The organism is Actinomyces sp. Z5, assembly GCF_003287795.1.
Taxonomy (GTDB): Bacteria; Actinomycetota; Actinomycetes; order Actinomycetales; family Actinomycetaceae; genus Actinomyces; species Actinomyces glycerinitolerans.
On the sequence record NZ_QMIN01000073.1, the window covers coordinates 37,360 to 79,711 of the forward strand.

Consider the following 42,352-nt stretch of genomic DNA (forward strand, 5'->3'; position numbering starts at 1 on the left):
GAGTTCGCCGGTGTGGTAGACACCGTCGGCGCCGAGGCGTGCCTGCGGGTCGAGCAGCATGGCGGCCTCAACCTCGTGCGGGTCGCGACCCTTGCGCTCCTCGCCCAGGCGCCGGCCGTCGATCTGCTCGAACAGCGGGGCGCGACCGATCATGCCGGCGCGGCGCTGCCGCGTACCGGCCGCCAGGCGCCGGTTGGCCGAGGCCAGCCAGGCGTCCACGGCCTCCTGGCCGCCCTGCGCGCGCAGCGCCGCCTCGAAGGCACCGGGGTGCACCAGGGCGATCAGGCCGGAGACGTGTCCGAAGCCGAGGCTGGTGAGCAGGCCGGCGCGCACCGGGCCGGCGCCCGGGACGCGGCCGTCCGCTCCACCGCGGCCCGCCAGGCGGATCGGGGTACGCGGCCACACCCAGAAGGCGTCCCGCTCCAGCGGGGCGTCCACCACGTCCAGGCTGGTGTTTCCGGGGGCCACGCCGGTGGCCAGGATCTCGGCCAACCCCGCCACCTGGAACAGTGCGGCACCGCCCTTGGCGTGACCGGTGATCGTCTTCTGGGAGACGGCCACCAGCGGGTTGCCCTCGCTGCGGCCCAGGGCGCGAGCCAGGCGGGTGTGCAGCTCGGACTCATTGGGGTCGTTGGCACCGGTGGAGGTGTCGTGCTTGGAGACCACGGCGATGTCGTCGGCCTCCACGCCCAGAGCGGCCAGGGCCTTGGCCAGACGGGAGTCCTTGCCGCCGCGGCCCGCGCCGAGCGCACCCAGCCCGGGGGCGGGGATGGAGGTGTGGGCGCCGTCGGCGTAGGAGGAGACGAAGCCGATCACACCCGCCACCGGCAGACCCAGTCGGGCCGCCACGGAGCCGCGGGCCAGGATCACCGTGCCGCCGCCCTCGGCCTCGACGAAGCCGCCGCGACGGCGGTCGTTGGCGCGGGAGAAGTGGCGGGCCGAGATGCCCTTGGCGTACATGGCCTCGGCCTCTGCGGTGGCGTTCATATTGCCGAAGCCGACCACCGACTCGATCGAGATGTCGTCGATGGCGCCGGCCACCACCACGTCGGCCTTGCCGAGCGCGATCTTGTCCCAGCCCTCCTCGATGGACACCGCCGCGGTGGCGCAGGCCGAGACCGGCTGCACCATGGAGCCGTAGCCGCCGATGTAGGACTGCATCACGTGCGCAGCCACGACGTTGGGCAGGGCCTCCTGCAGGATGTCGCTGGGGCGCTCCTCACCGAGGAAGCGGCCGACGAACATCTTGCGCATGGACTCCATGCCGCCGAATCCGGTGCCCTGCGTGGAGGCCACGTCGGAGGGGTGCACCGCCGCCAGCAGCTCGGCCGGGGAGAACCCGGCGGACAGGAAGGCGTCCACCGCGGTGACCAGGTTCCAGGAGGCGATGGTGTCCATGCCCTGCACCATGGCGGCGGGGATGCCCCAGCGCTCCGGGTCGAAGTCGACCGGGAACTGGCCGCCGACGGTGCGCGAGAGCGTAGCGCGGCGCGGCACTCGGGCCAGCGACCCGGCCAGGCGGGTGACGGTCCACTCCCCCGTGGGGGCGCCGTCGACCAGCTCCGGGGTCACCAGCGTGTGCTCGGGGTCGGTGACCTCGATGGTGCGGGCGGTGGCCTCGTCGGCCACGGTGAGGGTGATGTCGTGGTCCAGGTAGACGGCGACCTCCTCCGGGCCCTCGGTGGCGATCACGCCGTCGTCGACGAACTCGCGGATGCCGCAGCGGGCCACGACCTCGTCGCGGTAGCGGGCGTAGATATCCGACTCGTCGACGAACTCCCCATCGGTGTCGTACCAGCCGGCCTTGGGGCTGTCCTGCCAGGTGAGCAGGCCCATGCCCCAGGCGAGTTCGAGCACGCCGGCGGCGGTCAGCTCGACGTCGTCGCCGCCGGTCATGCCCAGCTCCGCCTCGCGGCGGGTGCGGCCCGAGCCCCAGGTGGAGACCTCGCCGGTGGAGACCACTACAACCAGGTCGTCCAGGTCGGCGTCCACCTCGCCCCAGTCGGGGGCCGTGGGCTGGGTGGGTACGTGCGGGGTCGGCAGCGCCTTGATGCTCGCCTGAGACGCGGGCTCGGCCTGCGGGGCCGGCGCGGTCGCGGCGGCGCTCTCGCGCAGGGCCACCAGGTCGACGTCGTCGCCCAAACCGCCGGTCAGGTCGGCCTCGACGGGCGCCTGGGCGGCGTGGCCGCGCACCTCGGTGGTGCACAGCTCGACGAGTTCGGCGGCGATCTCCTGGGTGGACCAGGTGCGTACGCCGGCGGCCTCGACGGCCGCCACCAGCGGGTCGTTGCCGCCCATCAGGCCGGTGCCACGCACCCAACCGATGCGCGGGTGGGCGAGGGTGACCCGCCCGGACCAGTTCTTCTCCGCGCGCCAACGGTTCACCACGGCGTCCAGGGCGGACTTTACCTCGCCGTAGGCGCCGTCACCGCCGAAGGTGCCGCGGTTGGGCGAGCCCGGCAGCACCACGTGCAGACGGTGGTCCACATGCGTGTCGGTGCCGATGGCGGACAGGGCGGAGATGGTGCGCTCCACACTCCACAGCAGCAGCCGGGTCTGCGATTCGGCGGCCGGGCCGGCGTCCGCGAGAGTGCCGACCACGCGCGGGGCGGCGAAGGGGAACAGCAGCGTCGGAACCAGGGCCTCCTTGACCAGCTGCGTGGAGCCGCCGGAGGTGACCGTCTGGTCGTTACCGATCCAGTCGGCCAGGGCGTCCACGTCCCGGTAGGAGGCCAGGTTCGCGGGCACCATCCACAGGCGGGCGCCGGCGGAGGCGTGCTCGCGGTACAGGTTGGTGGCGAAGGTCAAGCGCTCGTGGGTCAGTCGGGAACTGGTGGCGACGACGGTCGCGCCTCCGGCCAGCAGCTCCCCGACGACGGCCGCGGCGATCGAGCCGGGGGCCACACCGGTGACCACGGCGACGTCGTCCGCCCAGCGGACCGAGTCCGCGCCGGCGACCGGCTTCTGGGCAGCCGCGGCGGCGATCGCCTCGGCGATCTCGGCGCGACGAGCCAGGTCCGGCGACTCCGCCCCGGCGTCGGCGGCGGCGCGCAGCTGCCGCCCCCACCAGGCGGCCTGGTCGGCCACGGCGGCCCCCAGGCCGGTGAAGCGCTGCGGGGCAAGCTGCTCGGTGGCCGTAGCCAGGTCGGTCTCGCCGTTGCCCAGGCGGGCCAGGTCCTCGCGGGCGGAGGCCCAGCGGTCGTCGATGAGGACGGCGCGGTCGGCCGAGAAGGCGGGGGTCACGGACTTGACCCAGCCGGAACCGAGCTCGGCGTCGATCGCCGCGAGCGCGGCGCGGGTGGCGGCCGCCTCGTCGTCGGCGTCGGCGGGCACGCCCGCCTTGTCGGCCAGGCCCAGGGCATCGAGCAGCGTGCGGGCGGTGTTGGCCAGCACCCCGTCGGCGCCGGTCACCTGAGCGGCGAAGGCGTCCAGGGCGGCGGAGTCAACCACCGCTCCCCCGGCACCGCCGGCGCTCGGCATGGCCACGCTCACCCCGTGGGCGGAGGCAACGGCCTGCACGGCGGCGTCGATCAGGGCGTCCACGGCGCCGGCGTTGGTCAGCGGCGCGGAGGAGCCCAGCGTGGCCAGGTCCTCGCCGCGCATGGAGGCGCCCTCACGGGTACCCAGGAACAGCTCCGCGGTAACGTGGGCAACCCAGCCGTCACCGAGCCCCCAGGTGCCCTTCACGCGCTCACCGACGCGGCCGGCGCGCACGCCGGAGGGGCCGAGGATCCGGCCCAGCCCGGTGCGGGCGGCGTCGGCCAGCACGGGGCCGAAGGGCTTGTAGCCGGGGGCGCCCTTGGCGACGATGCCGGCCAGCGTGTTCATGTCGGCGTCGGCGGCGCCGTCGATGCTGGCCAGCTGCAACTCGGTGCCCAGGTCCATGAGCAGCTGGTTGCGGCGCGAGGACACGCCATTGGTCAGCGACTCGGTGGTGTCGGTGGGCGCGATCTGCTCGGGGCGGATGCGGGCGGCGTACGCCAGCAGCACCGTCAGCGCGTCGGTGGCGCCGAAGGGCAGGTCCGCGACGGGCCCGGCAGCGGCCGGGGCGCTCGCAGCGGGGGCGGCGGGTGCGGCCTCGGCGGGGGTCGGGGCGGAGGCCGCCGGCGCGGCGGGGGTCTGCGCGGACGGCGCGGAGGCCGGCGCGGCGTCCGCGGCCGCGTCGGGCAGCTCGAAGCTCTCCTCCTCCAGGCCCGCGGCCGGGTCGGTGTCGGTGGCCAGTACGCGCGCCTCGTCGCGGCGGGCGTTGTGCACCACCACGTGGCGGCCGGCGTGCTGCGGCAGCGCCAGCGTGCGGGAGGCGAGGTTGGCCAGCGTCGGGGAGGCGGCCAGGCCGACCTCGACGACGTGCTCCACACCCAGGCCGCCCTGCTCCGGGGCGCTCAGCAGCACGTCCTGCGTCTCGATCCAGCGGACCGGGGAGGCGAACTGCCAGGCCAGCAGCTCCACCAGCAGCTGGCGGCCGAGCTCGACGGGCCGGGCGGCCCACTGCTCCCAGTCGTCCAGAATCTGGCGGACCGGCTCGGAGGGGACCACGTCCAGGATGGCACGGGCGAAGTCGCGGGTCAGCGCGAAGGGACGGGCCACCAGGTTGGGCACGTAGCGGCCCACCAGACGGTCCACATCCAGGTCCGTGGGGATCAGCGTCAGCAGCCGCTCCCGGAACTCGGGCACGCCCGGGCGCAGCACCTCGGAGTGGAAGGGCACGTCGATGCCGGGCACGTACATGAACGGGTTCTTACCGCCCCGGGCGGCCGCCTTGGCGCGGGCGTCGGCGGCCAGCGCCTCCAGGCCCTTGATGGTGCCGGCGACGGCGTACTGCACGCCCGCCAGGTTGTAGTTGACGATCTGCAGGAACTCCCCGGAGGCCTCGGACACCGAGCGCACGTAGTCCTCCACGGCGTCGGCGCCAATACCCGCCTGGTTGGGGCGCAGGGCCCCCATCCGGTAGTTGGAGGCACCGGACTCATCACGCGGCACCAGGGAGTGCATGGTGGAGCCGCGCTGGAAGACGATGGAGATGGTGGTCTCCACCGACATGACGCGACCGTAGGCGCTCAGCGCGGTGTACTCGCCCAGGGAGTGGCCGGCGAAGGCGGCGGACTCCACCAGGGCGCCGGCCTCCGCCATGCGGGCGGTGGTGGCCATGGCGACGGTGGCCAGCGCCACCTGCGTGAACTGGGTGAGGTTGAGCAGCCCATCGGGGTGCCGGTAGGTCACGCCCCGGGCGGTCATCTCGGTGGGGTTGTCCCGCACCAGGGAGATCACGGAGAAGCCCAGCTCCGCGCGGGTGTGGGCGTCGGCGCGCTCCCACACCTCGCGGGCCGCCTTGGAGATGCGCATCTCGTCCAGGCCCATGCCGCGGGCCTGAATGCCCTGGCCGGGGTAGACGTAGGCGGTCGGCTCCGGCTCGGTGACGGCGGTACCCCGGGAGACGACCTCGTCGCCAATGCGGCAGGTGACCTCCAGGACCAGGCCGCCGCCGATCACCAGACCGGTGCGCTCAACACTGATCTGTACCCGGTCGCCGAGCTCCACGGGGCCGAGCATGGTGTAGGTCCAGCCGGCCAGCACGTGGTGGGTGCCGTCGGTGGCGGTGGCGGCGGCCGCCTGCTGGGCGGTGGCCGACAGCCACATGCCGTGCACCAGCGGGGCGTCCATGCCGGCGACCTTCGCGGCGTGGTAGCTGGTGTGGATGGGGTTGAAGTCGCCGGTGACGCGGGCGAAGGCCGTCATGTCGGTCGGGGCCGTCACGGTGATGCGGCGCAGCAGGCGGCGGGCCGCCGGAGCGGTCTCGCGGCCGGTGCCGCCGGCCTGCTCGGGCGCGGAGGGCACGGCGGTGCCGGAGGCGCGGCCGCGGATGGCGAAGCGCTCACGCATGAGCGCAACCACGCTGCCGTCGGCGGCGTCCGTCAGTTGCAGGCGCACATCCACCACGCGGCCCGCGCTGGACTCCTCCAGCCCGGCCACCCAGCCGTCGGCCTGAATGACCCGGTCGGGGCCGGCCTCGCGGGCCAGTTCCGCCAGCGGGCGGCGCAGGTCGATGGTGTGGTCCAGGTGCACCGCGCCCAGTAGCCCCTCGATCAGCGGCATGCCGTCCTCGACGACGCTGCCCAGGGCGGCGTAGACCACCGGCCAGCAGGGGCCGAGCAGGGCGTCCGGTACCAGCGGCGCGGCCGCCAGCGAGGTGGGCAGGGCGTCGGCGGTGACGGCGGCGTGGTCCGCGCCCAGGCCCGCACCCAGGGTGAAGCGGGCGTGCACGGTGCCGAAGGGCTGGTGGGCCGGGCGACCCAGGATGTCCTTGGCGTCCGGGACGGCGGGCACCACCTCGGGCAGGTGGTCAACCTCGTCACCGGTGATGGACACGGCGCCGACGCCGGCGGTGTCGCGCAGCAGCGCGTTCATGGTGTCGCTGATACGGCCCGGGTCGACGAAGGGAGCGGCCCCGTCCCAGGCGCGGGCCAGTCGCAGCGGCACCACCAGGCGCCGCACCGCGTGGATGCCCTCCCCGCCGGGGGTGTGGTCCCAGTGGGTGTCCAGGGCGATGTCCAGGTCGTAGGCGTCCTCGGCGACGTCGGGACGGGCCACCACCTGGTAGGCGTCGTCGTCCAGCACGCGGGCCGGGTTGACGGTCAGGTGACCGTTCCAAAGCACGTGGGGGGTGGCCCGCACCAACTCGGTGGCGTCGGCCACCGGGCGGGTCCCTGCGCCGCAGCCGACACCGAGGCGACCGGCCGCCGGGGCGGGCTGCTCATCGGCGGATTGCAGCGCCTCAATCACGGCCGTCTCGAAGCGGCCCAGCAGGTGGCCGATCGGCTCGTTGATGGTGGTGATGCCGGCCACGGACACCGGGCCGGGGATGATGCGCACCTGGTCGGCGGTGTAGCGGGGGTCCTGCGACTGCCACAGGGAGTCGGTGCCCCACCAGCGCAGGATGTCGGCGTCGAGCACGGGCACGAAGGGCACCGGCTTGGGGTGCTTGCGGCACAGGTCCACGAACCAGGCCGCATCCGCGGGCTCCACCTGGGTGGTGGCGGCCTCCGGGTAGCGCTCGGCCAGCGCGGCCAGAGCGGCGTCGGCGTCCAGGACGTCGTCCTCACCGGCGAACAGGGTGGGGATCTCACCGTGGTCGGCGCGGTTCAGGCGCGCCTCCACCCGGTGCAGCAGGTCCAGGAACCGGTCGTACCAGCCCTCGTCGGCCCAGTCGTCGCGGCCCGCGGCGCGCCCGTCATGCGGCGCCACGCACAGCTCGGCGTAGCGGGCGGCCCACTCCAGGTAGTTCATCGACTCGACGTCGCCGAAGTAGGGCTTGGCGGTCTTGGCCAGGGCGGCGATCACCTCGTCGCGGCGCGCCGTCATGGCGGCCTCGTTACCGGCGATCTCCTGGATGAGCCGGGAGGCGCGGGCCGAGGAGTTGTCGATCTCGTACAGGTCGGCGCGCAGGTGGGACAGGCCCGAGGTCATGCCCCCGGCGGAGGCCCCGGAGGCGACCCAGCCGCCCTCGTGGGCGGGGTCGATTCCGGGAGTGTCCACCAGCAGCTGCTTGACGTCCTCGTTGGTCTTGGCCTCCAGGGCGGTCATGGCGGCGGTGCCGACGCTGACGCCGTCCACCGGGGCGGCCGCGGTGCCGTAGGCCAGTGCCCACCGACCGGTGATGTAGTCGGCGGCCCGCTCCGGGGCGCCGATGCCACCGCCCACGCACAGCACGATGTTGTCCACCGCGCGGATGGCGTCGTAGGTGGCCAGGAGCATGGTGTCCAGGTCCTCCCACGAGTGGTGGCCGCCGGCGTGACCGTCCTCGATCTGCATGATGAGCGGCACGTCCGGGACCGCCTTGGCGATGGCGATGACCTGGCGGATCTGGTCCACCGTTCCCGGCTTGAAGGCCACGTAGGGGAAGCCCTCCGCGCGCAGGCGGTGGATCAGGGTGATGGCCTCGTCCAGTTCGGGGATGCCGGCGGAGATGATCACGCCGTCGACGGGAGTGCCCGCGGCCCGCGCCTTGGACAGCAGTCGCTGCGTGCCCAGTTGCAGGTTCCACAGGTAGCGGTCCATGAACATGGCGTTGAAGGCGGCGGTGCGGCCCGGCTCCAGGGCCTGCTCCAGGCCGGCCAGGTTGTCGGCCAGCACCTTCGCGGTGGTCTGGCCGCCACCGGCCAGCTCCGCCCAGTAGCCGGCGTTCGCGGCGGCCGCCACGATCTCCGGGTCCACGGTGGTGGGGGTCATGCCCGCCAGCAGGATCGCGGAGCGGCCGGTCAGGCGGGTGAAGGCGGTGTCCACGGTGATGCGGCCGTCGGGCAGCCGGGTCAGGCGCGGCGCGAAGCGCGCCCGGTCCACGGTGGGGGCCGGGGCGGTGCCGGGCCGGTCCAGGTCGTCGATGTGGCGGGCGGTGCCGGCGGGCACCACCGTGGTGCCGGTGCCGGCCACCACCGGTTCGGTCAGGCGGGACAGGACCGTGCCCGGGCCGACGTCGAGGATCAGCTTGCGCTCCCCCGCGCCCAGGGCGGCCGTGACGATGGCCGGCCAGTCCACCGGGTCGATCAGTACGGCCACGGCCAGGTCGTGAGCCAGGTTGGTGTCCAAGCCGGCGCGGCCCGCCCAGGCCACCACGTCGTCGACGGCGGTGGCCAGCAGCGGCGTGTGGAAGGGCACGGAGGTGGTCAGGAACTCGGTGATCGGGTTCAGGACCGCGCCGCCGCGGCGCCGCTCCTTGCGGTCGCGCTCGCTGCGGCGGGCGGCCGCCTGCAAGGCGGTGATGACCTGCTCCAGGTCGCCGGGGCGGCCGGACAGGATGTGGGCCTGGCGGCCGTTGACCACGCCGACGGCGATGCGCTCCGCGCCGGGCACCTGCGCCAGGACCCCGTCGAGCACCGCGCGGGTGACGCCGCGCACCGACAGCATGGGGGTGGTCTCCCCGACCGTGCCCAGGTTCAGCCTGCCCGTGGTGCGGGCGGCGGCGGCCCCGATCAGGCGGGCGATCGCGTGCACCTGCACCACCGCGTCGGGGGCGACGGCGTCGTCACCGTGCTCCCGCGCGCGGCGCAGCGCCTCCAGCAGGGCCACGCCCAGAACCCCCTGGGAGTGGCCGATCACGGCGCCGGGGGCGTGCTCGCCGGCCGGGTCGATGCCGGAGCCGGGCAGGCAGGCCAGGGCGGCGTGCTGGGCGAACAGGATGCCGGGTACGGACACGTCGGCGGTGTCGGCGGCGCCGCCCTGCGGGGCCGGGGCCACCGGCGCGCCGGCGTCGGTGAAGAAGCGCCCGCCGCGCGGCGTGACCGTCAGCAGGTCGGTAGCGACCGGGGCGAGCCGGTCGGCGACGGCGGCGTCGATGGCGACCAGCTCACCGGCCAGGTCGCGGTCCAGGCCGGCCAGTTCCTCCAGCGTGGAGCGCCAGGGGGTGGCCTGCCCGCCGAAGGCGAGTACGTAGGGCTCGCCGGCGTGCAGTCGTTCGGCGATGGTGTCGGCAGTGTTGGGCTGGGTGGTCATGCGGTCCTCGGTTGTCGGGTCGATTGCGGTGGTCTGTGGGTCGGGGTTGGTTGGGTCGATGGTCATTGGGGGCTCATAGGGGGCCGTTGTCGTGCTTGCGGTAGGGGGTACGCCGCTCGTCGCGTTTCTCGGCCAGGGCGGCCAGGGAGTCCACGATCACGGTGCGGGTGTCTTCGGGGGCGATGACGGCGTCGATCTCCCCGATGGCGACGGCCTTGTCGGGGTTGATGACGGTCTGCGTGTACTCGTCGACCAGGCGCTGCTGCTCGGCGGCGGCCGCCTGCTCACCGGCCTCCTCACGCACCTGCTGCAGGTCGCGGCGGTGAATGATGCCCACCGCGCCCTGGGCGCCGAGCACGGCGATCTCCGCGCCGGGCCAGCAGAAGTTCAGGTCCGCGCCGATCGCCTTGGAACCCATGACGATGTAGGCGCCGCCGTAGGCCTTGCGCAGCACCACCGTCACCAGCGGGACGGTCGCGGACGCGTAGGCGTTGATCACCTTGGCGCCGCGGCGGATGATGCCGGCGTGCTCCTGCTCGGCGCCGGGCCGGTAACCGGGTACGTCCACGAAGGTGACCACCGGCAGGCCGAAGGCGTCGCAGAAGCGCACGAAGCGGGCCAGCTTCTCGGAGGCGTCCACGTCCAGGGTGCCGGCATCGACCAGGGGCTGGTTGGCGACCACGCCCACGGGGCGGCCCTCGAAGCAGGCGAAGCCGACCACCACGTTGGCGGCGAAGTCCTCCTGGACCTGCACCAGCTCCCCGTGGTCGACGACGGCGGACACCACGGCGGTGACGTCGTAGGGCTGGCGGGGCGAGGCGGGAACCAGGGAGCCGACCTGGGCGGCGGCGTCCCGGTCCGTGGCCCGGTCGGCGTCCTCGTAGGCGTAGCGGGGCGCCTCCTGGTCGGAGGAGGACGGCAGGTAGGCCAGCAGGGTGCGTACCTGGTCCAGGGCGTCGTCCTCGTCCTCGGCCACGTAGTGGACCACGCCGGTGACCGAGCCGTGGATGTCGGCGCCCCCGAGCTCCTCGGCGCTGATGCGCTCGCCGGTGACGGCGCGCACCACGTCGGGGCCGGTGACGAACATGTGGGAGGCCTCGCGGGTGGCGATCACGAAGTCCGTCAGGGCGGGGCTGTAGACGGCGCCGCCGGCACACGGCCCCATGATCACGCTGATCTGGGGCACCAGTCCGGACGCGGCGCAGGTGCGGTTGAAGATGCGCCCGTACTGGCGCAGGGCCGCCACGCCCTCTTGAATCTTGGCGCCGCCGGAGTCGATCAGGCCGATCACCGGGATGGACAGTCGCATGGCGTCGTCTAGCAGGCGCACGATCTTGTCGCCCTCGACGGTGCCCAGTGCCCCGCCGGACACGGAGAAGTCCTGGGAGTAGACGGCCACCTGCCGGCCGCCGATCTGGCCGAATCCCGTCACGACGCCGGAGGGGCGGGCCCCCTCCCCCGCGCCGGAGCCGGAGTAGCGACCGATCTCCAGGAAGGAGTCGGCGTCCAGCAGCATGGCGATGCGCTCGCGGGCGGTGTGCTTGCCCTTGGGGTGCTGGCGGGCGGCGGCGTGCTCCTCGGCCTGCGCGTCGGCGCGCGCGATGCGCTCGCGGAAGGCGCTGGTCGCGGCCGAGGTGGCCATGGTGGCGTCGGGCGTGGTGGACTCAGTCATGGGTTCAGGCCTCCTGTGGGGCGTTGACGGCGTCGCCGGCGCGCATGCGCACCAGGACCTCGCCGGCGGCTACGGTGCGGCCGGCACTGACCGGGATGTCCGCGACGGTGGCGTCCGCGGGCGCGTGCACGTAGTTCTCCATCTTCATGGACTCCAGCACCACCAGCAGGTCGCCCTCGCGCACCCGCTGGCCCGGGGAGACGCAAATGCGGGTGACGATCGCCTGCATGGGGGCGGCGATGGCGTTCGGGTCGCTGCTGCGCGTGCCCGGCTCGGTGGTGGCGCGCCCGCGCCCGTTGGCGCCCCCGCGGCCACGCAGTGGCTGCTGGGCGCGGTCGCCGCCGCCGTGGTAACCGCCGCTGAGGCGCCGGGCATGGGCGCCGAGGATCCCGTCGGGGACGGTGACCTGCAGGCGGTGCCCGTTGATTTCAATGACGTAGGTGGAGCGGGTGCGGTGGTCGTCGGGCGCCGGCTCGGGGCTGGCGGCAGTCGGTGCGGCGGTCCCGTCACCGGCTGCGCTGGGCGCCAGGGCTGGCAGGACGGCGTCCTCGATCCAACGGGTGGTGACGCCCAGGCCGCCGTCGGCATCCGGACGGGTGAACTCCTCGCGGCCGAGCACGTGGGCGTGCAGGGAGGCGCACACGGTCACGCCCTCCACGATCGTCTCCTTCAGGGCGCGCCGCGCCCGGCGGATCGCCTGCTCCCGGTCGGCGCCGGTGACCACGATCTTGGCGAGCATGGGATCGAAGGTGGGGGTGACGGTGTCGCCGGCGACCACGCCGGACTCGATGCGGATGCCGGGGCCGGCGGGCCAGCGCAGCCGGGTGATGGTGCCGGTGGACGGGGTCAGCCCCTGGGCGGGGTCCTCGCAGGTGATGCGCAGCTCCAGGGAATGACCGCGCGGGGCGGGCACGTCGCCCAGCGGGCCGCCGGCGGCAATGCGCAACTGCATTTCCACCAAGTCGATGCCGGTGACCTCCTCCGATACGCAGTGCTCGACCTGCAGGCGCGGGTTGACCTCCAGGAACCACAACTCGCCGGTGGGGGCGAGTAGGAACTCGCAGGTGGCCACACCCACGTAGTCGACGGCGTCCAGCAGCCGGTGGGAGGCCTCGACCAGCCGCTCGGCCACGCCGGCGGGAAGGAACGGGGCGGGGGCCTCCTCCAGCAGCTTCTGGTTGCGGCGCTGCAGGGTGCAGTCGCGGGTGGACACAACGGCGAAATCGCCGTGGACGTCGCGGGCACACTGGGTCTCCACGTGGCGGGCGGCGGTGACGAACTTCTCCAGGATGAGGGTGCCGACTCCGGCGGCGGAGTCGAAGGCCGGAGTGCTGCTGGCCTCGGCGTCGGAGGTGAGTACGGTGATGCCGCGGCCGCCGCCGCCGTCGGTGCGCTTGAGCGCAACCGGGTAGCCGTGGGTGGCGGCGAAGGCGATGACCGCTTCGGGGCCGTCGACGCCGCCGGTGATCCCGGGCACGGGGGCGACGCCCGCCTGCTCGGCGGCCCGGCGCGCGCTGAGCTTGTCCCCCAGGGTGCGCATGGCCACCGGTGCGGGGCCCACCCAGGTGATACCGGCGTCGCTGACCGCCTGGGCGAAGTCGGCGTCCTCGGACAGGAATCCGTAGCCGGGGTGGATGGCATCGGCGCCGGTGCGGCGGGCCAGTTCGATGATGGCGTCGGCGTCCGTGTAGCCGGATCCCTCCGGCAGGGCGTAGGCCTCGTCGACCAGTTCGGCGGCCGGGCTCATCAGGTCCTCGGGCGTGTACGGCAGGATCGAGGTGGCGCCGAGGTCGCGCACGGTGCGGGCTACGCGCAGGGCGATCTCGCCACGGTTGGCGATGAGAATGCGGCTGAGGGTGTGGTTGTAGCTCGCGTCAACGCTCACTGAGCGGCTCCTGGGGTGACTGGTCGATGTGGGCGGACCCGCGCGGTTCTGGTAACGGGCAGGCACGGAATCGCGGTTGTCTACAAGCCTTTTCGGCTGCCCCGCTTGGGGGTGGCATGCGATTCCCGCCGCAACGCAACGATAGGGCCGTTGACCTTTGTGGGCCTATTGTGGAATCACCACAAATCCGGTCCGTTACCTTGAATTCACCTCAGGGGTGTCGGGGTGGACTCAGTAGCTGTGGGCGGCCGCCTGCTCACGCAGGGCGGCGATGGCCGCGGCGGCGTCGTCGGCCCGATACACGGCGGAACCGGCAACGAACACATCCGCCCCGGCCTCGGCGGCGCGCACGATGGTCTGCTCCGTTACTCCCCCATCGATCTGGATGCGCAGCTGCTGGCCGTGCCGCCCCACCAGGCGTCGGGCGGCCGCGATCTTGTCCAGCATGGGCTCGAGGAAGGACTGCCCGCCGAAGCCGGGCTCCACGGTCATCAGCAACAGCAGATCAAGCTCCCCCAGCAGCGACTCCACCGCGGCAAGGGGCGTGGCCGGGCGCAGGGCGAGCCCCACCCCCACCCCCTGGCGGTGCAACTGCGCGGCCAGGCGGAAGGGGGCGGCCGTCGCCTCCAGGTGACTGGTGACGATCGCACAGCCGGCCTCGGCGTACACCGGTGCCCAGCGGTCGGCGTTCTCGATCATCAGGTGGGCGTCCACCGGCAATTCGCTGTGCGCCAGGACCGTCTCCACCAGGCTGGGACCGCCGAACTGGTTGGGCACGAAGTGGTTGTCCATGATGTCCACATGTAGGCCATCCGCCGTGCGCACCCGGTCCAGCTCGGCGGCGAGGTGGGCCTGGTCGGCATTGAGGATGGACGGGTGAATGGCGGGCATGACGGACTCCTTCACTGGGGGGATCTTTGCTTACGCGCTGCGCCGCAGCAGGGTGCAGAACATGGCGTCGGAATCGTCCAGATGCGGCCAGGTCTGCAACTGCTCCCGGTCGGCGCCGGCGGGCGGGGTCGGGGCCAGCTCGGCGGCGATCCGCCCGGCGTGCAGCGGTTCCAGCTTGATGCCGTCGCGGGCCGCCTGCCGGGTCACGTCGCGCACCACCAGACTGGTTTCGAGCACGTGCGGCGTGCAGGTGACGTAGGCGACCACGCCACCGGGACGCACCGCCGCCACGGCGGAGGCCAGCAGTTCGCGCTGCAGCTCGGCCAGGGCCGCCACGTCCTGCGGGGTGCGGCGCCAACGGGCCTCGGGGCGGCGCCGCAGCGAGCCCAGCCCGGAGCAGGGGGCGTCCACCAGGATGCGGTCGTAGGCGCCCGGCTCCTGCCGACCCACGTTGCGGCCGTCGTCGGTGCGCACCGTGACCACGTCGGGGGGCAGAGCCCGCACGGCGCCCTGCACCAGGCGCGCACGGTGGGCGGTGACCTCGTTGGCCACCAGCGTGGCGCCACGGGAGGCGGCGAGCGCACCCAGGAGGGCGGCCTTGCCGCCGGGACCGGCGCACAGGTCGAGCCACCGCTCATCACGCCCCTCCAGCGGCGCGGCGGCGACCATGAGCGCGACCAGCTGGCTGGCCTCGTCCTCCACACCCGCGCGGGAGTCCCGTATCGCCTCGATGCGGCCGGGGTCGCCGCCGGACATGACCAGCGCATTGGGGCTCAAACGGCCGGGCCGGGGCTCCTCGCCGGTGGCGTCGCGCACCTGCTCGGCCAATTCATCCACCGAGATCAGGCCGGGGCGGGCGCACAGGGTGACGCGCGGGTCGGTGTTGTCGGCCTCCAGCAGGGCCGCCAGCTCCGCGTCGACGTCGGGCCGGGCATTGACCTTCAGCGCCTGCCGCATGGCCTTGACCACCCAGGTGGGGTGGGACAGCGTGCGCGCCAGGGCGGTGGTGGCGTCGGGGGCGTCCGTGCGCAGGCGGTCCAGCCAATCGGCCAGGTCGTGCTCGCTGATGCGGCGCATCACCGCGTTGACGAAGCCGGAGGCGCCGCGACCGGCACTGTAGGCGGCCAGGTCCACGGTGGTGGACACGGCTGCGTGTGTGGGCACGCGCATGCCCAGCAACTGGTGCGCACCCAGGCGCAGCACATCCAGCACCACCGCGTCGACCTGGTCCAAGGGACGGTCGACGCAGGCGGCGATGATCGCGTCATAGCGGCCCTGCAGGCGCAGCGTCCCGTAGGTCAGGGCGGTGGCGAAGCCGGCATCGCGACGGTCCAGGCGGGCCTGGTCTAGCAGTTCGGGCAGAACCAGGTTGGCGTAGGCATCGTCCTCACGCACCTTGGTCAGCGCGTGCAGGGCCGCCAGGCGGGCGGCGTCGGGCTCGGTGTCTGGCCTCATGCGGTGGTGTCCTCCTGCGGTTGAGTGCGTCCTAGCACGGTATCGGCGGCGGGGCGGGCGCCGCGCGCCCAGGCGTCCGCATCCATCCAGTTCTTGCCGGCGGGGGCCACCCGTCCCAGCCGCACGGATCCGGCCCCGGTGCCGACGCGCACCTCGTGCTTGGTTACGTGCAGCGCGCCGGGAGTCAGCCCGGTGTCCTCCGAGATGGGAGTGACCGGTCCCAGGCGCAGCCGGGCGCCGGCGTAGGTGGTGTAGGCGCCGGGAGCGGGGGTGACGCCCCGGATACGCCGATCAATGGCCGTGGCATCCGCCTCCCAGTCCACGCGCCCGTCTGCGGGACTCAGGACGGGGGCGTGCGTGGCCGCGGCATCATCCTGCGGCGTGGGGGTGAGGGTTCCGGCCTCGAGCCCCGCCAGCACGTCCAGCAGCAAGGGCGCTCCGGCGTCGGCCAGGCGGGCGAGCAGGTCGCCGGAGGTGTCCTCGGGGCGGATGGGCTCGGTGATGCGGGCGTAGACGGGGCCGGTGTCCAGCCCCTCCTCCAGTCGGAACACGCTGGCGCCGGTGACCGCGTCGCCCGCGATGATGGCCCGCTGCACCGGTGCGGCGCCGCGCCAGGCGGGCAGCAGGGAGAAGTGGAGGTTGACCCAGCCGTGCGCGGGCACGTCCAGCAGAGCGGCGGGAACCAGGCGCCCATAGGCGACCACGACGGCGACGTCCGCCCGCAGCTCGCGCACCCAGGCCTGGACCTCGGGATCGCGCAGAGTGACGGGGGTGCGCACGTCGAGCCCGGCCGCACGGGCGACGGCCGCCACCGGTGACGGGTGCAGGGTGCGGCCCCGGCCGCGGCGGGCATCGGCGCGGGTGAGCACACCCACCACCTGGTGCGCCGGGGAGGCGATGAACGCCTGCAGCGCGGGTAGGGCCGTGTCGGGAGTTCCGGCGAAGAGCACACGCATGGCGTCAGTCTAAGGGTGCGGGCAGCAGGCCGGCCTCGATCAGTACGGCGCGCAGTCTCGCCGCCCCCGTGAAGTGATGGGCCTGCATACCCGCCCTCCGGGCCGCCTCCACATTGACCGCGGAGTCGTCGACGAACAGGGTGCGGGGGGCATTCAGCCGGTAGCGGTCCAGCAGCAGCCGGTAGATGGCGGGATCGGGCTTGACCAGGTGCTCCTCGCCGGAGACCACGATGCCGCTGAAGCGATCCAGCAGCGGGGAGAGGTGCCGGGTGGTGGCGAACAGGACGTCATTGAAATTGGTCAGGGCGTACAGGGGCACGCCGGCATCGGCGAGCGCCTCGATGACCCGGGCCGTGCCGGGAATGGGGCCGGTCTTGGTGTCGATGAAATGGTCCCAGTAGGTGCGCAGGATGCGTGTCCAGTCGGGGCGGTCCGGGTGGGCGGCAGCCAGGGCGGCGAGGATCTGTTCCAGGGGCACGCCGGCGTCCAGCATGGCGTTCCAGCGGTGAAACTCCCCCGCCTCCACGAACTCCTGCCAGTCCTCCAGCCGCACCCGCCCGGCGACCGCACCGACGGCCTCCCAGGCGTAGATCACGTTGCCGTAGTCGAAGACGACGGCGTCGATGCCGTCGGCCTCCGGGACGCGTTCGGGCTCGGTGTTGGGGGCGGGGGCGGGGGCTGCGCTGCTCATGGTCTCCTGCCTACCACAGGACGGTCGGGTCGAGTTCGACGCGCACCGGCTCCTCCCGGTGCACGGAGGCCTCGCGCATCTGCAGCTGCAGGAAGGCGGCCAGTTCGCGGCCCCGCGCCAGGGGGGCGCGGATCAGTCCCCGCATGTTCGGCGGCTGGGCGCCGGGCGTGGCCGCGCCGGAGTCGGTGGGGCCGCCGTGCTGGGGGGCGGCGACGGGGCCGAGGGCCTCGAAGCCGGCGGCACGGGCCTGCTCGAACAGGTCCTCCAGGCGTGTACGCGGACCGTCGAGGCGGGCCGCCCGCCAGGCGGGCGGCAGGTGCAGCTGGGCGCGTTCGGCCAGCTCGCGGCGGGCGAATCCCGCGTGGTCCCAGCGCACCAGGGCCTGCGCGGCCACCGGGTGCGGGCGGCCCAGCAGCACGACGGCGGCGTCGGGGTGGGCGAGTACGGCCGCGTTGGTCCACTGGCGCATGGCCTCGCTGGCGGCACCGAGATCGGGGCGGGAAGACAGGGCGGCCCCATCCAGGAGCAGCACCGCCCAGTAGCCGCCGTCGGCCACCGGCTCCGCGCCCGGGGTGGCGATCACCAGGCGCGGGCGGGCATCGACGCCGGCGATCACGCCGTGGTCCTCCCGCGCCCCTGAGGTGACCACGGGGACGCCCGGGAAGGCGCGCCCCAGTTCCTCGGCGGTGCGGGTGGTGCCCACATGCACCATGCGCAGGCGGGTGTGGCCGCACTCCGGGCAGGTCCAGTTGGCGGTGTTCCGCCCGCACCAGCGGCAGGTGACGGTGCCGTCGCGGCCCAGGGCCAGGGGGCCGGAGCACACCGGGCAGCGGGCCACGCTGCGGCAGCGGGCACACGCCACCATAGGGGCGTATCCCCCGCGCGGCACCTGCACCAGGGCGGGGCCGCGTCGCAGTGCCTCGCGCAGCGCGCGGTGCGCGAGTGAGGGGATGCGGGCGGCGCCGGAGGGCCCCTCCGCCTCCAGTTCGGGAGCGCCGGGCACCTGCACGCGGGCGACGGCGGCGCGCATGGTCTCCCGGTGCGCGTGCAGGTCGGTGGCCCAACCCTGCTCGATGTAGGCCTGGGCCTCCACCGAGCGGGAGTAGCCGGCGATCAGCAGGCCCGCGCCGGACAGGCCCGAGCGCAGGGCCAGCACCGTGCGGGCGTGAATGTAGGGGGCGCGCGGCTCATCGAGCCGGTCGTCGCCGTCGTCCCAGATGACGGCCAGGCCGGGATTGTGCACCGGGGCGAAGGCGGCGCCGCGCGTGCCCACCACCACCCGGGCACGGCCGGTCAAGGCCCGCAGGAATGCCCGGTAGCGGCGGGCGGGCCCGTGCTCGGCGGACAGGGTGACTACGGCCTCCCCATCCAGGGCGTCGGTGAGTGCGGCGGCCACCGCCTCGGCCCGTTCGGTGGTGGCGACGATCACCAGTACGCCGCGGCCTCCGGCGAGGGTGGCGCGAGCGGCGTCGGCCACCAGTCGGGTCCAGGTGGCCACCAGCCCGGGACGCCCCGGCAGGGCGGTCCACACGGCCCGGGGGGCCTGACCGGCGGCCAGGCGCTGCAGGAATGCGGGCCCGCCGGCGTAGGCCGCCCAGGCGTCCGCCGGGGGCGGCGACCAGTGGGGGGCGGCCGGTGCGGGGCGATCGCGTTCGTCCCGCTCGGTGGTGGCGTGCCGGGCGGGCACGGCCAGCCGGATCACGTCGGAACGCACCCCGGCGGTGCGGGCGGCCACCGCCTCGACCAGGCGCATGGTCTCGGGGTTGAGCACCGGCAGGTCGGAGACCACGCGGCGGATTGGGGCCAGCCGGCCGGGGTGGGTGGTGGTGTCACCGCGCTCCCAGACCCAGCCGTGCAGGTCCTGGCGCCCGAAGCGGACCACCACGCGAGTCCCGACGGCGGCGGCCACATCCAGTTCGGGGGGAACCAGGTAGTCGAACAGGCGGTCCAGGTGGGGCACCGCGGTCTCCAGCAGGACGCGTGCGACCGGCTGGGACACGCCGGCACCGGCCACCCGCCGGGTGGCGGTGGCGGGGGCGTCCAGGAGCACGCCCTGTGCGGGCGCGCCCGCGGTGACGGCGTCGCCCATGGCCTCCTCCCCGACCCGCGCAGTCAGCAGTCCGCGCGCAGCGCGTCGGCCCGGTCGGTGTTCTCCCAGGTGAAGCCTGGCCGCCCGAAGTGGCCGTAGGCGCTGGTGGCGCGGTAGATCGGACGCAGCAGGTCCAGGTCGCGCACGATCGCGGCCGGACGCAGGTCAAACACCTGCTTGATGGCGGCGGTGATCTTGCCTACGGGCACGGTCTCGGTGCCGAAGGTCTCCACGTACAGCCCGACCGGGTGGGCGGAGCCGATGGCGTAGGCGATCTGCACCTCGCAGCGCTCGGCCAACCCGGCGGCGACCACGTTCTTGGCCACCCAGCGCATGGCGTAGGTGCCCGACCGGTCCACCTTGGAGGGATCCTTACCGGAGAAGGCGCCGCCCCCGTGCCGCGCCATGCCACCGTAGGTGTCCACGATGATCTTGCGGCCCGTCAGGCCGGCGTCCCCGGCGGGGCCGCCGATGACGAACTGGCCGGAGGGGTTGACCAGGATGTCGGCGTCGGCGGTGGCGAGCTTCAGGCCCTTGGCCTCCTCCGCCTCCAGCACCGGGCGGATCACCTCGCGGGTGATGGCGTCGGTGAGGGACGGGCGGGTGCGGTCGGGATCGTGCTGGGTGGAGATCACCACCCCGTCCAGCGACACCGGGGTGTCGCCGTCGTAGCCGATGGTGACCTGCGTCTTGCCGTCGGGGCGCAGGCCGTCCACGATGCCCTGCTTGCGCACGTAGGCCAGGCGCTCGGCCAGGCGGTGGGCCAGGTGGATGGGCAGCGGCATCAGTTCGGCCGTGTCCGTGCAGGCATAGCCGAACATGAGGCCCTGGTCGCCGGCCCCCTGGAAGTCCAGCGGGTCTAGGTCCCCGGCGTCCTCGCGCACCTGCAGGGCCTTGTCCACGCCGGCGGCGATGTCCGGAGACTGCTGGCCGATCGACACCGACACCCCGCAGGACGCACCGTCGAAGCACACCTCGGAGGACGTGTAGCCGATGGAGACGATCTCACTGCGCACGATGTCTGGAATCTCCACATAGGCGCTGGTGGTCACCTCACCGGCCACATGCACCAGGCCGGTGGTCACCATGGTCTCCACCGCGACGTGCGCGGCCGGGTCCTGGGTGAGGATCGCGTCCAGGATCGCGTCGGAGACGCGGTCGCAGATCTTGTCCGGGTGTCCCTCGGTGACGGACTCGGAGGTGAACTGCCGCAGGGAGTTCGTTGCCTTACGTGCCATATGTGTTGTGGTCCTTATTGGTCGGTGGGTGCGGGGGCGTGGGTGAGTCGAGTGGTTGCGCGTCTCAGGCGTCCCACCAGGGACGCAGAGGATACCAGTGGCCGCCGGTGTCCTCACCCGGGCGGACGGCCAGGAACTGGTGGATCTGAATGTTGTTGCGCTCAAAGTTCCAGCGGGCGCCGGCCATGTACAGGCCCCACAGGAGCGCGGTCTGGGAGCCGCCGGACTCGACGGCCTCGTCCCAGTGGGCCTGCAGGTTGCGGCACCAGTGCTCCAGAGTCAGCGCGTAATGCTGGCGCAGGTTCTCCGCATGCACGATCTCCAGGCCGGCGTCGTGCAGGTGGGTCATCACCACCCCGGGGGCGGCGAGTTCGCCGTCGGGGAAGATGTAGCGGCCGACGAAGGCGCCGGCGCCGTTGCGTTGGTTGGCGTCGCGCCGGGTGATCTGGTGGTTCAGGAGCCGTCCGCCGGGGCGCAGCAGGGAGAACATGGTGCGGAAGTACTCGTCGTAGTGGCGCACGCCGACGTGCTCCATCATGCCCAGCGAGCAGATGCCGTCGAAGTCGTGCTCCGGCACTTCCCTATAGTCCATGACCCGCGCCTGCGCCAGGTCATCCAGGCCCTCGCGGGCGAGCCAGGCGTTGGCCCAACGGGCCTGCGGCTCGGACAGGGTCACGCCGATGGCACGGATACCGCGGCGGGCGGCGGCGACCAGCACCGAACCCCAGCCGCAGCCGATGTCCAGCAGCCGCTGCCCGGGGGCCAGATCCAGCTTGTCCAGCACCAGGTTGATCTTGCGGCGCTGCGCGTCCTCCAGGGATGTGTCCGGCGAGTCGAACAGGGCGCAGGTGTAGGTCATGGACGGGCCCAGCACCAGCGAGTAGAAGCGGTTGGACCGGTCGTAGTGGGAGGAGACCGAGTCCTTGTCTGCCGCCTCGGTGTGGGGGCGCGCGCCGGCCAGGGCGCGGCGCCAGGCCGGCGGGGTCTCGATCTCCGGCACCTCGGGGCGGTGCAGTCCCTCGTGACGCAGCAGCCGAGAAATGGTGCGCATGCCCGCCGGGGTGGGGCGGCGCAGGTGCTCCTTGCACGCCTGCAGGCTGTCGAAGGCGGCATAGGGGTTACCCGGTTCAACGCCGGACGCGATCAGCTCGCCGGTTATGTAGGCGCGGGCCAGGCCGAGGTCCCCGGGGGCGGTGACGAGGTAGTTCAGGGCGCGCGGCGACTTGACATGCAATTCCAGGCCGGCGTCGCGCGGGCCGACGGCGGAACCGTCGTAGGCGGTGATCCGCAGGGGCAGCGGGGGCGTGGTCACCGCCTTCACCATGTCGGCCACAGTGGGGGTGCTCGTCCCGTTCCTCGTCATGCAGGTCACTTCCGTGCGCGTTGCAGCTAGGGCGGGGCCTCGCGCGGTGCCCCGCCCGCTCATCGTATGACCGCGTCAGCGGCGCCTGAAGCGCTGGGGCGGGATCGGATGCGGAAACGGCCGTGAGAAACAAGACGCCGGCGGCGGCCCCAAGGCGCGGGGATGGTCAGACGGAGGGACGCCGGCTGTTAAGGCGGGCGGCGATCAATTCCACCAGCGCCTCGGCGACCTCCTGCTTGGTCCCCTGCGCTCGGGCGACCTCCGTACCGCCCGCGTCCAGGACGACGACGGCGTTCGGCACGTCGCCGAAGCCCTGGTCGGTGCCGACGGCGTTCACGGCCAGCAGGTCGGCCCCCTTGCGGCGGGCCTTGGCGGCACCATGCGCCAGCACATCACCATCCGCGTCCCCGGTCTCGGCGGCGAAGCCCACCACCAGGGTGTGTTCGCCGTCCTGGCGCGGCGGGTCGGTGACCAGGCCGGCCAGGATGTCGGGGTTCTCCACCAGGGGGATGACCGGCGCCGCCTGCCGTACCGGCTCGCCCGTGCCGCCGGAGGTGCGCAGTGAGTGCTTCTTGAGCTTGGTGTCGGCCACCTCGGCGGGCCGGAAGTCGGCGACGGCGGCAGCCATGACCACGGCGTCGGCGTCCACGGCGGCGGCGCGCACCGCATCGTGCAGCTCCATGGCGGTGGTGACCGGCACGATGTCAACCTGGGGCGGCAGTTCTGCCAGCACCCCCGGCTCCGCGTGCGCCGACACGACGGTGACGCGGGCGCCGCGGGCGGCCGCAGCGGTGGCGATGGCACAACCCTGCCGACCCGAGGAGCGGTTGCCGAGGTAACGCACCGGGTCCAGGGGTTCGCGGGTGCCGCCGGCGGAGACGACCACGTGCCGGCCGGCCAGATCACCCGGGGTGCCCGCAGCTGCGGCGGCCGTGTCCCTGGAGGCGGGATCGAGCGCGGCCAGGGCGCGGGCGACGATCTGCTCGGGCTCGGGCAGGCGTCCGGCCCCGTAGCCGGAGCCGGTCAGGGGGCCCGCGTCCGGGTCGATGATGGTCACGCCGCGCCGGCGCAGGGTGTCCACGTTGTGGCGGGTGGCCGGGTGGTTCCACATTTGGGTGTGCATGGCCGGCGCCATCACCACCGGCGCGGTAGTGGTCAGCAGGGTGGCGGTGAGCAGGTCGTCGGCCCGGCCGGCGGCGGCCCGGGCCAACAGGTCCGCGGAGGCGGGGGCCACCAGCACCAGTTCGGCCCACTCCCCCATCTGCACGTGCGCGACGGCGGCGGCGTCGTCGAAGACCCCGGACTGCACCGGCGCGCCGGTCACGGCCGCCAGCGCCGGGGCGCCGATGAAGCGCAGCGCGGCCGCCGTGGGCACGGTGCGTACCTCGTGTCCGGCCGCGCGCAGCAGCCGGATGATGTACGGGGCCTTGTAGGCGGCGATGGAGCCGGACACCCCCACGACGATGCGCCGCGCCCGGGGCGCGTGTGCGTCCCGGGCGCGGGTGGTTTGCGGGTTCACGATAATCCTGATCGGTGACGCGGCCCGTGGGGCCGTCAGAACTGGATGTCGTCCAGGCCGGTGGCGGTGCCCGGCTCGTCCTGGCCGCCCAGGTCGATCGGCGCGTCCAGCGAGATGTCGGAGAACATGTCCTCCTCGGCGGCGCGGCGGGCCGCCTCGGCCTCGGCGCGCCGGGCGCGGGCCTCATCCCCGGAGATGACCTGGAGCTTGTCCTCGGCGACCTCGCGCAGGGCGATGCTCAGGGCCTTCTCCTCGTTGTCGGCCTCCACCAGGGGGCCGAAGTACTCGAACTGGTTGTCCTCCAGCTGCTGGTTGTAGCTGTTGATCTGCCGGGCGCGCTTGGCGGCCTCCACCACCAGCCCGTACTTGGAGTCGACCTTCTCCAGGAGGTCGTCAATGGGAGGGTTGGTGATTCCCTCGGGGTCGGCAGAGGTTCCGAGCATGTGCTTGTCTCCCAATGTGTTCTGGTACCGGATCGGGTGCGAGCCTGGCCGGATGCGTGCACACCCGGCGCATCACCGCACCGCAAGCACCCTAGTCTAGCGGCTCAGCCCGAGCACGTCCTCCAGCTCATCCGTGGCACGTGCCACGGTGTCGTTGACAATGGTGCGGTCGAACTCGTCGGCGGCGGCCAACTCCACTCGGGCGGTTTCCAGCCGGCGAGCGCGCTCGGCCGGGTCCTCGGTGCCGCGCCCGGCCAGGCGGGAGACCAACTCCTCCCAGCTGGGCGGGGCGATGAAGATCAGCTGTGCCTGCGGCATGGAGGCGCGCACCTGCCGGGCGCCGGCCAGGTCGATCTCCAGCAGGGCGGGGCGGCCGGCGTCGAGCTGCTCCTGCACCGGGCGGCGGGGGGTGCCATAGCGGTGGGTGCCGTGCACCAGCGCCCACTCCAACATTTCGCCGGCCGCCACCAGGCGGTCGAATTCCGCATCGGAGACGAAGTGGTAGTGCACGCCGTCGCGCTCACCGGGTCGGGGGGCGCGGGTGGTGGCGGACACCGAGACGAACAGGTCGGGGTGGCGACGCCGCAACTCGGCGACGAGCGTGCCCTTCCCCACGGCGGTCGGCCCGGCGATGACGGTGAGGCGGGCGGGCGGCACCTGGGCTGCGGTCATGGGCACATCATGCCTTCTTCTGCGCCCTTCACGCGCGCAGGGCGGCCGCGGCCTCGGCGGCCGCCCGGGCCGCGGCCCGGCGCAGCTGCACGGGGTCGGGGCCGTCACCCAGCACGCCGCGGGAAGACGAGGCCAACACATGGGCCCGGGCGGGTCCGAAGACCGCCTGCAACTCGGGCGCGCCGGCCCCCTGCGCCCCCACGCCGGGCGCCAGCAACGGGCCGCCCGCGGCCAGCAGGTCCAGGTCCAACTCGCGCACGCCGTCGCCCACGGTGGCGCCGACCACCAGGCCCACGCTGCCGAGCTCACCGGCGGCACGGGCGGCCGCGTTGGAGGCGGCCGCGCCGGCGACCACCTCGGCGGCCACCGCCCGCCCCGAGGCGGTGCGGGCGTGCTGCACGGCCGCACCCTCCGGGTTGGAGGTCAGCGCCAGCACGAACACGCCCCGCCCGGTCGCCGCGGCCGCCTGAAGCGCGGGCCTCAGCGAGCCGTAGCCCAGGTACGGGGAGACGGTGATCGCGTCGGCGGCCAGCGGGGCCCCGTCCGCCAGGTAGGCCTGGGCGTACCCGGCCATGGTGGAGCCGATGTCCCCGCGCTTGACGTCCAGGATGGCGAGCGTGCCCGCCCGCCGCAGGGCGGCGAGCACCTCCTCCAGGACGGCGATCCCCGCCGAGCCGTGCCGTTCGAAGAAGGCCGACTGCGGCTTGACGGCCGCCACCCGCCCGGCCAGGGCCTCCACCACGCGCAGGGAGAAGTCCCGCAGTCCGGCGGGCGTGTCCGGCAGACCCCAGGCGTCCAGCAGGGCGGCGTGCGGGTCGATGCCCACACACAGCGGGCCGTGGGCATCCATGGCGGCGGCCAGACGCACGCCGAAGGGCAGCCGCCCGGCGGCGGGGGGCTGCGCGCTCATGCGTCCACCTTCGCGGCGTCGCGGCGCCGGGACCGGTCGGCGTCGTGCTGCTGCAGGCTGCGCACCCGGAAGGGGCCCGCCAGCTGCGCCTCCAGCGCCTGCACCGCCGCCTGCAGCTCCTGCACGGTGGTGATGATCGGCTTGTCGGCGCTGGTGGTGGCGGCACGGATGGAGTAGCCGTCGGCGCGGGCGCCCTGGCCCTTGGGGGTGTTGATCACCATGTCGATGGCGCCGGACTCGATCAGGCCGACGATCGTCTGCTCGCCGTGGGCGCCCTGGCCCTGGCTCACCTTGCGCACGGGCGTGGCGCTGATGCCGTTGCGGCGCAGCACCTGGGCGGTGCCGGCGGTGGCGTAGATGGTGAACCCCAATTCGGCCAGGCGGGCGACGGGCAGCACGATGGCGCGCTTGTCCCGGTCGGCGACGGACACGAACAGGGCGCCCTCACTGGGTAGGCCGCCGTAGGCGCCGTTCTGCGACTTGGCGAAGGCGCGCGGGAAGTCGACGTCGAAGCCCATGACCTCGCCGGTGGAGCGCATCTCCGGGCCCAGCACGGTGTCCACCACCCGGCCCGCCGGGGTGCGGAACCGCTTGAACGGCAGCACCGCCTCCTTCACGGCGATCGGGTCCAGCGGGTCGGTGATCGCGGCGTCGTGGGCGGGCAGGTGGCCGGAGGCCTTCAGGGAGGCGATCGACTCGCCGGCCATGAGCAGGGCGGCGGCCTTGGCCAGCTGCACGCCGGTCGCCTTGGACACGAAGGGCACGGTGCGGGAGGCGCGCGGGTTGGCCTCGATCACGTACAGGGTGTCGGAGACCAGGGCGTACTGGATGTTGATCAGCCCGCGCACCCCCACCCCGGCCGCGATGGCCTCGGTGGAGCGACGGATGCGGGCGATCTCCGTGTCGGACAGGGACATGGGGGGCAGCACGCAGGCGGAGTCGCCGGAGTGGATGCCGGCCTCCTCGATGTGCTCCATGACGCCACCGAGGAACAGCTCGGTGCCGTCGTAGAGGGCATCGACGTCGATCTCGATGGCGTCGTCGAGGAAGCGGTCGATCAGCAGGGGGCCGTTGGCGTAGGCGCCGCCGGCCTCCGCGGAGGCACGGGAGAGGTAGTCGACCAGGCCATCGCGGTCGTAGACGATCTCCATGCCGCGCCCGCCCAGCACATAGCTGGGTCGCACCAGCACCGGGAAACCGATCTCCGCGGCCACGGCCAGGGTCTGCTCGTCGCTCAGGGCAGTACCGTGGGCGGGCGCCGGCAGGCCGGCCCGCTCCAGCACCACGCCGAAGACCTCCCGGTCCTCGGCGGCGTCGATCGCCTCCGGGGTGGTGCCCAGGATGGGCACGCCCGCCGCCTTCAGCCGGGCCGCCAGCGACAGGGGGGTCTGTCCGCCCAGCTGGACGATCATGCCGGCCACCGGGCCGGCCGCCAGCTCCGCCTCGTAGACCTCCATGACGTCCTCGAAGGTCAGCGGCTCGAAGTACAGGCGGTCGGAGATGTCGTAGTCGGTGGAGACGGTCTCCGGGTTGCAGTTGACCATGACCGTGTCGTAGCGCGCGGACAGGGCCATGGTGGCGTGCACGCAGGAGTAGTCGAACTCGATGCCCTGGCCGATCCGGTTGGGGCCGGCGCCCAGGATGATCACGGCCTCCCGTTCGCGGGGGGCGACCTCCGTGGTCTGGTCGTAGGTGGAGTACAGGTAGGGGGTGTTGGCGGCGAACTCGGCGGCGCACGTGTCCACCGTCTTGTACACCGGTCGCAGCCCGAAAGCGTGACGCACCTCGCGCACCGTCTCCTCCCCGATACCGCGCAGGGAGGCGATCTGCGCGTCGGAGAAGCCATGCCGCTTGGCCCGCCGAAGCAGCTCGGCGGTCAGTGCCGGTGCCGCGCACATCTCCTCGGCGATCTCCTGCAGCAGGAACATCTGGTCCAGGAACCAGGGGTCGATCGCGGTGGCCTCGAACAGGGCCTCCATGGTGGCGCCGCCGCGGATCGCCTGCTGCAGGTCCACCAGGCGGTGCTCGGTGGGGGTGCGCAGCGACTCGATGAGCTCGGGCAGCTGCTCGGGGGTGGGGGCGGGGCCGTCCCAGTGGAACACCGAGCCGGACTTGTCGATGGAGCGCATGGCCTTTTGCAGGGCCTCGGTGTAGCAGCGGCCCAGGGCCATGGCCTCCCCCACCGACTTCATGGTGGTGGTCAGGGTGGGGTCGGCGCCGCGGAACTTCTCGAAGGCGAAGCGCGGCACCTTGACCACCACGTAGTCGACCGCCGGCTCAAAGGACGCCGGGGTGGAGCCGGTGATGTCGTTGGGGATCTCGTCCAGCGTGTAGCCGATGGCCAGGCGGGCGGCGATCTTGGCGATGGGGAAGCCAGTGGCCTTGGAGGCCAGCGCGGAGGAGCGGGACACGCGCGGGTTCATCTCGATGACGATCACGCGGCCGGTGTTGGGGTGGACGGCGAACTGGATGTTGCAGCCGCCGGTGTCCACGCCCACCTCCCGGATGACGGCGAAGGCGATGTCTCGCAGCTGCTGCAGTTCCCGGTCCGTCAGGGTCAGAGCCGGGGCGATGGTGATGGAGTCGCCGGTGTGCACGCCCACGGGGTCGACGTTCTCGATGGAGCAGACCATCACGCAGTTGTCGACTTGGTCGCGCATGACCTCCAGCTCGATCTCCTTCCAGCCGAGGATGGACTCCTCCAGCAGCACCTCGGTGGTGCGGGAGTCGGCCAGGCCCTGCCCGGCGATGCGCTCGAGGTCCTCGGCGTTGTAGGCGAAGCCGGACCCGAGCCCGCCCATGGTGAAGGAGGGGCGTACCACCACGGGGTAGCCGCCGAGCGCCTCCACTCCGGCGTGGCACTCCTCCATGGTGTGGGCGATGACGCTGCGGGCGACCTCGGCGCCGCAGCGCTCGACCACGCGCTTGAACTCTTCCCGGTCCTCGCCGGCGTTGATGGCGTCGGCACGGGCGCCGATCAGCTCCACGCCGTACCTGTCCAGCACGCCGGACTCCACCAGGCTCATGGCGGTGTTCAGGGCGGTCTGGCCGCCGAGCGTGGGCAGCAGCGCGTCGGGACGCTCCTTGGCGATGATGGCCTCGATGACCTCCGGGGTGATGGGTTCGACGTAGGTGGCGTCGGCCATGTCCGGGTCGGTCATGATCGTGGCCGGGTTGGAGTTGACCAGGATGACGCGTACGCCCTCGGCGCGCAGCACCCGGCAGGCCTGGGTGCCGGAGTAGTCGAACTCGCAGGCCTGACCGATGACGATCGGGCCGGAGCCGATGACCAGAACGGAGGAGATGTCGGTACGGCGGGGCATCAGGCGTTCTCCTCGGTGTCGGTGGCGGGGGCGGTGGTCGCGGCGGCGACGCGGTGCTCGTGCATCATGCGTATGAAGCGGTCGAACAGGTGCTCGCCGTCGTGTGGGCCGGCGGCGGCCTCGGGGTGGAACTGGACGGAGAAGGCGGGCAGGTCCAGGGCGCGCAGGCCCTCGACCACGCCGTCGTTGAGGTCGATGTAGCTGACCTCCACGCGGCCGTAGCGCCCGGAGTCGAAGGGGGCGGTGGAGGGGCCGTCGGTGGGGGCGTCGACGGCGAAGCCGTGGTTGTGGGAAGTGATCTCCACCCGGCCGGTGGCGCGGTCCAGGACCGGCTGGTTGACGCCGCGGTGCCCGTAGCCGAGCTTGTAGGTGCCGTAGCCGAGCGCCCTGCCGAAGATCTGGTTACCCAGGCAGATGCCGAAGAAGGGGATGCGCGCGTCCAGGACGCCGCGCAGCAGGGCCACCTCCTTATCGGCGGTGCCGGGATCGCCGGGGCCGTTGGAGAAGAAGACGCCGTCGGGTTGCAGGGCGCGTAGCTGCTCCAGGGTGGTGGACTGCGGCAGCACGTGCACGCGCACACCGCGCTCGGCCAGCTGCCAGGGGGTGCGGGCCTTGATGCCCAGGTCGATGGCAGCGACGACGGCGACCGGCTCCTGGCCGGCGAACTCGCCGCGGGGCTCAACCACGTAGGCCTCGGTGGTGGTCACCTCGGCGGCGAGCGCCTGGCCGGCCATGGCCGGGGCGGCGCGCACGGCGCTCAGGCAGGCCTCCAGGGCCGCCTCGGAGGGAGCGGAACTGGGGTGCTCGGCGAAGCCGTCGGGCAGGGCATCGCCGGAGAAGATGCCGGCGCGCATGGCGCCCCGTTCGCGCAGGTGACGGGTCAGGGCCCGGGTGTCCACCTCGCAGATGCCGACCACGCCGTAGGTGACCAGGTCGGACTCGAGTTCACGGCGGGCCCGCCAGGAGGAGGCGCGGCGGGCGGGGTCGCGTACCACGAATCCGGCGACCCAGATGCGGTCGGATTCGCCGTCCTCGTCGTTGACGCCCGTGTTGCCGATGTGCGGGGTGGTCATGACCACGATCTGCCGGTGGTAGGAGGGGTCGGTGAGGGTCTCCTGGTAGCCGGTCATGCCGGTGTTGAAGACGATCTCGGCGACCGTGGAGCCGGTGGCTCCGTAGGAGCGGCCCACCAGGGTGTAGCCGTCCTCCAGGACCAGCAGCGCCGGGGTGCGCTCGATCGGCGCGCCGGCGGGCAGGGCGGGGCTGGTGAAGCCGCCGTACGCTGCCGGGGTCGCGGGGTTGGGGGCGCTCATGCATGCTCCTTCGGTTCGGTCTGCTCGACGGGCCGGCCGGCCAGCACGGTCGGGCGGCCATGCAGGAAGGTGGCCATGACCCGTCCGGGCAGTTCCATGCCGGCGTAGGGGGTGTTGTTGGAACGTGTCCACTGGGCGTCCGGGTCCACCACGCGGCGCACGCTCGGGTCGACCACCGTCAGGTTACCGGGCTCGCCGACGGCCAGTGGACGACCCTGGTCGTGCAGGCGGCCGATGCGGGCGGGCGTCTCGGACAGCACCCGGGCCACGTCCCGCCAGGTCATGCGGCCCGGCTCGACCATGGTGGCGATGATGATCGGCAGCGCGGTCTCCAGGCCGGTCATGCCGAAGGCGCCGGCCTGCCACTCGCAGTCCTTGGACTCGCGCGGGTGGGGGGCGTGATCGGTGCCGACCACGTCGATGGTGCCATCGGCGAGCGCCGCCCGGACGGCCTCCACGTCCTCGGCGGTGCGCAGCGGCGGGTTCACCTTGTACAGCGGCGAGTAGGTGCGCGCCTTCTCGTCGGTGAGCAGCAGGTGATGGGGTGTGGCCTCGGCGGTGACGTCGATGCCGCGGGCCTTGGCCCAGCGGATGATCTCCACGCTGCCGGCGGTGGACAGGTGGCACACATGCAGGCGAGAACCGACATGCCCCGCCAGCAGGACGTCGCGGGCGATGATCGACTCCTCGGCGACGGCGGGCCAGCCGGCGAGGCCGAGCTCGGCGGAGACGCGACCCTCGTGCATCTGGGAGCCCTCGGTCAGGCGGGGGTCCTGGGAGTGCTGCGCGATCACGCCGTCGAAGGACTTGGCGTACTCCAGGGCGCGGCGCATGAGCACCGGGTCGGATACGCACTTGCCGTCGTCGGAGAAGACGCGCACGCGGGCGGCGGAGTGGGCCATGGCGCCCATCTGGGACAGGTGCTCGCCCTTCAGCCCCTCCGAGACGGCGCCGACGGGGTGGACGTCCACCCAGCCGGCCTCGTTGCCCAGGCGCAGCACCTGCTCGACCACGCCGGCGTTGTCCTGCACGGGGGTGGTGTTGGCCATGGCGAACACGGCGGTGTAGCCGCCGACGGCGGCGGCGCGGGTGCCGGTGTAGACGGTTTCGGCGCTCTCTCCGCCGGGCTGGCGCAGGTGGGTGTGGATGTCCACGAGCCCGGGCAGCAGCACCAGGCCGGCCAGGTCGTCGTGGCGGTGGGTGTCGGTGGGGGCCTGGGCGACGGCGTCGGGGCCGATGGCGGCGATGGTTTCGTCGATGACGAGGACGTCGGTGGGGTCCTCGCCGTAGGGGCGGACCCCGGGCAGGAGGTGGGCGGTCACAGCTGGTTCCCTTCGTCGGCGAGGAGCAGGTAGAGGGCGGCCATGCGCACGGAGACGCCGTTGCCGACCTGCTCGACCACGCGCGAGCGGGGGTCGTCGGCGGCGTCGGCGGTGATCTCCAGGCCGCGGTTCATGGGCCCGGGGTGCATGACGATGGCGTGCTCGGGCATGGCGGCGCGGCGCACCGCGCCTAGTCCGTAGCCGCGGGAGTACTCCCCGGGGCTGGGGAAGTAACCGCCGCCGGCGGCGCTCATGCGCTCGCGCTGCACGCGCAGCATCATCACGGCGTCGGGCTCGACGGCGGCGATGGCGGCGTCGAAGTCGTAGGACACGTCGCAGGGCCAGTCATCCATGCCCACCGGCAGCAGGGTGGGCGGAGCCACAAGGGTGACGTGGGCGCCCAGGGTGGTGAGCAGGTCGACGTTGGAGCGGGCCACGCGCGAGTGCAGCACGTCGCCGACGATGATGACGCGGGCGTCTTCAAGGTCGCGGCCGCGGGGGGCGGGGCTGCCGTCGCCGGCGCGGGCGGAGCCGGAGGCCGGCCCGCCGGGGGTGTACCAGCGGCGCAGGGTCATGGCGTCCAGCAGTGCCTGGGTGGGGTGCTGGTGGGTGCCGTCGCCGGCGTTGAGCACGGGCACGTCGATCCAGCCGGCGTGGGCGAGCAGGTGGGCGGCGCCGCAGGCGGAGTGACGCACCACCACGGCGTCTGCGCCCATGGCCATGATGGTCTGGGCGGTGTCCTTCAGCGACTCCCCCTTGGACACGGAGGAGCCCTTGGCGGAGAAGTTGATGACGTCGGCGCTCAGCCGCTTGGCGGCGGCCTCGAAGGACAGCCGGGTGCGGGTGGAGTCCTCGAAGAAGAGGTTCACCACGGTCTTGCCGCGCAGGGTGGGCAGTTTCTTGACGGCGTGACGCTGGGTGGCGGCCATGGCCTCGGCGGTGTCGAGCACCATCACCGCCTCGTCGTGGGACAGGTCCTTGGCGGACAGCAGGTGCTTCATCGGGTGGCCTCCTGGGTCGCGGCATCGACGATGGTGACGGCGTCGGCGGCGGCGCCGAGTTCGGTCAGGGACACGACCACCTTCTCGTTGCGGGAGGTGGGTAGGTTCTTGCCCACGTAGTCGGCGCGGATGGGCAGCTCGCGGTGGCCGCGGTCGACCAGCACGGCCAGTTGCACGGCGTCGGCGCGGCCGATGGCTCCCAGGGCGTCCAGGGCGGCGCGGATCGTGCGGCCGGAGAAGAGCACGTCGTCGACCAGGATGACGGTGCGGCCCTCGAGGCTCTCCCCCGGGATGCGAGTGGGCTGGGGCACGCGGATCGGGTGGCGGCCGAGGTCGTCGCGGTACATGGTGATGTCCAGGGTGCCGACCGGTGGGGCGCCGGCGGGGTCGTCGTCCTCCTTGGCGGCGACCTCCAGGGCTGCGGCCAGGCGCTGGGCCAGCGGGACTCCCCCGGAGGGGATGCCGAGGAGCACCAGATTGCTGCTGCCGCGATTGCGCTCGAGGATCTCGTGGGCGATGCGGACGAGGGAGCGCTGGATCTCGGCGGCGCCGAGGATCTGCTTCCCGGTGGACTGTGCTGCGGCCACGGTGCGTGGACCTCCTTCTCCGCCTCACTGGACGGGCTTCAAGGATGTCGTTCGGAGCGATGTTAGCGCAGCGCCTGGGCCGGTGCGGCCGGCGTCCACCCGGTGAACGTCGGCCGCACCGGCGAGTGCGGCGCGCCGGGCCGACACCGCGCACACGAGTTCTCCCCTGATACACGCGTTTTGGAGGTTTGCGGGTGCTGGGCACGTGCAAACCTCCAAAACGCGTGATCGTGGCGGCAACGCATGTTCGTGATGGCCTGCGCTTGGGCGTGCCGCACGCTTTGACGGACAATGAGTCAAGGCTCGAGCCGCTCGGACTCGGGCCGCCCGGCAGAGGAGCCGACCATGACATCTGGACACACCGGCGTCCGCCCCATGCAGACGGGCCGTCAATCCCTGCTCGCCCGGATCATGCTCATCCTCATCGCATTGACCATTGCGGTTCTCGGCTCCGCCGGGTTCGGCACCTGGGTGGCCTTCATCTACGACGGCGGGACGCCCACGCTGATCCCCTTCGCGCTCGTTGGGCTTCTAGGCGGGTTGTTCGCGCTGTGGGGCCTGTCCGAGCAGTCGGCGAAATGGGTCGGCCTGGCGGCCGTGCTTCAGGTGTTCGCGCCGATGGGTGCGGCGTGGGCGGCCAGCCTGGTCCTCGCGGTGTTCGGAGCGGTCGTGCTGGTGATGCAGCGGAGGGCCGGCCGTCACCTCCCGGACCGGCAGCACGCCCACGCCTAGGATGCCGCGTCGCTCGACGTCGATCACCGCGTGAGATCGGGTCCGGCTTGGGCTGAGTTGCTCAGCGCAGCACCTCGGCCAACGTGAGTGGCGTCCGCCCGGTGAGCGCGCGGACGTCGTCGGTGACGGTGGCGAGGACGCCGGAGGCAATGGCGGTGTACGTGGACACCCAGGCGTCCAGCTGCCAGTCGGGCACGCCGTAGCTGCGCCGGGAGGCGTAGGCCTCCTCCAGGCTCTGGTCCCGGTAGACGGTGGGGCGGCCGGTGACGACCGTGATGGTGGCCGCCGCCTCGGCCAGGGTGAAGGCCTCGGGCCCGGTGAGTTCGTAGGTCGCGCCGTCGTGGCTGGTGTCACCGGACGCGGCGGCGGTGAGGATGGCGGCGGCGCTGCGGGCGACGTCCGCGCGAGCGACCGCGGCGACGCGTCCGGAGCCCGCCGGACCGGCGATGACGCCGTCGACGGCCAGATCGGGGATGAAGTCGGCGTAGAAGGAGTCGCGCAGGAAAGTGAAGGCCATGCCGGACTGGCGCAGGTGCTCCTCCGTGGCCTGGTGGGTGCGGGCCAGGGTGAAGGCGGCGTCGGGGGCGGCGGCGAGGAAGCTGGTGTAGACGACGTGCCGTACCCCGGCGGCGGAAGCGGCGTCGATGAAGGTCTTGTGCTGCTCGAGGCGGTCGGCGCTCTCGGCCGCGGAGACCATGAACAGCAGGTCGATTCCCTGCAGGGCCTGCGCGGCGGCGTCGGCCTGGCCGTAGGAGGCGACGGCGACGTCGTCGGCCCAGGCGGGGGCCTTCGCCGGGTTGCGCACGAGGAGGCGCTGATGCAGGCCAGCGTCGTGTAGCAGCTCGGCGACACGGCCACCGACCTTGCCGGTGGCACCGGTGACGGCGATCGTAAGCGGGCGGGCGGAGGGGTCTGGGCCAGCAGCGGTGCTCATGGCACCTGTCTACCCCACTCCCCCACGGGCCGGCGCAAGGAACTCGCCGAGGCGGGTGGCATGGCGTCAGCGCCTCAGCGCCAAGTCCCACGCCAGTCGTACAGGGGCGCGGTGGTCTGGTACTCGCGCAGTCCTACGATCTTGCCGTCGACCGAGCGGGCGATAGACGCACCATCGAAAACGGTGCGTCGCCCCTCCCAGGTGCACTCGAAGGACCACCGCTCAGGGCTCCTGCACGGCATTCTCGACCTCGGAATCCTCAATCTCCTTCAGGCTCCTGCCCCCACGCTTCCACTCCGTCCTCCCGTTCAAGGAGGCGCCTCCAACGAACCCGGCGGCACCAGACGGGCTATTAAAAAGCAAGTCCTCAGTGGTAACCCAATCCTCCCCTATTGCGTACACGTAGTGATCCCTTAGCCTTTCAATGCTGACCGGGTGGCTCGGTGTGAGCTCAGCGTTGATCCGACTATCTTTCAATACCACGAAGCCGTCTGGTGTTTGCAGGCCGCGCGCAAACGCTCCGTTATACCTGAGCTCAAAGACGCCTTCAGCGCGCTCCGCCCTGTGCACGTCAACAAAGTCCGGCTCAGAATCGGGCACGGTGGTGTCTAGGGGTTCGAACACCTTGAATCCCAATGCCCCAATGACCGTGCGGGCGTAACCAATGAACTCCTCCAACTCCGCCTCTTTCTCCTCGGTCACCTTTCCCGGTGAGGGGCAGTTCCCGTTGGTGACCTTGTATCTGGCGGCATCGGCGGCCATACGGTAGAAGCGGTTCTCCAAATAGCTGATTTCAGTAGGTCCGAAGGAGTCGTTCTGAGTAGTGACGGCGATGACGTGCGTGAAGTAGTCCTGGCTATCGTCCCTCTGTATGTGCTCGTAGATGCGGCCAAGCATGCCGCTGCCGTTTGCTCGTTCGCGTGCCTGGCCAACGTAGACCTGCGCTTCCCCGGTCTCATCGTTCGTGCCGAAAAGCAGGTAGACGCCGGTCTGCTGCAGGTCTGGACGCGCGGGATCCTTGTCCAGGCAGGTGCGAGGCAGGGAGTAGACCAGACCGGTCCAGTTGCTCAGCGTGGCCTTGATACGGAAACGGGGGTCACCATCAACGAGGAACAGTTGGATCGTGCGCGGCTGGCTCATGGCTGGACAGTACCTGCGTGATATCAGGGAGAGGCTGCCGATCACTGTCACAATTGATGACAAACGGGGCCGATCGACGTTTGCGACATTCGAAGACCGTTGATACCACGCCGTTTCGTCGGAGGTGTTCCGGGTGAGCAGCGGCCTTTGGCATCGATTTTGACAGTTCCGCCGCGCCCCCAGGTTAGACGCTCAGTTTCCCTCGAGTACCGCGCGGGCGGTGACCTCGTCGGTGACCAGCGCGGAGAGGTAGCCGCCGCGCAGGGCCGCGCGGATCGCGGTCACCTTCTCCTCGCCCGCGGCCACGCCGACGACGAAGGGAATCCCCTTGAGGCGCTCGGGCTCCATGCACAGGGTGCGCTCGCACAGCGCCGTGGGCACGTGTCGTCCCTCGGCGTCCAGGTGGTGCCCGCACACGTGTGCAACCGCGCCGCGCCGGCGGCACTCGCGCACCACCTGCGGCGTCATCCACTTGCGCAGCAACGGGCTGGTGGACTCCCCCACCGCGCCGATGCCCGTCAGGGCGACGTCGCTGCGGGCGGCCAACTCCAGCGTGGTGGCGACCTGGTCCTCTTGGCGCACGGCGCGCGCCAGGTTCAGCGAGTCGAAGACCAGCGGCACGGTCAGCGACCGGTAGCGACCGCCCAGCCGCATGGCCAGGTTGCGGCACACGTCGCCGCCGTCGCCGAGGTCGTAGGACTCCCCCGCCGAGCCGATCATCGCCACCACCGTCGAGGTGGGCCAGGTGCGCTCGGGCATCTGATGCACGACGGCGGCCACGGCCCGCCCGTTGGACACCGCGATCACCGACCGCGGGCCGCAGTGCTCAACCAGCAGCTCCGCCGCGGCCCGGGCGACGTCGGGGGTGACGCCGGGAACGAACGGACGGGACACCTCGGTGACGCGAGCCTGTTTGAGGCCGAAGGCGGAGGTGAGCTCCTCCTCCAACGCCATCAGCCGCTCGATGGGGTGTGCGACCGTCACCTGAACGATCCCGACTCGGCGGGCCTCGGTCAGCTTGCGTGAGACCGTGGAGCGCGAGTAGCCCAGGCGCTCGGCGATCTCGTCCTGACTGAGGTCCTTGTCCCAGTACAGGTGGGCGATGTCCAGCAGCAGCCGCGCGTGTTCGCGATCCAAGGTTGCGCACATAATTGCATCTTACAGCCAGATAACCTAGCTTTCACCTCAATTAGGCGTAGGCAAACAGGTTATGAAGGCCACCCGCCCTGAGGTAAGGATGCACGGATGTGCAGCACACGCCCTTGGGGGTGGCATCGTCCCGCCTTAGCGTGAAGCCACCGCGGCGGTGAGGGCCGGTGGTTACAGCCAACTCTCGCCGGCACCTGCCGGCACAGATACCGCCCGGTGTGCAGTACATCGCTCATCCGTTCGAAGGAGAACCCCCATGGCAATCGTCCGCACCATTCACGGCGACGTCGACCCGTCCACGCTCGGCGTCGTCAACGCCCACGACCACCTCATCCGCGTCGGCGCGGGCGAGGTTTACATCGACCCCGACCACCTCCTGGACGACGAGGACAAGGCGGTCGAGGAGGCTGGCTACTTCGTCGACGCCTCCAAGCGCTTCGCCCCCACCGCCACCATCGTGGACATGTGCCCGGCGTCCTCCGGCCGCGGCGTGCTCAAGCTGAAGCGCGTCGTCGAGCGGGTCCCCGACCTGCAGGTCATTCAGGCCACCGGCTTCCACCAGCAGAAGGTCTACCTCGAGTGGCGCCAGTCCTGGGTCAACCAGTACACCGTCAACGAGATCGCCGACCTGCTGATCGCCGACATCGTCGAAGGCGTGGACGCCAATGACTACATGGGACCGCTGGTCAAGCGCACCGACGTGCGCGCCGGCGTCATCAAGTGGGCGACCGCCTACGGCAAGATCACCGACTGGGAGGTCAAGACCGGTAAGGCCGTCGCCATCGCCTCTAAGGAGACCGGCGCGCCCGTCAACACCCACGTCACCGCCGGCACCTGCGGCCCCGAGCAGGCCCGCTTCCTGATCGAGCAGGGTGTGGCCCCGGAGAAGATCGCCATCGGCCACATCCAGCGCAACTGGGACCCGTGGATCCAGGAGCAGATCACCAAGCTCGGCGCCTACGTGGAGCTGGACGGCACCAACCGCATCAAGTACGTGCCGGACAACGCCCGCGTCAACCTGCTCAAGGTGCTCGGTGAGAAGGGCTACGGCAAGCAGATCCTGCTCGGCACCGACTCGGGCAAGGCCTCCTACCAGAAGGCCTACGGCTCGGTCTCCGGGATCGACTACGACCCGGCGGTGTTCTGCCCGCGCCTGATCGACGACGAGGGCTTCGACCCCGACTACGTCCAGGACCTGCTGGTGAACAACGCCGCCACGTTCTTCGCATTCGAGCCCCTGGCCGACTGAGCGAGGCGAGTTGAAATGAGCGAACCCCGCAACACGCCCAGGCTCCAGATCGCCCTGGACACCCTGGACCAGCCCAGCGCGCTGGGCCCCCTGCAGCAGGCGGCGCCGTACGTCGACGTCATCGAGTGCGGCACCATCCTGATCCTGTGCGAGGGCTACCACGCGGTGCGCAACATTCGCGCCCTGTTCCCGGACAAGCAGATCCTCGCCGACGTGCGCATCGCGGAGGCGGGCGCCAAGATCGCCCGCCTCGCCTTCGAGGCCGGCGCGGACCTGGTCTCCTGCGTGGCAGGCGCCTCCATGACCACCATCGAGCAGGTCTGCAAGGTCGCCGCCGAGTTCGACGGCGAGGTACAGGTGGAGCTGGCCGACGAGTGGTACGACCCGGAGCGGGCCCGCGCCTGGCGCGCCGCCGGCGTCCAGCACGTCATTGTCAAACGGTCCCGCGACCGCGAGGCCTCCGGCGACCTGTCCTGGAAGGCCGAGGACATGGACCGGGTCGACGAGCTGGCGGACATCGGCTTCACGGTCACCGTCACCGGCGGCATCAACGTGGCGGACCTGCCGGCCTTCGCGGGCCGCAGGGTCGGCATCGTCATCGCCGGACGCTCGATCGTCGGCGCCGAGGATCCGGCCGCCGCCGCATCTGCGCTGCGCGACGCCATCGACGAGGTGTGGTCATGAGCGTGACCTCCCTCGACGACGGTATCCGCCTGGGCATCTACGAGAAGGCCCTGGTCGGCAACCCGCTGGCCACCCCCGACGACTGGGCGGGCTTCCTCGCCCAGGTGCCGCAGGCCGGCTACTCCTTCCTGGACCTGTCGGTCGACGAGTCCCCGGAGCGGGAGGCCCGCCTCGAGTGGGGGCCACGCCAGTGCCGCATGGTACGTGAGGCCGCCGAGTCGGTCGGCACCGGCATCGGCGGGGTGTGCCTGTCGGTGCACCGGCGCATAGGCCCGGGCTCGGCCGACCCCGAGGTACGGCGTCGGGCCCGCGAGGTCATGGCCCGCGGCCTGGAACTGTGCCACGAACTGGGGGCGCCCGTAATCCAGATCGCGGGCTATTACGCCTACTACGAGGACCCCCACCCGGACGCCGAACGCTGGTACGGCCAGCTGCTCGCCGACGCCGTGCCCCTCGCCTCTCGCCTCGGGGTGGTGATGGGGATCGAGAACGTCGACGGCACCGACGTAACCTCGATCCGCAAGGCCATGGAGTTCGTCGACGCCGTCGGCTCCCCCTACCTGCAGGTCTACCCCGACCTCGGCAACATCGCCGAGCAGGGGCTTGACCCCGCCGTCGAGTTGGAGGCGGGCCGCGGGCACATGGTGGCCATGCACGCCAAGGATGTGCGCCGCGGCGAGCCTCGGCGGGTGGAGATGGGCACCGGCATCGTCGACTGGGACAAGTCCTTCCAGCTGCTCGCCGCCCAGCACTGGACCGGTCGGCTCATGATTGAGATGTGGAACGACGACGCGCCCGACTCCGTCGCCCGTTGCGTGGCCGCACGCGAGTTCATTGAGGGCAAGGCCGCCGGCGCCGGCATCGCCATTCAGAGGCCCTGAGCATCATCAGACGACTCGCAACGCGAGCCGCACGCGGCACACACGCCGTCATCCCCTGACCGTCTTCGAGAACCCCTACGGCTGCAGCCAGACAGGCAGCCGCAGCGCCGCCCATTCGCGGCCACACACAGTCAACCAGAAAGACCGAACAATGACGTACGACCTGACCACTATCGGTGAGGGGCAGATCCGCCTCACCTGTGAGCGTGGCGAACGGCTGTCCACAGCCCGCTCACTGCGCATGACCGCTGCCGGCTCCGAAGCCAACGTCGCCGGACTGCTCAGCGAGCTCGGCCGCTCAACCGCCTGGGCGTCGAAGCTGCCCAAGGGTGAGCTGGCCGACCGCATCGCCCTGGAGTATTCCGCCGTCGGCGTGGACATCCGTCACACGGTGATGACGGAGGAGGGCCGGGTGGCCCTGTACTTCCTCGAACCGGGCGAGTTCCCGCTGCCGGGCAAGGTGACCTACGACCGGCTGCACACGCCCTTCCGCACCATCACGCCGGAGGAGTTCAACTGGGATGCCCTGCTGGACACCCGCGTCGTCTTCCTCACCGGCATCACGGCGGCGCTCACCCCCGAGACCGCCCGGGTGGTGCGCTACTTCGCCGACGCCGCCGTCGAGCGGGGCGTGGACGTCGCCCTGGACGTCAACTTCCGCTCCCTGCTGTGGACCGGCGAGCAGGCACGCGAGACCCTCGAGCCGATCGCGCGCCAGTCCTCGATCCTGTTCTGTTCGCGTACGGACGCCCGGGTGGTGTTCGGCATCGACAAGCCGGACGTGCAGGCCTGCCACGCCCTGCGCGAGGAGATGGGCGTGCCCACGGTGGTCTCCACCGACGGCCGCGCCGGTACCTACCTGTCGACGGCGGAGAAGGATCGCATCTTCGAGATCCACTCCGTCCCGGTGATCGACCGGCCCGGGGCAGGTGACTCCTTCGTCGCCGGCACGCTGCACGGTTGGCTCGACGGCGACGTCGAGAAGGGCATCCAGATGGGCACCAAGGTCGCCCAGATCGCGCTGACGCACCACGGCGACCTGACCCACGTGCGTCCCGGCGAGCTGCAGACCCTGCAGAGCTCGGACATCGTCCGCTGAGCAAATCGACCGCACCGCCGGGCGGCGCACAGCCGCCCGGCGGCCGGCCCCTAATCAAACGTCTGCTCAATCGACAAGATCGGATTGAAATGAGTACACAAGCAACGGCGCCTGCGGCGCCGCGGGGGAAGACCGCCCCTGAACAAATCGACAATCATCACCTCACCGGTCACCAGAAGTCGCTGATCGGCATGGCGATCGTGGGCAACGTGTCGGAGTTCTTCGACATGTTCCTAATCGGCTTCATCATCAACCTCCTCATCGAGACTCCGGGCTGGAACCTGACCGGATTCCACTCCGGCGTGATCCTCGCCGGCTCCGGCCTGGGCACGGTCCTCGGCTCCATTACCTGGGGCCGACTGGCGGACGTGTTCGGTCGCAAGGCCGCCTTCATCTGGTGCATCGTGGTGCTGGTGGTCTTCACCGCTGGCTCCGCCTTCACCCCGGTAAACGGCTGGATTCTGTTGGCCATCCTGCGCACCGGTGTGGGCTTCGGCGTCGGAGGCCTCAACATCACCTCCGTGCCCTTCGTGCAGGAATTCGTACCCGCCAAGCAGCGCGGCCTGTTGGCCGGGCTCACGAGCGTGTTCATTCCGGCCGGTATCTTCCTGGGCGGGCTGGTGACCAAGTACTTCGGCGATGCGCTCGGCTGGCGCGGACTGATCGCCGTCGGCTGCATCCCCATCGTGCTGCTCGCCTGGGCGCGCATCATTCCCGAGTCGCCGCGCTTCCTGCAGTCCCGCGGGCGTGACCGGGAGGCCAAGGAGGCCTACGCGTGGGCCATGGAGATCCCCATGGAGCAGGTGGCCGATCTGCCCGACATCAAGGAGACCTCGTCGGCGTCCTACTCGGTCATCTTCAAGAAGTACCCCAAGCAGCTGCTGGTGGTCGCGGTCGGATCCTTCTGCTTCATCATGGGCTCCTTCACGGTGCAGTCCTGGGGACAGACGCTGCTGGGGCAGTCGTTCAAATTCTCTGCGGGCGCCGTGGCGACCCTGTTCATGTTCGTATCTCTCGGTGACCTGCTGGGCCGCCTGGGATCGGCCTGGATCTCCGACAAGATCGGACGGCGCTGGACCATGTTCGGCTGCGGCATGATCGGTGCCGTCGGCGCCCTGATCGCCGCCTTCTCCACACGGATGGTCTCCTCCGGCGGAGAGATCGGCAACGCCGGCTACGTGTTCTTCGCCGGAATCTTCATCGTCATGATGTTCGGCGACGGCGCCTTCGGCATCCTCAACGCCTTCGGCGGCGAGCAGTTCCCCACGGAGGCCCGCTCCACCGGCCTCGGCCTGGGGTACGGGATCGGCGCGATTGCCAAGGTCGTCGGCCCCTACTTCGTCGGTGCCCTGGTGGGCTCCTCGGAGCTCAGCCCGGAAGTGGTGTTCCTGCCCTTCATCATCTTCGCGGTGCTGCTGTTCCTGGGTGGCGTGGTCTACCTGTTCGCCCGCGAGACGAAGGGTGCCGCACTAGAAGACATCTGAGTGCCCCGTCGTGGCCGCGGTCCGCGGACCACGGCCACGACGTCGCCAACTGCTCGGCCGACGCCGAAGCCCGGGACAAACGGGTTGCCCCCGGAACCGTGTGGGTTCCGGGGGCGGCCCGCACCGTGCCGGGCGGCGACTCGGGGCGGGGCACCGGCTCGGGGCGGACGGGTTGGTTAGTGTT

General features: G+C 71.9%; 29 protein-coding genes. 6 read left to right on the forward strand and 23 right to left on the reverse strand.

Annotated features, from left to right (window positions below):
* The 19 genes from DRB06_RS10450 to pyrR form a co-directional block, all read right to left on the reverse strand.
* On the reverse strand, positions 1-9,486 hold a 9,486-nt coding region (locus DRB06_RS10450), incomplete at its 3' end, for a type I polyketide synthase (protein ID WP_111819921.1).
* Positions 9,487-9,559: 73 nt separating this feature from the next.
* A complete protein-coding gene (locus DRB06_RS10455) occupies positions 9,560-11,158 on the reverse strand; it encodes an acyl-CoA carboxylase subunit beta (RefSeq protein ID WP_073332191.1) in 1,599 nt (532 codons plus the stop codon).
* 4 nt (positions 11,159-11,162) lie between these two features.
* Entirely contained in the window at positions 11,163-13,043 is a 1,881-nt protein-coding gene (locus DRB06_RS10460) for a biotin carboxylase N-terminal domain-containing protein (protein WP_108967128.1), read from the reverse strand.
* Between the two features lie 231 nt (positions 13,044-13,274).
* Positions 13,275-13,934 (reverse strand): ribulose-phosphate 3-epimerase, encoded by a 660-nt coding sequence (rpe, locus tag DRB06_RS10465; protein ID WP_108967130.1) that lies wholly within the window; start codon positions 13,932-13,934, stop codon positions 13,275-13,277.
* 30 nt (positions 13,935-13,964) lie between these two features.
* The gene (locus tag DRB06_RS10470; RefSeq protein ID WP_108967133.1) at positions 13,965-15,389 is read right to left on the reverse strand and encodes an RsmB/NOP family class I SAM-dependent RNA methyltransferase; all 1,425 of its coding nucleotides are present in this window, start codon (positions 15,387-15,389) and stop codon (positions 13,965-13,967) included.
* On the reverse strand, positions 15,386-16,345 hold the full coding sequence (fmt, locus tag DRB06_RS10475) for a methionyl-tRNA formyltransferase (protein ID WP_108967135.1): 960 nt from the start codon (positions 16,343-16,345) through the stop codon (positions 15,386-15,388). Before fmt ends, DRB06_RS10470 begins: the two co-directional genes overlap by 4 nt.
* Before the next feature lie 4 nt (positions 16,346-16,349).
* Complete coding sequence (locus tag DRB06_RS10480) at positions 16,350-17,036, reverse strand: HAD family phosphatase (protein ID WP_111819904.1); 687 nt, start codon at positions 17,034-17,036, stop codon at positions 16,350-16,352.
* A gap of 10 nt (positions 17,037-17,046) precedes the next feature.
* Entirely contained in the window at positions 17,047-19,125 is a 2,079-nt protein-coding gene (locus DRB06_RS10485) for a primosomal protein N' (protein WP_181575256.1), read from the reverse strand.
* Positions 19,126-19,148: 23 nt separating this feature from the next.
* Positions 19,149-20,363, reverse strand: coding sequence for a methionine adenosyltransferase (gene metK, locus DRB06_RS10490; protein WP_111819905.1), 1,215 nt, complete (start codon positions 20,361-20,363; stop codon positions 19,149-19,151).
* A 64-nt stretch (positions 20,364-20,427) separates the two neighbouring features.
* On the reverse strand, positions 20,428-21,726 hold the full coding sequence (locus DRB06_RS10495; protein ID WP_111819906.1) for a class I SAM-dependent methyltransferase: 1,299 nt from the start codon (positions 21,724-21,726) through the stop codon (positions 20,428-20,430).
* A 166-nt stretch (positions 21,727-21,892) separates the two neighbouring features.
* A complete protein-coding gene (coaBC, locus tag DRB06_RS10500) occupies positions 21,893-23,248 on the reverse strand; it encodes a bifunctional phosphopantothenoylcysteine decarboxylase/phosphopantothenate--cysteine ligase CoaBC (protein WP_111819907.1) in 1,356 nt (451 codons plus the stop codon).
* Positions 23,249-23,280: 32 nt separating this feature from the next.
* A complete protein-coding gene (rpoZ, locus tag DRB06_RS10505; protein ID WP_073332023.1) occupies positions 23,281-23,688 on the reverse strand; it encodes a DNA-directed RNA polymerase subunit omega in 408 nt (135 codons plus the stop codon).
* Between the two features lie 96 nt (positions 23,689-23,784).
* Positions 23,785-24,360 carry a guanylate kinase gene (gene gmk, locus DRB06_RS10510; protein WP_073332021.1) on the reverse strand — a complete coding sequence of 192 codons (576 nt, stop codon included), beginning with the start codon at positions 24,358-24,360 and terminating at the stop codon, positions 23,785-23,787.
* 28 nt (positions 24,361-24,388) lie between these two features.
* Positions 24,389-25,270 (reverse strand): orotidine-5'-phosphate decarboxylase, encoded by an 882-nt coding sequence (gene pyrF / locus DRB06_RS10515; protein ID WP_111819908.1) that lies wholly within the window; start codon positions 25,268-25,270, stop codon positions 24,389-24,391.
* Complete coding sequence (gene carB, locus DRB06_RS10520; RefSeq protein ID WP_111819909.1) at positions 25,267-28,593, reverse strand: carbamoyl-phosphate synthase large subunit; 3,327 nt, start codon at positions 28,591-28,593, stop codon at positions 25,267-25,269. The genes pyrF and carB overlap by 4 nt, the downstream gene beginning before the upstream one ends.
* Positions 28,593-29,906, reverse strand: coding sequence for a glutamine-hydrolyzing carbamoyl-phosphate synthase small subunit (gene carA / locus DRB06_RS10525; protein ID WP_111819910.1), 1,314 nt, complete (start codon positions 29,904-29,906; stop codon positions 28,593-28,595). Before carA ends, carB begins: the two co-directional genes overlap by 1 nt.
* Positions 29,903-31,228, reverse strand: coding sequence for a dihydroorotase (locus DRB06_RS10530; RefSeq protein WP_111819911.1), 1,326 nt, complete (start codon positions 31,226-31,228; stop codon positions 29,903-29,905). Before DRB06_RS10530 ends, carA begins: the two co-directional genes overlap by 4 nt.
* Complete coding sequence (locus DRB06_RS10535; protein WP_111819912.1) at positions 31,225-32,229, reverse strand: aspartate carbamoyltransferase catalytic subunit; 1,005 nt, start codon at positions 32,227-32,229, stop codon at positions 31,225-31,227. The genes DRB06_RS10530 and DRB06_RS10535 overlap by 4 nt, the downstream gene beginning before the upstream one ends.
* On the reverse strand, positions 32,226-32,816 hold the full coding sequence (gene pyrR, locus DRB06_RS10540) for a bifunctional pyr operon transcriptional regulator/uracil phosphoribosyltransferase PyrR (RefSeq protein ID WP_073332009.1): 591 nt from the start codon (positions 32,814-32,816) through the stop codon (positions 32,226-32,228). Before pyrR ends, DRB06_RS10535 begins: the two co-directional genes overlap by 4 nt.
* Positions 32,817-33,161: 345 nt before the next feature.
* Here pyrR and DRB06_RS10545 point away from each other — a divergent pair, with 345 nt between their 5' ends.
* A complete protein-coding gene (locus tag DRB06_RS10545; protein WP_111819913.1) occupies positions 33,162-33,548 on the forward strand; it encodes a hypothetical protein in 387 nt (128 codons plus the stop codon).
* A 61-nt stretch (positions 33,549-33,609) separates the two neighbouring features.
* Here the strand turns inward: DRB06_RS10545 and DRB06_RS10550 are convergent, their stop codons facing one another.
* The 4 genes from DRB06_RS10550 to DRB06_RS10560 form a co-directional block, all read right to left on the reverse strand.
* Complete coding sequence (locus DRB06_RS10550) at positions 33,610-34,482, reverse strand: SDR family oxidoreductase (RefSeq protein WP_111819914.1); 873 nt, start codon at positions 34,480-34,482, stop codon at positions 33,610-33,612.
* A 74-nt stretch (positions 34,483-34,556) separates the two neighbouring features.
* Positions 34,557-34,724 (reverse strand): hypothetical protein, encoded by a 168-nt coding sequence (locus tag DRB06_RS16215; protein WP_181575257.1) that lies wholly within the window; start codon positions 34,722-34,724, stop codon positions 34,557-34,559.
* Positions 34,705-35,622, reverse strand: a complete 918-nt coding sequence (locus tag DRB06_RS10555) for a GIY-YIG nuclease family protein (RefSeq protein WP_111819915.1) — start codon at positions 35,620-35,622, stop codon at positions 34,705-34,707. The genes DRB06_RS16215 and DRB06_RS10555 overlap by 20 nt, the downstream gene beginning before the upstream one ends.
* A 192-nt stretch (positions 35,623-35,814) precedes the next feature.
* Positions 35,815-36,771: a sugar-binding transcriptional regulator gene (locus DRB06_RS10560; RefSeq protein ID WP_111819916.1), complete on the reverse strand. Its 957-nt coding sequence runs from the start codon at positions 36,769-36,771 to the stop codon at positions 35,815-35,817.
* A gap of 256 nt (positions 36,772-37,027) precedes the next feature.
* Here DRB06_RS10560 and DRB06_RS10565 point away from each other — a divergent pair, with 256 nt between their 5' ends.
* The 5 genes from DRB06_RS10565 to DRB06_RS10585 all read left to right on the forward strand — a co-directional run bounded on the left by DRB06_RS10565 (position 37,028) and on the right by DRB06_RS10585 (position 42,168).
* A complete protein-coding gene (locus tag DRB06_RS10565) occupies positions 37,028-38,020 on the forward strand; it encodes a phosphotriesterase (protein WP_111819917.1) in 993 nt (330 codons plus the stop codon).
* Between the two features lie 15 nt (positions 38,021-38,035).
* The gene (locus tag DRB06_RS10570) at positions 38,036-38,704 is read left to right on the forward strand and encodes a 3-dehydro-L-gulonate-6-phosphate decarboxylase (protein ID WP_111819918.1); all 669 of its coding nucleotides are present in this window, start codon (positions 38,036-38,038) and stop codon (positions 38,702-38,704) included.
* A complete protein-coding gene (locus DRB06_RS10575; protein ID WP_073331994.1) occupies positions 38,701-39,585 on the forward strand; it encodes an L-ribulose-5-phosphate 3-epimerase in 885 nt (294 codons plus the stop codon). Before DRB06_RS10570 ends, DRB06_RS10575 begins: the two co-directional genes overlap by 4 nt.
* A 151-nt stretch (positions 39,586-39,736) precedes the next feature.
* The gene (locus tag DRB06_RS10580) at positions 39,737-40,684 is read left to right on the forward strand and encodes a sugar kinase (protein WP_073331992.1); all 948 of its coding nucleotides are present in this window, start codon (positions 39,737-39,739) and stop codon (positions 40,682-40,684) included.
* Between the two features lie 89 nt (positions 40,685-40,773).
* Entirely contained in the window at positions 40,774-42,168 is a 1,395-nt protein-coding gene (locus DRB06_RS10585) for an MFS transporter (RefSeq protein ID WP_111819919.1), read from the forward strand.
* Positions 42,169-42,352: the final 184 nt, after the last annotated feature.

Coding starts and splice junctions, on each gene's coding strand:
- DRB06_RS10480 (WP_111819904.1), bottom strand. CDS start 17,036: ATGAGCAGCGCAGCCCCCGCCCCCGCCCCCAACACCGAGCCCGAACGC.
- DRB06_RS16215 (WP_181575257.1), bottom strand. CDS start 34,724: ATGCCGTGCAGGAGCCCTGAGCGGTGGTCCTTCGAGTGCACCTGGGAG.
- DRB06_RS10555 (WP_111819915.1), bottom strand. CDS start 35,622: ATGAGCCAGCCGCGCACGATCCAACTGTTCCTCGTTGATGGTGACCCC.
- DRB06_RS10585 (WP_111819919.1), top strand. CDS start 40,774: ATGAGTACACAAGCAACGGCGCCTGCGGCGCCGCGGGGGAAGACCGCC.
- DRB06_RS10535 (WP_111819912.1), bottom strand. CDS start 32,229: ATGAAGCACCTGCTGTCCGCCAAGGACCTGTCCCACGACGAGGCGGTG.
- DRB06_RS10485 (WP_181575256.1), bottom strand. CDS start 19,125: ATGGGCGACGCCGTCACCGCGGGCGCGCCCGCACAGGGCGTGCTCCTG.
- carA (WP_111819910.1), bottom strand. CDS start 29,906: ATGAGCGCCCCCAACCCCGCGACCCCGGCAGCGTACGGCGGCTTCACC.
- DRB06_RS10580 (WP_073331992.1), top strand. CDS start 39,737: ATGACGTACGACCTGACCACTATCGGTGAGGGGCAGATCCGCCTCACC.
- gmk (WP_073332021.1), bottom strand. CDS start 24,360: ATGACCGCAGCCCAGGTGCCGCCCGCCCGCCTCACCGTCATCGCCGGG.
- DRB06_RS10575 (WP_073331994.1), top strand. CDS start 38,701: ATGAGCGTGACCTCCCTCGACGACGGTATCCGCCTGGGCATCTACGAG.
- DRB06_RS10550 (WP_111819914.1), bottom strand. CDS start 34,482: ATGAGCACCGCTGCTGGCCCAGACCCCTCCGCCCGCCCGCTTACGATC.
- DRB06_RS10560 (WP_111819916.1), bottom strand. CDS start 36,771: ATGTGCGCAACCTTGGATCGCGAACACGCGCGGCTGCTGCTGGACATC.
- DRB06_RS10470 (WP_108967133.1), bottom strand. CDS start 15,389: ATGAGGCCAGACACCGAGCCCGACGCCGCCCGCCTGGCGGCCCTGCAC.
- DRB06_RS10565 (WP_111819917.1), top strand. CDS start 37,028: ATGGCAATCGTCCGCACCATTCACGGCGACGTCGACCCGTCCACGCTC.
- DRB06_RS10495 (WP_111819906.1), bottom strand. CDS start 21,726: ATGACGAGGAACGGGACGAGCACCCCCACTGTGGCCGACATGGTGAAG.
- rpoZ (WP_073332023.1), bottom strand. CDS start 23,688: ATGCTCGGAACCTCTGCCGACCCCGAGGGAATCACCAACCCTCCCATT.
- pyrF (WP_111819908.1), bottom strand. CDS start 25,270: ATGAGCGCGCAGCCCCCCGCCGCCGGGCGGCTGCCCTTCGGCGTGCGT.
- rpe (WP_108967130.1), bottom strand. CDS start 13,934: ATGCCCGCCATTCACCCGTCCATCCTCAATGCCGACCAGGCCCACCTC.
- DRB06_RS10455 (WP_073332191.1), bottom strand. CDS start 11,158: ATGACTGAGTCCACCACGCCCGACGCCACCATGGCCACCTCGGCCGCG.
- metK (WP_111819905.1), bottom strand. CDS start 20,363: ATGGCACGTAAGGCAACGAACTCCCTGCGGCAGTTCACCTCCGAGTCC.
- fmt (WP_108967135.1), bottom strand. CDS start 16,345: ATGCGTGTGCTCTTCGCCGGAACTCCCGACACGGCCCTACCCGCGCTG.
- DRB06_RS10545 (WP_111819913.1), top strand. CDS start 33,162: ATGACATCTGGACACACCGGCGTCCGCCCCATGCAGACGGGCCGTCAA.
- carB (WP_111819909.1), bottom strand. CDS start 28,593: ATGCCCCGCCGTACCGACATCTCCTCCGTTCTGGTCATCGGCTCCGGC.
- DRB06_RS10570 (WP_111819918.1), top strand. CDS start 38,036: ATGAGCGAACCCCGCAACACGCCCAGGCTCCAGATCGCCCTGGACACC.